Annotated in this window: 60 protein-coding genes, 1 tRNA gene and 1 rRNA gene (1 of these 62 running past the window's edge); 59 read left to right on the forward strand and 3 right to left on the reverse strand. The window is 41.2% G+C overall.

Features of this window, described 5'->3' with window-relative positions; genetic code table 11:
• Positions 1-75, forward strand: a 5S ribosomal RNA gene (gene rrf / locus H9648_RS21100); the annotation flags it as partial.
• Between the two features lie 161 nt (positions 76-236).
• Here rrf and H9648_RS19180 read toward each other — a convergent pair.
• On the reverse strand, positions 237-542 hold the full coding sequence (locus H9648_RS19180; RefSeq protein WP_191755338.1) for a hypothetical protein: 306 nt from the start codon (positions 540-542) through the stop codon (positions 237-239).
• Positions 543-1,010: 468 nt separating this feature from the next.
• Here H9648_RS19180 and H9648_RS19185 point away from each other — a divergent pair, with 468 nt between their 5' ends.
• The 11 genes from H9648_RS19185 to rsmI all read left to right on the forward strand — a co-directional run bounded on the left by H9648_RS19185 (position 1,011) and on the right by rsmI (position 8,711).
• Positions 1,011-1,205, forward strand: a complete 195-nt coding sequence (locus H9648_RS19185) for a sigma factor G inhibitor Gin (protein ID WP_191755339.1) — start codon at positions 1,011-1,013, stop codon at positions 1,203-1,205.
• Positions 1,206-1,325: 120 nt separating this feature from the next.
• Complete coding sequence (locus H9648_RS19190) at positions 1,326-2,750, forward strand: aminotransferase class I/II-fold pyridoxal phosphate-dependent enzyme (RefSeq protein WP_191755340.1); 1,425 nt, start codon at positions 1,326-1,328, stop codon at positions 2,748-2,750.
• A gap of 12 nt (positions 2,751-2,762) precedes the next feature.
• Positions 2,763-3,407, forward strand: coding sequence for a dTMP kinase (gene tmk, locus H9648_RS19195; RefSeq protein WP_191755341.1), 645 nt, complete (start codon positions 2,763-2,765; stop codon positions 3,405-3,407).
• A 15-nt stretch (positions 3,408-3,422) separates the two neighbouring features.
• A complete protein-coding gene (locus H9648_RS19200; protein WP_066390471.1) occupies positions 3,423-3,752 on the forward strand; it encodes a cyclic-di-AMP receptor in 330 nt (109 codons plus the stop codon).
• An 18-nt stretch (positions 3,753-3,770) separates the two neighbouring features.
• Positions 3,771-4,211, forward strand: a complete 441-nt coding sequence (locus H9648_RS19205; RefSeq protein ID WP_144704784.1) for a YaaR family protein — start codon at positions 3,771-3,773, stop codon at positions 4,209-4,211.
• A 14-nt stretch (positions 4,212-4,225) separates the two neighbouring features.
• Positions 4,226-5,215, forward strand: coding sequence for a DNA polymerase III subunit delta' (holB, locus tag H9648_RS19210; protein ID WP_191755342.1), 990 nt, complete (start codon positions 4,226-4,228; stop codon positions 5,213-5,215).
• 4 nt (positions 5,216-5,219) lie between these two features.
• Positions 5,220-6,050, forward strand: a complete 831-nt coding sequence (locus H9648_RS19215; RefSeq protein WP_191755343.1) for a PSP1 domain-containing protein — start codon at positions 5,220-5,222, stop codon at positions 6,048-6,050.
• Positions 6,051-6,065: 15 nt separating this feature from the next.
• Positions 6,066-6,419: a DNA replication initiation control protein YabA gene (gene yabA, locus H9648_RS19220; protein WP_144704788.1), complete on the forward strand. Its 354-nt coding sequence runs from the start codon at positions 6,066-6,068 to the stop codon at positions 6,417-6,419.
• Positions 6,420-6,825: 406 nt separating this feature from the next.
• A complete protein-coding gene (locus H9648_RS19225) occupies positions 6,826-7,575 on the forward strand; it encodes a tRNA1(Val) (adenine(37)-N6)-methyltransferase (RefSeq protein ID WP_191755344.1) in 750 nt (249 codons plus the stop codon).
• Positions 7,565-7,855: a GIY-YIG nuclease family protein gene (locus tag H9648_RS19230; protein WP_191755374.1), complete on the forward strand. Its 291-nt coding sequence runs from the start codon at positions 7,565-7,567 to the stop codon at positions 7,853-7,855. The genes H9648_RS19225 and H9648_RS19230 overlap by 11 nt, the downstream gene beginning before the upstream one ends.
• A complete protein-coding gene (rsmI, locus tag H9648_RS19235; protein WP_191755345.1) occupies positions 7,827-8,711 on the forward strand; it encodes a 16S rRNA (cytidine(1402)-2'-O)-methyltransferase in 885 nt (294 codons plus the stop codon). Before H9648_RS19230 ends, rsmI begins: the two co-directional genes overlap by 29 nt.
• 321 nt (positions 8,712-9,032) lie before the next feature.
• Here rsmI and abrB read toward each other — a convergent pair whose 3' ends face one another.
• Positions 9,033-9,317: a transition state genes transcriptional regulator AbrB gene (abrB, locus tag H9648_RS19240; RefSeq protein WP_066285380.1), complete on the reverse strand. Its 285-nt coding sequence runs from the start codon at positions 9,315-9,317 to the stop codon at positions 9,033-9,035.
• 714 nt (positions 9,318-10,031) lie between these two features.
• On the opposite strand from abrB, the gene metG reads away from it, so the two are divergent.
• The 47 genes from metG to lysS all read left to right on the forward strand — a co-directional run bounded on the left by metG (position 10,032) and on the right by lysS (position 57,291).
• Entirely contained in the window at positions 10,032-11,993 is a 1,962-nt protein-coding gene (gene metG / locus H9648_RS19245) for a methionine--tRNA ligase (protein WP_191755346.1), read from the forward strand.
• Between the two features lie 184 nt (positions 11,994-12,177).
• A complete protein-coding gene (locus H9648_RS19250; protein ID WP_191755347.1) occupies positions 12,178-12,945 on the forward strand; it encodes a TatD family hydrolase in 768 nt (255 codons plus the stop codon).
• Positions 12,946-13,160: 215 nt separating this feature from the next.
• Positions 13,161-14,378, forward strand: a complete 1,218-nt coding sequence (locus H9648_RS19255) for a resuscitation-promoting factor (protein ID WP_191755348.1) — start codon at positions 13,161-13,163, stop codon at positions 14,376-14,378.
• 190 nt (positions 14,379-14,568) lie between these two features.
• The gene (rnmV, locus tag H9648_RS19260) at positions 14,569-15,132 is read left to right on the forward strand and encodes a ribonuclease M5 (protein ID WP_191755349.1); all 564 of its coding nucleotides are present in this window, start codon (positions 14,569-14,571) and stop codon (positions 15,130-15,132) included.
• 6 nt (positions 15,133-15,138) lie between these two features.
• A complete protein-coding gene (gene rsmA, locus H9648_RS19265) occupies positions 15,139-16,014 on the forward strand; it encodes a 16S rRNA (adenine(1518)-N(6)/adenine(1519)-N(6))-dimethyltransferase RsmA (RefSeq protein WP_191755350.1) in 876 nt (291 codons plus the stop codon).
• A gap of 87 nt (positions 16,015-16,101) precedes the next feature.
• Complete coding sequence (gene yabG, locus H9648_RS19270) at positions 16,102-16,968, forward strand: sporulation peptidase YabG (protein ID WP_144704804.1); 867 nt, start codon at positions 16,102-16,104, stop codon at positions 16,966-16,968.
• A 318-nt stretch (positions 16,969-17,286) separates the two neighbouring features.
• Positions 17,287-17,547, forward strand: coding sequence for a biofilm formation stimulator Veg (veg, locus tag H9648_RS19275; protein WP_066238125.1), 261 nt, complete (start codon positions 17,287-17,289; stop codon positions 17,545-17,547).
• A gap of 133 nt (positions 17,548-17,680) precedes the next feature.
• Complete coding sequence (locus tag H9648_RS19280) at positions 17,681-17,863, forward strand: small, acid-soluble spore protein, alpha/beta type (RefSeq protein ID WP_144704807.1); 183 nt, start codon at positions 17,681-17,683, stop codon at positions 17,861-17,863.
• Between the two features lie 143 nt (positions 17,864-18,006).
• On the forward strand, positions 18,007-18,870 hold the full coding sequence (gene ispE, locus H9648_RS19285) for a 4-(cytidine 5'-diphospho)-2-C-methyl-D-erythritol kinase (RefSeq protein ID WP_191755375.1): 864 nt from the start codon (positions 18,007-18,009) through the stop codon (positions 18,868-18,870).
• A gap of 60 nt (positions 18,871-18,930) precedes the next feature.
• Positions 18,931-19,761, forward strand: coding sequence for a pur operon repressor (gene purR / locus H9648_RS19290; protein ID WP_144704810.1), 831 nt, complete (start codon positions 18,931-18,933; stop codon positions 19,759-19,761).
• Positions 19,758-20,135: a RidA family protein gene (locus H9648_RS19295; RefSeq protein WP_191755351.1), complete on the forward strand. Its 378-nt coding sequence runs from the start codon at positions 19,758-19,760 to the stop codon at positions 20,133-20,135. Before purR ends, H9648_RS19295 begins: the two co-directional genes overlap by 4 nt.
• A 545-nt stretch (positions 20,136-20,680) precedes the next feature.
• Positions 20,681-20,971, forward strand: coding sequence for a septation regulator SpoVG (gene spoVG / locus H9648_RS19300; protein WP_066238133.1), 291 nt, complete (start codon positions 20,681-20,683; stop codon positions 20,969-20,971).
• Positions 20,972-21,220: 249 nt separating this feature from the next.
• Positions 21,221-22,600: a bifunctional UDP-N-acetylglucosamine diphosphorylase/glucosamine-1-phosphate N-acetyltransferase GlmU gene (gene glmU, locus H9648_RS19305; protein WP_191755352.1), complete on the forward strand. Its 1,380-nt coding sequence runs from the start codon at positions 21,221-21,223 to the stop codon at positions 22,598-22,600.
• Positions 22,601-22,630: 30 nt separating this feature from the next.
• Positions 22,631-23,581, forward strand: a complete 951-nt coding sequence (locus tag H9648_RS19310) for a ribose-phosphate diphosphokinase (RefSeq protein ID WP_066390512.1) — start codon at positions 22,631-22,633, stop codon at positions 23,579-23,581.
• 329 nt (positions 23,582-23,910) lie between these two features.
• Complete coding sequence (locus H9648_RS19315; protein WP_191755353.1) at positions 23,911-24,564, forward strand: 50S ribosomal protein L25/general stress protein Ctc; 654 nt, start codon at positions 23,911-23,913, stop codon at positions 24,562-24,564.
• Between the two features lie 109 nt (positions 24,565-24,673).
• The gene (gene pth / locus H9648_RS19320) at positions 24,674-25,234 is read left to right on the forward strand and encodes an aminoacyl-tRNA hydrolase (protein WP_191755354.1); all 561 of its coding nucleotides are present in this window, start codon (positions 24,674-24,676) and stop codon (positions 25,232-25,234) included.
• A gap of 64 nt (positions 25,235-25,298) precedes the next feature.
• Positions 25,299-25,529, forward strand: coding sequence for an anti-sigma-F factor Fin (fin, locus tag H9648_RS19325; RefSeq protein WP_191755355.1), 231 nt, complete (start codon positions 25,299-25,301; stop codon positions 25,527-25,529).
• A 290-nt stretch (positions 25,530-25,819) separates the two neighbouring features.
• Positions 25,820-29,359, forward strand: a complete 3,540-nt coding sequence (gene mfd / locus H9648_RS19330; RefSeq protein ID WP_191755356.1) for a transcription-repair coupling factor — start codon at positions 25,820-25,822, stop codon at positions 29,357-29,359.
• 141 nt (positions 29,360-29,500) lie between these two features.
• Entirely contained in the window at positions 29,501-30,037 is a 537-nt protein-coding gene (gene spoVT / locus H9648_RS19335) for a stage V sporulation protein T (RefSeq protein ID WP_191755376.1), read from the forward strand.
• Positions 30,038-30,260: 223 nt separating this feature from the next.
• Complete coding sequence (locus H9648_RS19340) at positions 30,261-31,847, forward strand: putative polysaccharide biosynthesis protein (protein WP_191755357.1); 1,587 nt, start codon at positions 30,261-30,263, stop codon at positions 31,845-31,847.
• A complete protein-coding gene (gene yabN, locus H9648_RS19345) occupies positions 31,847-33,289 on the forward strand; it encodes a bifunctional methyltransferase/pyrophosphohydrolase YabN (protein ID WP_191755358.1) in 1,443 nt (480 codons plus the stop codon). The genes H9648_RS19340 and yabN overlap by 1 nt, the downstream gene beginning before the upstream one ends.
• A 127-nt stretch (positions 33,290-33,416) precedes the next feature.
• Positions 33,417-33,689 (forward strand): HU family DNA-binding protein, encoded by a 273-nt coding sequence (locus H9648_RS19350; RefSeq protein ID WP_066238167.1) that lies wholly within the window; start codon positions 33,417-33,419, stop codon positions 33,687-33,689.
• A 2-nt stretch (positions 33,690-33,691) separates the two neighbouring features.
• On the forward strand, positions 33,692-33,958 hold the full coding sequence (locus H9648_RS19355; protein ID WP_066390530.1) for an RNA-binding S4 domain-containing protein: 267 nt from the start codon (positions 33,692-33,694) through the stop codon (positions 33,956-33,958).
• 346 nt (positions 33,959-34,304) lie between these two features.
• Positions 34,305-34,613: a sporulation protein YabP gene (yabP, locus tag H9648_RS19360; protein ID WP_066390532.1), complete on the forward strand. Its 309-nt coding sequence runs from the start codon at positions 34,305-34,307 to the stop codon at positions 34,611-34,613.
• Positions 34,610-35,209 carry a spore cortex biosynthesis protein YabQ gene (gene yabQ / locus H9648_RS19365; RefSeq protein WP_191755359.1) on the forward strand — a complete coding sequence of 200 codons (600 nt, stop codon included), beginning with the start codon at positions 34,610-34,612 and terminating at the stop codon, positions 35,207-35,209. Before yabP ends, yabQ begins: the two co-directional genes overlap by 4 nt.
• Positions 35,210-35,229: 20 nt before the next feature.
• Positions 35,230-35,589 (forward strand): FtsB family cell division protein, encoded by a 360-nt coding sequence (locus tag H9648_RS19370; protein WP_137792161.1) that lies wholly within the window; start codon positions 35,230-35,232, stop codon positions 35,587-35,589.
• Positions 35,590-35,680: 91 nt separating this feature from the next.
• Complete coding sequence (locus tag H9648_RS19375; RefSeq protein WP_066390538.1) at positions 35,681-36,124, forward strand: S1 domain-containing RNA-binding protein; 444 nt, start codon at positions 35,681-35,683, stop codon at positions 36,122-36,124.
• Between the two features lie 434 nt (positions 36,125-36,558).
• Positions 36,559-36,635: transfer RNA gene (locus H9648_RS19380), tRNA-Met, on the forward strand.
• Between the two features lie 321 nt (positions 36,636-36,956).
• On the forward strand, positions 36,957-39,452 hold the full coding sequence (spoIIE, locus tag H9648_RS19385) for a stage II sporulation protein E (protein ID WP_191755360.1): 2,496 nt from the start codon (positions 36,957-36,959) through the stop codon (positions 39,450-39,452).
• Positions 39,453-39,737: 285 nt separating this feature from the next.
• Positions 39,738-40,490: a vWA domain-containing protein gene (locus H9648_RS19390; protein WP_144704837.1), complete on the forward strand. Its 753-nt coding sequence runs from the start codon at positions 39,738-39,740 to the stop codon at positions 40,488-40,490.
• Positions 40,453-41,424: a serine/threonine protein kinase gene (locus H9648_RS19395; RefSeq protein WP_191755361.1), complete on the forward strand. Its 972-nt coding sequence runs from the start codon at positions 40,453-40,455 to the stop codon at positions 41,422-41,424. Before H9648_RS19390 ends, H9648_RS19395 begins: the two co-directional genes overlap by 38 nt.
• A gap of 340 nt (positions 41,425-41,764) precedes the next feature.
• On the forward strand, positions 41,765-43,147 hold the full coding sequence (gene tilS / locus H9648_RS19400) for a tRNA lysidine(34) synthetase TilS (protein WP_318243564.1): 1,383 nt from the start codon (positions 41,765-41,767) through the stop codon (positions 43,145-43,147).
• Between the two features lie 21 nt (positions 43,148-43,168).
• Positions 43,169-43,714, forward strand: coding sequence for a hypoxanthine phosphoribosyltransferase (gene hpt / locus H9648_RS19405; RefSeq protein WP_066390553.1), 546 nt, complete (start codon positions 43,169-43,171; stop codon positions 43,712-43,714).
• A 42-nt stretch (positions 43,715-43,756) separates the two neighbouring features.
• Positions 43,757-45,661 (forward strand): ATP-dependent zinc metalloprotease FtsH, encoded by a 1,905-nt coding sequence (ftsH, locus tag H9648_RS19410; RefSeq protein ID WP_191755363.1) that lies wholly within the window; start codon positions 43,757-43,759, stop codon positions 45,659-45,661.
• Positions 45,662-46,290: 629 nt separating this feature from the next.
• Complete coding sequence (locus tag H9648_RS19415) at positions 46,291-47,061, forward strand: type III pantothenate kinase (protein WP_191755364.1); 771 nt, start codon at positions 46,291-46,293, stop codon at positions 47,059-47,061.
• 13 nt (positions 47,062-47,074) lie between these two features.
• Positions 47,075-47,959: an Hsp33 family molecular chaperone HslO gene (gene hslO, locus H9648_RS19420; protein WP_191755365.1), complete on the forward strand. Its 885-nt coding sequence runs from the start codon at positions 47,075-47,077 to the stop codon at positions 47,957-47,959.
• A gap of 157 nt (positions 47,960-48,116) precedes the next feature.
• Entirely contained in the window at positions 48,117-49,043 is a 927-nt protein-coding gene (cysK, locus tag H9648_RS19425) for a cysteine synthase A (protein WP_066390567.1), read from the forward strand.
• Positions 49,044-49,424: 381 nt separating this feature from the next.
• Entirely contained in the window at positions 49,425-50,849 is a 1,425-nt protein-coding gene (locus H9648_RS19430; RefSeq protein WP_191755377.1) for an anthranilate synthase component I family protein, read from the forward strand.
• A gap of 28 nt (positions 50,850-50,877) precedes the next feature.
• Positions 50,878-51,474: an aminodeoxychorismate/anthranilate synthase component II gene (pabA, locus tag H9648_RS19435; protein ID WP_191755366.1), complete on the forward strand. Its 597-nt coding sequence runs from the start codon at positions 50,878-50,880 to the stop codon at positions 51,472-51,474.
• Positions 51,459-52,307 (forward strand): aminodeoxychorismate lyase, encoded by an 849-nt coding sequence (gene pabC / locus H9648_RS19440; protein ID WP_191755367.1) that lies wholly within the window; start codon positions 51,459-51,461, stop codon positions 52,305-52,307. Before pabA ends, pabC begins: the two co-directional genes overlap by 16 nt.
• Positions 52,308-52,341: 34 nt before the next feature.
• The gene (folP, locus tag H9648_RS19445; RefSeq protein WP_225219016.1) at positions 52,342-53,187 is read left to right on the forward strand and encodes a dihydropteroate synthase; all 846 of its coding nucleotides are present in this window, start codon (positions 52,342-52,344) and stop codon (positions 53,185-53,187) included.
• Positions 53,180-53,542 carry a dihydroneopterin aldolase gene (gene folB / locus H9648_RS19450; RefSeq protein WP_191755369.1) on the forward strand — a complete coding sequence of 121 codons (363 nt, stop codon included), beginning with the start codon at positions 53,180-53,182 and terminating at the stop codon, positions 53,540-53,542. The genes folP and folB overlap by 8 nt, the downstream gene beginning before the upstream one ends.
• Positions 53,543-54,076, forward strand: coding sequence for a 2-amino-4-hydroxy-6-hydroxymethyldihydropteridine diphosphokinase (folK, locus tag H9648_RS19455; protein ID WP_191755370.1), 534 nt, complete (start codon positions 53,543-53,545; stop codon positions 54,074-54,076).
• Positions 54,028-54,225 carry a helix-turn-helix domain-containing protein gene (locus tag H9648_RS19460; protein ID WP_191755371.1) on the forward strand — a complete coding sequence of 66 codons (198 nt, stop codon included), beginning with the start codon at positions 54,028-54,030 and terminating at the stop codon, positions 54,223-54,225. Before folK ends, H9648_RS19460 begins: the two co-directional genes overlap by 49 nt.
• Before the next feature lie 46 nt (positions 54,226-54,271).
• Positions 54,272-55,258, forward strand: a complete 987-nt coding sequence (gene dusB, locus H9648_RS19465; protein ID WP_225219010.1) for a tRNA dihydrouridine synthase DusB — start codon at positions 54,272-54,274, stop codon at positions 55,256-55,258.
• Positions 55,259-55,366: 108 nt separating this feature from the next.
• Entirely contained in the window at positions 55,367-55,780 is a 414-nt protein-coding gene (locus H9648_RS19470; RefSeq protein ID WP_191755372.1) for a GreA/GreB family elongation factor, read from the forward strand.
• Between the two features lie 17 nt (positions 55,781-55,797).
• On the forward strand, positions 55,798-57,291 hold the full coding sequence (gene lysS / locus H9648_RS19475; RefSeq protein ID WP_191755373.1) for a lysine--tRNA ligase: 1,494 nt from the start codon (positions 55,798-55,800) through the stop codon (positions 57,289-57,291).
• Between the two features lie 243 nt (positions 57,292-57,534).
• On the opposite strand, the gene H9648_RS20820 is transcribed toward lysS, so the two are convergent.
• Positions 57,535-57,671 carry part of the coding region annotated (locus H9648_RS20820) for a hypothetical protein (protein WP_225219011.1) on the reverse strand (this coding region is incomplete at its 5' end). The annotated region continues 88 nt past the right edge of the window, so 137 of the 225 annotated nt are shown.

Genomic DNA, 57,671 nt, shown 5'->3' on the forward strand with positions numbered 1-57,671 from the left:
GAACACGGAAGTTAAGCTCTTTAGCGCCGATGGTAGTTGGGGGTCTCCCCCTGTTAGAGTAGGACGTCGCTAGGCAATGAGGAAGATGGATGAACATCCATCTTCTTTTTTTGTGTTCAAAAAAAGAAATAAGGTGGTTTGGCAGCCGCCAAACTTCTGATGATGGGTGAGTGGGGTTGGAGGGCTCGAGCTCGGGGGTATAGAGCTTGGATCGGGCAGGGAGCGGTTGTCGAGATTTAGCGAACGGCCTTTATTTTTGATTTTAGACTTAATGGAGGTTCATTCCGACTTAATTCGCTCTCATTTCGACTTAATTTTGTGCATTCCGACTTAAATAGACCACGGAGATACCCCACTCCGTATATTTCGAAGATCAGTTTCAACCACGAAACCCCTCTCACAACCCTCAAAATAGGAAGAAGATGGCCAGAGCCATCTTCCAGCACGCGATATTCTTCCGCAAAAGCTCCAAAAATCCCATCAAAAGGAACGCTAGCCGCTCTTACAACCATCATTCCTAACCAAATCACCCCTGATTTCAAGCTCCCACACCACTAATCAGCTCTACCCATTACTCTAACCGCTCATAATTACGAGGTAATCTTCTTTTTATACGAGGTAATCCTAAATATATCCGTAAAACTCTTCAAAAATCCGTAGATAAAAAATTTTATCAAATTTTCGACACCGCCGAAGGTTTACAACCGTCACCATAACCATATTGTTCAACCAACACCCACGCAAATCACCCTCACAAAACAACCTCCCACCCAAAAAACTCAATAAAGCAAATAAAATGCCTATTTAGCACATCAAATAGTTTTAAACCGCTTCACAGGGGGGATTAATGGACCATGAAGACGCGAACTTGGTTTATTTTCATGAACTGAATAAAGACAGACACAACAAAGCCCAGAGTCTCATACATTTTATAGAGTATCCAAAATAATCTGAATAAACGTATATGAATAAATAATTCTGGCTACAATGGCAATTATGGAGGTGGAAGAATGAAAGCGACACGACAGTACGGGGAAATTTGTATGGTATGTGAAGAGAAGAAAGATCGAGGATTACACATTCTTCATCAGTTTATTTGCCGAGAATGTGAGCATAAAATTCTGACCGCGAAAACCAATGACGAATATTATAAACATTATCTATCACAACTAAGAAAGTTAAAGTTAGTAAATGCGTCTTCATAAGAAAACAGGCTGTTCGTCAGCCTGTTTTTTTGTTGCTGCAAATTCGTAGGAAAGGAAACTGTGATAGAATAAAGATAGTAATCAAATCAAAAAATGTTTGAAATATAAAGGAATTTTGTGATGAAATATGCGCCGCTTTATGAAGCATTAATGAATCATAGTCTTACAAATAAATGGTCTTTTCACGTACCAGGACATAAGAACGGACACATTTTTGAAGAGAAGGCTAGAGCCCGCTTTCAATCTGTTTTACCGTTTGATGTTACTGAGCTTTCAGGACTTGATGACCTGCATCACCCTGAAGGTGTGATCTTAGAGGCACAAGAGCTGTTAGCTTCCTACTCCAAAGTAAAAAAAAGCTTTTTTTTAGTAAATGGAAGCACTTGTGGCAATCATGCGATGATCCTTTCTTCATTTTACAACGATGATATCGTACTCGTACAACGCAACTGTCATAAATCTGTGTTGAATGGATTGGAGTTAGCAGGGGTTACACCGATATTTCTTCATACGGAAATGGATGAAGAGGGCGGATATCCATTAGGCGTGCATCTTCAAACGGTCAAACAAGCGGTTGAGATGTATCCGAATGTGAAAGGCATTATTCTAACTAACCCTACTTATTATGGCATGCAGCAAGACATTCAAGAAGTTGCTGATTTTATGCATAGCGTGGGTGGCGTTGTCTTAGTCGATGAAGCTCATGGAGCACATTTCGGATTAAAGGATATGCCGATCAGCTCGATACATAAAGGGGCAGATATGGTTGTGCAATCTGCGCATAAGACTCTCCCTGCACTGACAATGGGCGCTTATTTACATGTAAACAGTGAACGAGTGGATATTCACCGATTAAAGCATGCGCTGCAGTTGGTACAGTCTAGCTCTCCATCCTATCTGATCATGGCTTCACTCGATCTTAGCCGACTATACCTTGAAAATTTGAGCAGCGACGAGATCAAATGTATTTTGTCTCAATCTGAAGAACTAAGAATGTATATCGAGTCTCTTCCTCATCTTAAGGTTATGAAAGCTCCAGATCGTTATCAGCTTGATCCATTAAAGATTACCGTTCAGTCTGATAGGGAAATATCAGGATATGAGCTTCAGGAATTTTTTGAAAAAGAAGGATTGTATACAGAGTTAGCAGATGATAGAAATGTCTTGTTTGTATTGCCTCTAGGTCCGCTGAATGATACGAAGGACTTGCAAAAGGTAATTAAAAAGAAATCAGATCAGCTCGCTCGTTATGATACAAGACAACGAACGGATCAATCTCTAAAAGGGCTGTCGCCAGTAAGCAGATTAGCACTTTCGTATAGAGAAATGAGAGGTTTACAAGCAAAACCTAAGTCGATGATGGATTCAGAAGGACAGGTAGCAGCAGAAGCTGTTATTCCCTATCCTCCAGGAATTCCGCTTGTCGCTAAAGGAGAACAAATTACTTCGAAACATATAGATGAGTATTCTTCATTAAAAAAGAAAGGTGCTCGGTTCCAAGGAATTACCGAGGACCATTTGATATATGTTTTTGATCATAGGTAAGGGGCAGTAATTGTGAAAGGTTTATTTATTACATTAGAAGGGCCGGACGGGTCAGGAAAAACAACACAGATCAAGAAGGTTGCTGAGTATTTACGAAAACATCAGGTGAATTTTATCCAAACGCGTGAACCAGGCGGTACAAATATCAGCGATAAGATACGAGCGCTTGTCTTAGATCCAGAGCATAAAGAAATGCATGATCTTACAGAAGTTCTACTCTACGCGGCTTCGCGTGCACAGCATGTACATGAAAAGATTATTCCGGCATTAGAAGAAGGAAAAGTCGTACTGTGTGATCGATTTGTTGATGCGTCGCTTGCCTACCAAGGGTTTGGCCTTGGTGTGGGTGAGGAACGAGTGCTGCAAGTTAACAACATTGCAACGAGTGGACTTGTACCCCACCGCAGCTATTTTGTAGATGTTTCTCCGCAAGTTGGAAAAGAGCGAATGAAAGCTCGCTATGGAACAGAGAATTTAGACAGAATCGAACAGAAAGACCTTTCATATCATGAACGAGTGAGAGAAGGATTTGCTCAAATCTTTTCAAGACAAGCTGATCGAATCGTTCGAATTAATGGTGAACAGAGCCCTGATGCAGTGTTTGAAGAGATCGTAAAGGATTTAGATCAACTTTTATCGAATCATAAGAAAAAGTAGAGAGGGGCATTTGCCATGAAAATGATTATAGCCGTTGTTCAAGATAAAGACAGCAACCGACTGCAAGATGCGCTGGTTGATAAAAACTACCGTGCTACAAAACTCGCGACAACAGGAGGATTTTTGAAAGCAGGGAACACAACGTTTATGATTGGTGTGGAAGATGCTCAGATCGATGATGTTATGGAGATTATCCGGGAGAACTGCAAGAGCCGTAATCAGATGGTGGCACCTGTTTCGCCGATGGGAGGCAATGCAGATGCTTATGTGCCATACCCGGTTGAAGTTGAAGTAGGCGGCGCGACTGTATTTGTTCTGCCCGTTGAAAGCTTTCAGCAATTTTAAATATATTGAGGGGTTATTATGAAAATTGGCCAAGATATAAGACCCATTCTGGATACGAAACAAAACGATGGAAAGATCGGGAAAAAGCCATCTCTTTCATTTGGTGAAGCTGTATCCAAACAAAGTGAGAAACTACATTCTGAACAGTTAACAAGACTGTTAGGTGATATAGAGAATCAAGGCAAAAGACTGCTTCAATCACAAACAGTACGAGATCTGCAGCTGTATAAAAACTTGGTTCAACGCTTCGTAAAAGAAGCCGTTGATTTCGGTATGCAGCTTAAGCAGAATAAAAGCTGGAACGAACAAGGCAGGTCGCGCACTCTTAAGCTCGTTAAAGAAGTAGATGAACATCTGATTCAGCTGACAGAAGCTGTTCTCAGCCAAGAGAAAGATTCGATCACTCTGCTTGATAGAATCGGAGAAATTAAAGGTTTGTTAGTTAATTTATATACGTAGTAGGTGAGTAAGATATGGTGAGCTGGGAAGAGTGCAGCAAAACACAGCCTCGTGTTGTGAAATTATTAAAAAACAGTATAAGAAAACAGCGCCTTGCTCATGCATATATTTTTGAAGGGGCTCATGGAACAGGAAAGATGGCGACTGCAACGGTTCTCGCTAAAACGTATCTTTGCAGAAATAGTGAGGATGGAAACCCTTGTGAAAGCTGTCCGAACTGCAAGAGGATAACATCTGGCAACCACCCTGATGTGCATATCATCGCACCAGATGGCCAAAACATTAAGATCGACCAGATAAGAGGACTTCAAAAAGAGTTTGCATACAGTGGGATGGAGTCTTCGAAAAAGGTATACATCATCGAGCATGCTGATAAGATGACCGTTCAGGCGGCGAACAGCCTCTTAAAGTTTTTAGAAGAGCCAGGAAACGATACGATCGCTCTTCTTTTAACAGAACAGGTTCATCGTCTGCTTGATACGATCCGTTCGCGGGCACAGACATTAACCTTCTCACCCCTTCCCCCACAAGGGATTTTAGAGAAATTACTGAAGGACGATATACCAAAACCAGTAGCCATGTTGGCGTCCTCTTTGACTTCGGATTATGCGGAAGCACTCGAAATTTGTAGGGAAGAGTGGTTTGCACAAGCAAGAGCCAAAGTGATACAATTAACGGAGGACTTGAGGCTCCGGCCTGATTACTGTCTTGTTGTACTGCAAGATCAGTATTTAAGTTTTTTTAAAGAAAAAGATCAGTTACGTTTAGCTTTAAACTTACTTTTGATCTGGTATCGAGATCTTTTATCTATACATTTATCAAACTCGGAAAACGTTGTGTTTTTCGATCAGCTTCAAGCATTAGAGCAGCAGGCTCTTCACACTTCGCAAAAAAAGACGGGTGAAGCCCTGCAAGCGATACTGACTGCTCAAGCTAGACTCAGGAGCAACGTCAGCCCCTTGATGGTGATGGAGCAGTTGGTTTTACGATTACGGGAGGGATAAAACCTTGTATGAGGTAGTGGGAATCCGCTTTAAAAAAGCGGGTAAAGTATATTATTTCGACCCCGGCGACCTTGAAGTGAAAAAAGACGCGTTCGTCATTGTGGAAACGGCGCGTGGAATAGAATATGGCAAGGTAGTTATCGATAAGAAACTAGTCGGGGAGAATGATGTTGTTCTTCCTTTAAAAAAGGTCGTTCGGCTCGCGACACAGAAAGACATTTTGTCTGTAGAAGAAAATAAAGCAGCCGCTAAGGAAGCGTTCCAAAGTTGTGAGGAAAAAATCATCGAGCATAAGCTGGATATGAAGCTTGTCGATGTTGAATATACGTTTGATCGAAACAAGATTATCTTTTATTTCACAGCAGACGGAAGAATCGATTTCCGGGAGTTGGTTAAAGACCTGGCTTCTATCTTCCGTACTAGAATCGAACTCAGGCAAATCGGTGTTAGGGATGAAGCGAAGATGCTGGGCGGAATTGGTCCGTGTGGGCGAATGCTTTGCTGTTCAACATTTCTTGGAGATTTCGAGCCAGTCTCGATCAAGATGGCGAAAGATCAGAACCTTTCTTTAAATCCTGCGAAAATTTCAGGGCTTTGCGGCCGTTTGATGTGTTGTTTGAAGTATGAGAACGACTATTATGAAGAAGCTAAAGAAGAAATGCCTGATGTTGGTGAAGAGATTATGACCCCTCATGGTGTTGGTCGCGTTGTCGGCTTGAACTTGCTAGAGAAGGTCATCCAAGTGAACATTCCAGCCATGGAAAGAACGACAGAGTTCACTTTGGACGAGCTCGCTAGTAAGAGAGAGGAATTATTCAGTCAGGCCACAGAGTAAAAAGAGGTGGAATTCGTGGAAAAGAAAACAATATTTTCCCGCGTAGTACAGATGGAAGAGCAAATCACGGTGCTGTCAAAGCAACTGGAAGATTTCAAGACTCATTTGGCTGCACTAATTGAAGAAAACCACCATCTCGTGATGGAAAATGAAAATCTGCGAAACAAGCTGAATGCCGATCAAAAGCGGAGTTCTGTTAAAAAGTCTGTAGCCTCTAAAGCCAAGAAAGAACCTACCGATATTGGTGAAGGTTATGATAATCTGGCGCGTCTCTACCAAGAAGGATTCCACATCTGCAACCTTCATTACGGCAGTGTACGTTCAGAGGGAGATTGTTTGTTTTGTCTTTCATTTTTAAATAAGAAATAAACGCCTTTCCAAATGGGAAGGCTTCTTTTTATATGGCAGTGTTTGTGCGCAACTAAGTCTGGCTGTAATTGTGCGGTAGGCGGCTAGTTCCTGAAAGAAGAACATTCATATAGGGGTATAAGAGAGGGAGTAGCTAGCGAAATTTGTCGACGATTGTAGACTCGTGGATAAACAGCAAATACTTTTGGATTGAGAGTCAAATCTCGTGGATAAAATGCAGAAACTTTCGGATTGGATCCGAAGATTTCTGGATTGAACGAGCTGAATACCCACCTAAGTATACTAATATGACCAGTTTCGAGTTCCGAAACTGTCCCATATCCTATGAAGTGGAACATCCAATGAATGATCAGTAAAAAACCAATATAAACTCAACCTATTATATAGAAGAAAGAGAGGGAAGACTGTGAGTGATCTAATGCAAGATGAACGGATTGATTTTTTAGTACATGAAGATTTAAAAATCATACAAAGTCCCTCTGTTTTTTCTTTTTCACTAGATGCCGTGTTATTAAGCCGTTTCGCGTGGGTTCCGATTCAAAAGGGAAAGATCATTGATCTGTGCAGCGGTAATGGTGCTGTTGCTCTTTTGTTAAGCAAGCGGTCTAAAGCAAAGATTACGGGAGTAGAGATTCAGGAAAGATTGCACAGCATGGCAACGAGGAGTGTAGCGTTAAACCATCTAGAAGAACAGGTTCAGATGGACCTAGCAGATATAAAAGACGCTCCCTCTGCATATGGCTATGGTTCGTTCGATGCCCTCACTTGTAATCCACCGTACTTTGCATCTGTACATGAAGAAGATTTTAACCAGAACGAACACCTTGCCGTCGCGCGTCACGAAATTCACTGTTCGTTGGAAGATGTTATCCGTGTGAGCAGTCAGCTTGTGAAACAAGGCGGCAAAGTTGCAATGGTTCATCGGCCGAACAGGCTTATGGAGATTTTAGCTTATATGAGAGAGTATAAACTTGAGCCCAAAAAACTGCAGCTGATCTATCCGAAAGCAGGCAGTGAAGCGAACATGCTTTTAATAGAAGGAATGAAGAACGGTAAACCTGATCTGCACATTCTGCCTCCTGTTACGGTGTATGGGGAAGACGGTCAATACACGGAACAGTTAAAAAGGATGTTCTATGGCGAAGATGGAAAATAATACGCACTTTCTATATATCCTCGAATGTAAGGACGGAAGTTATTATACCGGGTATACGAATGATTTAGAAAAGCGCTTTAAAAAGCATGAAGAAGGAAAAGGCGCCAAGTATACGAGGGGAAGAGGACCTTTAAAGCTCGTCTTTCAACAGGCTTTTCCTACCAAACAAGAAGCGATGCGTATGGAGTTTGCTGTAAAAAAACTAAACCGTGCTCAAAAAGAAAGAATGATAAAAGAGGGAAGTGTTTCGTATGTGGCAGCAAAAGAGCTACAGCAGTGATACAGACAGCGGCATGCTGTACTTAGTTCCAACACCGATCGGCAACTTGGAAGATATGACATACCGCGCGATCCGTATACTAAAAGAATCCGATGTGATCGCGGCGGAAGATACAAGACAGACAAAAAAACTATGCAACCACTTTGAGATCAGCACACCTCTAACAAGTTATCATGATCATAACAAACAGCAGAGTGGCAAGAAGCTTTTAGAAGAATTAAAAGAAGGAAAACAGGTTGCTCTTGTTACAGACGCAGGAATGCCAGGTGTTTCAGATCCGGGATATGAATTAGTCGTTCAGTGCGTAGAAGAGCGCATACCCGTTATCCCGTTGCCTGGAGCAAACGCGGCACTGCCTGCCCTTGTTGCATCAGGACTCAATACCGAATTGTTTACCTTTTATGGTTTTTTACCACGTGGAAAAAAAGAAAAAAAGCTGGAACTTGAAAATCTGAAACGATTTCCATCCACCCTTCTTTTCTATGAAGCACCACACCGACTAAAAGAAACACTCCAAGCCATGAGCGGCGTATTAGAAAATCGAAACATTGCTGTCGTTCGTGAACTCACCAAAAAATTCGAAGAGATCACACGCGGTACCTTACAAGAAGTATCAGAGTTCTTCAGCCAGGGAGACACAGAAATCCGCGGGGAGTTCTGTTTAGTAGTAGAAGGCAATGGAAATAAAGAATTCGAAGCAGAAGAACAAGAACAATGGTGGGAACCTTTATCTGTAAAAGATCACGTAGAGCATTACGTTGAAAAAGGCGAAAAACCAAAAGAAGCCATAAAATTAGCAGCAGTAGACCGAAACGTACCAAAGCGGGAAGTCTACCAAGAATATCACGGGTTGTAGGCTATAAGGGTAGAGGATGATAAGAAGCTGACCTGACAACTTAAAAATTCCTTATCTTTACTTGTTTTTGAATTGTTTGTTCTTCCATTATCTTCATTGATTAAGTTGATTGCAGTGTAAGGTGCGAGACTCCTGGGGGATCAGCGGGACAGGTGAGACACTTAGCCGTGCGAAGCACGAAGTGGCTCACCGCACGCCCCCCGGAAAGCGAGCACCTGAAACGGAAATCAACCACTTCCAAAAGCATCGAAGAATAAAACGATGATAAGACCTAGACAAAGGAAAAGAGCCTTCTAAAGCGAAGGCTCTTGTGTATTAGGCTTATTTTGATGTTTGAAGTTGCTTTTGAAGTTCGTCCATTACCTCTTTAGCACCTTCACGGCTAAGGATGATCTTTCCGCCTGCAACTGTGTAGTTATCATCAGAAACTTCACCAGTTACTGCACAAGTCATGTTTGGCTTGTACTTCTTAAGGATGATACGGTCATCATCAACATAAATTTCTAAAGCATCTTTCTCTGCAATTCCTAAAGTACGGCGTAATTCGATTGGAATAACGACACGTCCTAATTCGTCCACCTTACGTACAATTCCTGTAGATTTCATAATAAAATCTCTCCTCTCAAATATATAAAAGATTTCCCTATCTATTTAAATCGTCAGAATTCGACAAAATCCTACGAGAACATCTTACCAAGATTTCCAATTGTCGTCAATAGTTTTGACTTAAACATTTTATAGTCTTTTACCATTGAATTTACTAGACTATACCCATATTATAATACTTCCAAAACCCTGAATTGGAAGATATATTCATATATTGTCATAAAAAATTCAATAATGTGTAAAAGATGAAAATTTTTAACTGGAAATATTGCTAAAATAATACGTCAAATTTCGACAAAACTAACAACGAAAAAATACTATCCAATTTTCCTTTTCGTCCATCAGCTAGTATGCCTTGACACGCTTTCCATGCATTAGGTATATTTTGAAGGAAGAAAAGAGAATAATGAAAGTATTTACATAGAAATCTTTCGATTACTGTTTTACTTTTATGTCCTAATGCAAACAGTTTCTTATAATATTGTAAAAAGATACATTTCCTGTTGCAGTTAGATTTTTCCTAACAGAAACACAAATAGCCCCTAAATGGAGGGGCTATTTTTCCACTATTAGAAAGTGTAACTTGTTAGCACGATGTTTTTAGACGTTGCACAAGTTTAAATAGTAAAAAGCGCAACTAAGGCTGACGCTAAAGATTGGCGTCAGCCAAGTTTTCTTTTACTATAAGGTTATTATTTTGAGGAGGCGGCTAGAATGGCGAAACCAACATTCTATATTACAACACCTATTTATTACCCAAGTGGCAAACTTCATATCGGTCACGCATACACAACGACAGCTGGAGATGCGATGGCCCGCTACAAGCGTCTAAAAGGTTTTGACGTTATGTATCTAACAGGAACAGATGAACATGGCGAGAAGATTCAAAAGAAAGCAAATGAACAAGGCCTTCATCCTCTAAAATACGTAGACGGTATTGTTGATGATATTAAGGCGCTGTGGAAAAAGATGGACATCTCTTATGATGATTACATCCGTACAACAGAAGACAGACATAAGAAATCTGTCGAAAAGATATTTCAACAGCTTCTTGATCAAGATGATATCTATTTAAGTGAATATGAAGGTTGGTATTGTACGGATTGTGAATCGTTCTTTACAGAGCGTCAGCTTGAAGATGGAAAATGTCCAGATTGCGGACGTGAAGTGAAGAAAGTAAAAGAAGAAAGTTACTTCTTCCGCATGAGTAAATATGCAGATCGTTTATTAGCATATTATGAAGAAAACCCTTCATTTATTTTTCCAGAGTCACGTAAGCGTGAGATGATCAACAACTTTATCAAGCCTGGTCTAGAAGATTTGGCTGTATCACGTACTTCTTTTGATTGGGGAGTAAAAGTTCCGGGAAATCCTAAGCATGTGATCTATGTATGGATAGATGCATTGTCTAACTATATTACGGCACTTGGATACGGCAGTGAGAACGAAGATAAATTCAAAAAGTATTGGCCGGCTGATGTTCACTTGATGAGTAAAGAGATCGTTCGTTTCCACACGATCTATTGGCCGATCATGTTGATGGCGCTAGACCTGCCTTTACCCAAACAAGTTATTGCACATGGATGGCTCTTGATGAAAGACGGCAAGATGTCTAAGTCCAAAGGAAACGTAGTGGATCCTAATGTTCTGATCGATCGTTACGGATTAGATCCGCTGCGCTACTATTTGCTACGTGAAGTTCCGTTTGGTTCAGATGGTGTGTTTACTCCAGAAAGCTTCGTAGATCGAGTAAATGCTGATCTTGCAAATGATCTTGGTAACTTGCTGAACCGTACGATTGCGATGATCGGTAAATACTTCGATGGAGAGATCCCTTCATATGAAGGAAAAGTAACTGAGTTTGATGGGACACTTCAAGAGTTTGCACTGGAAACAGTAAGAAAAACAGAAGAAGCTATGGAAAAACTAGAGTTCTCCATCGCGCTTTCAACGATCTGGCAGTTAGTCAGCCGTACGAACAAATATATTGATGAGACTCAACCGTGGGTATTGGCGAAAGACGAAGCTAAAAAAGGTGAGCTCGGAAGTGTTATGTATCATTTAGCAGAGTCGATCCGCATTGTGTCTGTATTGATCCAGCCATTCATGACAGAAACGCCAGCGAAGATCTGGAGTCAGTTAGGTCTTGCTGACAAGAGTCTTACAGAATGGAATTCATTAAAAGAGTTCGGTGCGATCCCTGCGAAAACGAAGGTTGAAAAGGGTGACCCGATCTTCCCTCGTTTAGAGACAGAGGTAGAAGTAGAATTTATTAAAAATTCTATGGGCGGCTCTTCGGCTCCTGTAGCAGAAGAACCGAAGAAAGAAGAAGTGCAGGCTAGTGACGAGAAACCAGAAATCACAATCGATGATTTTATGAAAGTGGACCTTCGTGTAGCCACGGTTCTTGAAGCAGAACCTGTAAAGAAAGCAGATAAACTCTTAAAGCTTCAGTTAGACATAGGCTATGAGAAACGCCAAGTCGTGTCTGGTATTGCGCAGTATTACAAGCCAGAAGACCTTGTCGGTCAAAAAGTGATCTGCGTAACAAACTTGAAACCAGTTAAATTACGCGGCGAACTTTCTCAGGGAATGATTCTAGCCGGATCTTCTGATGGCCAGTTAACTTTAGCAACCGTTGACCCGTTACTTCCAAACGGTTCAAAAGTAAAATAAACACAAAAAGCGGGGAGCATTTCCCCGCTTTTTTGTCATTTTTAGTCCATTTGGCAGTCAATTCCTGTAATTTCACTGTCTAAAATAGGACTTTTAACCTACGTTGTAACTAACTTGTAATGCTACTGTTACCCGAATGAATGGAAAATGTGATAAGATTTGTAAAGTTGAAAGGATGTACACTATGTTTGACACACATGCACATTTAAATGCAACACAGTTTGAAGAAGATCGCGAAGAAGTGATTCAGCGGGCGTTAGATGAAGGTGTAACACATATTGTTGTTGTCGGTTTTGATCGTGAAACAATTAAAGGTGCGATGCAGCTGGCAGAACAATACGACTTTATCTATGCTTGTGTAGGTTGGCATCCAGTGGATGCGATTGACATGACGGATGAAGATCTGGATTGGATTGAGGAATTAGCAGCACACCCAAAAGTTGTTGCCCTTGGCGAGATGGGACTCGATTATCATTGGGACAAGTCGCCTGCCGATGTTCAGAAAGAAGTTTTCAGACGCCAGATTCGACTTGCTAAAAAGGTAAAGCTTCCGATCGTTATTCATAACCGTGAAGCAACGCAAGATGTTGTAGACATATTGAAAGAGGAAGAAGCCCATGAGGTTGGCGGTATCATGCACTGCTATAGCGGGAGCATCGAAGTTGCACGTCAATGTATGGAAATGAATTTTTACATAAGTTTTGGTGGACCAGTAACGTTCAAGAATGCAAAAAAGGTTAAGGAAGTCGCTGCTGAAATTCCGTTGGACCGGCTCTTGATTGAAACAGATTGTCCATATTTAAGTCCTCATCCGTTAAGAGGAAAAAGAAATGAACCATCTTATGTAAAGTATGTTGCAGAAACGCTTTCTGAATTAAAAGATCTTCCGCTTGAAGACATCATAGAGAAAACATCCGACAACGCGTTCCGAATTTTTAACATGAACCGATAGGGGATGTTGTCGGAAACTATCAAAGCATAAGAAATATCGCGCTAATCTTTCAAGAATTGACAAAAGGTAAAGGAAATTTGTCAAACGGTTTTCCTTTATTTTTTTCTTCTTTTCCGCTCATAATGGCCTTGGGTCAATTCATGGCGAAAAGGAGGGTGATTTGACAGAGAGAAAAAAGATATTTATAATGCAGTCCTTGTAGGGGAGGAAATTGAATGAATAGGAATATTACAGCTTTGTTCTCACGTTTCACAAAGAAGAAAGTCTATCTTTCCATCGTTGCTCTTTTCGTTTTAGCCGTAACTTGTGGGTTCGTAGGTTATGAAACTACGAAAGCTAATGTAACGCTAATCCAAGACGGAAAGAAAACAGAAGTGAACACGCATGCTAACACAGTTAGAGAACTATTAAGCGAACAAAACATAAAGATAAATCAACATGATTCAGTTAAACCGGGTCTTGATGCCAAGGTGACTGACAACATGAAGATCGATTATTTACAAGCAAAAGAAATCAGCCTTACCGTGAACGGCAAGGAAAAAACGATATGGACGACAGCGAAGACTGTTGAACAATTCGTCCAAGAACAGCAGCTAACGTTAAAAGAGCATGATTCTATTAAGCCAAATCTGACTGCTGATATTAAGGATCAAGGTAAGATCCAGATCGAATCAGCATTCCCGGTTAAGCTTGTTGTAGGCGGAAAAGCTCAGCAAGTTTGGACCACTTCGACTACCGTCGCTGACCTTTTGAAGCAACAAAAGGTATCTTTAGGTGAAATTGATCGAGTATCACCTGCTAAGTCAGATAAAATTACTGGCGAAACACAGGTTGAAGTCATCCGAGTAGAAAAGGTCACCGATGTAGTGGAAGAAGAAACACCGTTTGCTGTTGTTAACCGTAAAGACAGCGGGTTAACAAAAGGTAAAGAGCGTGTCGTGCAAGATGGAACAAAAGGTAAACGTGAAAAGCGCTTTGAAGTAGTTATGGAAAATGGGAAAGAGATTTCCAGAAAACTGATCAGTGAAAAAACGTTATCAGATAGCTCAGATAAAATTGTTGCTGTTGGTACTAAAGCAAAGCCACAGCCAAAACCACAGCCTGTTGTATCTCGTAGCCAATCCGCATCAAGCAGCTCTGGCGGTCGAGAAATAACGGTAACAAGTACAGCTTATACAGCTAATTGTGCTGGTTGCTCAGGGATTACGGCTACTGGATTCAACTTAAAGTCAAATCCAAATGCGAAAGTTATCGCAGTCGATCCTAGTGTGATTCCACTTGGCTCAAAAGTGTATGTTGAAGGATATGGATATGCCATTGCTTCAGATACTGGGGGAGCAATTAAAGGTAATAAGATTGACGTATTCTTTTCTTCACAGTCACAAGCAGAGTCTTGGGGAAGAAAATCAGTTAAAATTCGCATCATTAATTAATATTAAGAGCATGGGGAAAAATCCCTGTGCTTTTTTTGTGCGCGGGGACAACGAGATCGCAAAACGATTCTCATTACTGTGAAGACCTAGACTTTCTGGACGCCTGGGGTATACTAGTAAAAGATGTTTTGTCGTTCAATACATTAGACGTTGCAATACCTAAAAAGGTTTCACCGTTTTGGAGGAAATCATGAAAAAAATCAAAGAAATTATTGTAGTTGAAGGAAAAAGCGATACGCTTGCTATAAAACGATCTGTTTTAGCAGATACAATAGAAACAAATGGTTCAGAAATCAGCATAGATACGTTAAACCGCATCAAAAGAGCACATGAGACTCGAGGGATCATTGTTTTTACCGATCCGGATTTTCCGGGCAAGAGAATACGAGAGATCATTTCGGAGCATGTGCCAGGCTGTAAACACGCTTATTTAGAAAAAGTAGATGCCATCGCAAAGGGAGATAAGGGTGTCGGCGTGGAGCATGCATCAAGGGAATCCATTGTCGATGCGCTTGAGCATGTTAGAGAAGAACTATTAGAATCAGAGGATGAGTTGATCACCTGGGACGATCTGATGGCTGCGGGATTAACGGGCGGCCCTGATTCAAAACATAGACGTGAAGTGATCGGAAGAGAGCTGCGCTTGGGTTATATGAATGCAAAACAATTACATAAACGTCTTAATATGTTCAGAGTCACACCAGAGGAATTTGAGCAGGCGTTAAAGGCGCTTTATAGCAATGAGGAGGAATAAAAGCATATGAGAAAAGATATATCGACTCCGCAATCGACGAAAGCCATACTCGAGAAGCATGGCTTTACGTTTAAAAAGAGTCTGGGTCAAAACTTCCTGATCGATCGCAATATCTTAAACAATATCGTAAATGCGGCAGATTTAACAGAGGATTCAGGCGTCATTGAAATTGGTCCTGGAATCGGAGCATTAACGGAGTTTATTGCAAGATCATCAAAAAAAGCGGTAGCGTTTGAAATTGATCAACGCTTGCTACCTATATTAGAAGAAACGTTAGCTCCTTATCCCCATGTAGATGTCATCCATAGTGATGTGTTAAAAGCGGATATACACGCTGTTATTAAAGAACATTTTGAAGAAGGGCAAGATCTCATGGTTGTCGCGAACTTGCCATATTACGTCACAACACCGATTATAATGAAACTTCTGCAAGATAAGCTTCCTATTCGAGGCATCGTATGTATGATTCAAAAAGAGGTTGCGGACCGTCTTGCAGCTTCACCAGGTACAAAGGATTACAACTCGCTGTCTATTGCGATCCAATATTACGCTACAGCTGAGACGATGATCAAGGTGCCTAAAACAGTTTTTGTTCCGGCTCCAAATGTTGATTCATCTGTCATTAAGCTGACAATTCGAAAAGAACCAGCCGTTTCAGTTAAGGATGAAGACTTCTTCTTTACTGTTGTAAGATCATCATTTGCACAGAGAAGAAAGACGCTTTGGAACAACCTAACAAGCCAGCTCGTTCCAAAAGATAAGAAAGAAGAGCTTCAAACGATACTAGAATCGATCGATATCGATCCTAAACGTCGTGGAGAAACCCTTTCTATAGAGGAATTCGGAAAATTAGCTGATGCTCTGTTACCTCTTGTAAAATAAACCTCATTTTTCCCCCTTCTCTCACATAACCTTATAAAAGGAACAGAGGGAGCTATGGAGCTTGTTACTCCGAATAGGGGGAGTAAAATGAAACTAGAGATTGGATCAATTGTAAGCAGAAACTCTTACAAACGAGATTTACTATTTCGGGTTGTAGGATTCAGTGAGGATCGGACCATTGCTGAACTCGCTGGAGAAGAACTCAGACTCTGGGCAGATGCCCCTGTCGATGACTTATTTGTTGTTGATGACAAGCATATGTCTGAGCATAGGCAAGTCGAAAAAGAAAAAGAAGAGTCTTCATTAAAATTATTCAGACAGGACTACTATTTATTAAGGCAAAAGAGAGAGTATTTATCGACGAATGGATATCAATATGATCAATCCTACTTTGAGCTTCCTGGTAGAGTGCTTCATATTGACGGAGACCCTTTATACTTAAATAAATGTTTGGAGCTTTATAAGAAGCTAGGAGTGCCTGTGTATGGCATTCATATGAAGGAATCAGAGATGCCTGAGAAAGTTCCTGCGCTTGTGGATGAGGTTAGACCTGATATTCTTGTTATAACGGGACATGATGCGTATATGAAGTCAAAAGGCGATGTGACAGATGTGAATGCGTATCGTCATACAAAATATTTCGTTAGAACCGTTCGCGAAGTTAGAAGAAAATATACACATCTCGATCATTTAATGATCTTTGCAGGTGCCTGTCAATCCCATTTTGAATCTTTAATAAAAGTAGGCTCTAATTTTGCCAGCTCACCTGCTCGTATAAATATCCATGCGCTCGATCCGGTCTATATTGTCTCAAAGATCAGTTTGACGTCTTTTATGGACCGCGTAAACGTCATGGACGTCCTCCGCAACACCTTAACAGGTAAAGAAGGATTAGGTGGTGTTGAGACAAAGGGGTTCCTAAGAACAGGAATGCCGATTAAATCAAAACCTTAACCCATCAAACTCCGGAGAAATTCGGAGTTTTTTTGCGTTAGGATCACATCTGAAAACATCTATATTTTACGGGTTTTTGTCGTACCAAAAAAAGAAAAAATGTAAGAAATTTATATCAAAAGTTCCCGAATTAAACAATTATTTGTAAGAAATACTCATTTTATACATAATGGACAGGAAATTTGGCATACTAAAAAAAGCAAAAAAAGGATATTTGGTCATTGACATGAAAATGCTTTGCTTGCTATAATAAAAATTTTAATTTGACAAAAAAACACGATTCGTGTTATAATTTGTCTAAGTGAGGTGGAGCCTAAAATGGGTAAAACAATAGTGGACATTAGACGCTCTTTAGAGTCCAACGTGGGTAGAAGACTTTCTTTACGTGCGAACGGTGGTCGACGTAAAACGATCGAACGACTTGGAACACTGGAAGAAACATACCCGGCAGTTTTTATTATCAAATTAGATCAGGACACCAACGCTTTTGAACGTGTTTCTTATAGTTACGCGGATGTACTCACAGAAACAGTAGAACTTACATTCTTAGAAGATACACAAGCAGCAATCGGGCAGTAAGAGTCTTTACTGCTATTTTTTTTACTTGCTGGTTGTGGGTCGGCATAATAAATACATATAATCAGCATCATCACGTAAGATAAAACCCCTTTTGGAGATACTATGATGTATCGCCTATGAAAGGGGTTTTCTTATGGGACGAAGAAAAAATGGGATGATGTCTGAAGGGTTAAAAACTGAGATCGCAAAAGAACTTGGCTTTTATGATACTGTTCAGCGTGAAGGCTGGGGCGGAATTCGCTCTAAAGACGCAGGCAATATGGTAAAACGGGCTCTAGAGATCGCTGAACAACGCTTTAACAGCGAGAACAGATAAATATGCGGTAGTTCTAGCCGGAGGCCAATCGCGTCTCCGGCTTTCCTCTACAGAGAAGGTTTGATTTTTTCTATATATCACGTCACATACTGTGTTACTATTAAAAATATCAAAATTGTGCAAGATGGTAGGCAGGGATAATGATGACAATTAATAAAGTATCCATTAAAGCTCCAGCAAAAATTAATCTTTCTCTCGATGCGTTGCGTAAAAGAGAAGACGGGTTTCATGAAGTGGCTATGGTAATGACAACGGTAGATCTGGCTGATCGGATCGAACTAACTTTATTAGAGGCAGACGAAATTAAAATCGAAAGTTCCGGTGGCTTTGTACCACTTGATGAACGAAATCTAGCCTTTCAGGCAGCATTGCTTTTAAAGAAAACATTTAACATTACAAAAGGTGTTTATATACATATATCTAAGCACATCCCTGTTGCAGCAGGACTAGCGGGCGGAAGCAGTGATGCGGCAGCTACACTAAAAGGACTTAATGAACTATGGGGACTTGGCCTGTCATTGGATGAATTGGCTGAGCTGGGTGCGAAGATCGGTTCAGACGTTTCTTTTTGCGTGTATGGAGGAACAGCTTTAGCGACGGGGCGAGGTGAAAAGATTCATCATATCTCGTCACCGCCTCCTTGTTGGGTCCTCTTAGCCAAGCCGCCGATCGGAGTTTCTACAGGTGAAGTGTATCGAAACTTAAGGCTTCAGGGCATTAAGCATCCTGATGTAGAAGGGATGGTCAAAGCCATCGAGGAAAAAGATTACGATAAGATCTGCAGCCTTTTAGGGAATGTTTTGGAATCGGTTACGCTCAAGATGTATCCGGAAGTAAAACACATTAAAGAGCAGATGATGCGCCTCGGAGCAGACGCTGTGCTTATGAGTGGAAGCGGACCAACTGTTTTCGGTCTGTTTCAGCACGAATCCCGACTTCAAAGAGTGTATAACGGTTTAAGAGGCTTTTGTCATGAAGTTTATGCTGTTCGTTTATTAGGGGAATGATTGATAAAATCCGTATAAAAATGGTATATTATCTTCAAACATTCGGTTTTGGAGGATAATATGAAATTAAAAAGAAGCGGAAGAATGGTAGATTTAACAGGTTACCTTCTTCACCATCCCCATCAACTCATCCCTTTATCTTATTTTGTAGAACGGTACGAATCGGCGAAATCATCGATCAGTGAAGATCTTGCTATTATTAAAGAGCACTTTGAACAACACGGTTTAGGACATGTTCAAACGGTTCCAGGTGCGGCCGGCGGTGTTAAATATATTCCAGGCATAGACCAAGCAGAAGCGGAAGAAACGGTAAAAGAACTGGTTGAGCTGCTTGAAGACCCTAGCCGTATCTTGCCTGGAGGGTATTTGTACGTCACAGATATCATCGGAAACCCTAGATTAGTGAACCAGATCGGAAGGCTGTTCGCATCTGCTTTCTCATCGCGGAAAATTGATGTAGTGATGACGATCGCAACAAAAGGCATCCCGCTTGCTTACGCAGTAGCTACACATCTAAACGTTCCGGTCGTCGTTGTACGAAGCAACAGCAGAGTAACAGAAGGGTCTACCGTAAGTATCAACTATGTTTCAGGTTCGACCAAACGTATTCAGACGATGGCTCTTGCAAGAAGAAGCATCAAACAAGGGTCACGTGTACTCATCATCGATGACTTTATGAAAGCGGGCGGAACCATCAAGGGAATGATCAGCTTGATCGAAGAGTTTCAAGCACACATTGAAGGTATCGGTGTTCTCGTTGAGGCTCAAGAAGTTTCAGAGAGACTTGTAGATGATTATGTTTCCATTGCACGACTTGCACAAGTGAACGAAAAAGAAAATCGCATCGAAGTGGAAAAAGGCAATTACTTTCTAAACGGAGGTCAAGCATGATGAAAAAAATTCATACAGAAGAAGCACCGGCGGCAATCGGCCCTTATTCTCAAGGAATCATAATCGACCAATTGTTCTTCAGTTCAGGTCAGATTCCTCTTACAAAAGAAGGCGTCATGATCGATGGAGATGTGAAGGAACAGACTCATCAAGTTTTTCAAAATCTGCAAGCGGTATTGAAAGAAGCAGGATCTTCGCTTGATCAAGTCGTAAAAGCAACGGTTTTTATTAGCGACATGAACGAGTTTGCTGATATTAATGAAGTGTATGCTGAATATTTTAACGAACATAAACCAGCGCGCTCTTGCGTAGAAGTTGCGCGGCTCCCAAAAGATGCAAAAGTAGAAATCGAAGTTATCGCACTTACAAAATAAGTCCCTGTGGGGCTTATTTTTTTCCTTTTTTAAAAGGTCCCTTTATATAGCAGCTGTGAGTCCGCGGCTCTTTATTGGGGCTTGAGGGTATAGGGATGGCTTTTTGTTGTCGAAATCTGTAAACTCGCCGTTATATGAGGAAAACTCGCCGGATTATATGAAAAACTCGCTGTATTATCTTCAAAATTTCTAGAATTAAGTTTAATTTTTCTAGAATTACCACATCTAATACCCCAATAGGTATAAGTAGTGCCGATTTTGAACAATTCAAAATAGCTGAAATCGACCTATTTTTTCTCTTGAAATTTTTTTCACTACCTATTTCACTCTTGGAATGGGTTCTTTTTGTTCGTAAAAATGATAATTAACCCTCTAAATTGCACCTCTAAAAAGTAATAAAAATACTTAATACGATCCTCAAAACACTAGACGAGATAGGGCGTCACAAATTTTTTAAAAATTTTTATTATTCCAAGAAGGATTTTGTAAAAAGCTGCAGAATTGTAGTATTACGTTCTTATTTTGGAAAAAGGTGGTGTTTGTGAGTGGAAGTGACTGACGTAAGATTACGCCGTGTAAATACAGAAGGCCGTATGAAAGCGATTGCCTCCATTACAATCGATCATGAATTTGTCATTCATGATATTAGGGTAATTGATGGCAATAATGGAATGTTCGTAGCTATGCCAAGCAAACGAACACCAGACGGAGAGTTCCGTGATATCGCGCATCCGATCACGTCTAGTACACGTGAGAAGATCCAAAACGCGGTGTTAACAGAATATCACCGTATGGGAGAGATGGAGTCTGCTTTAGAAGAAGCAGGAGCTTCTTAATATCTCAATAAGAATTTAGAGCCTGGTCAGAATGATTAGGTTCTTTTTATTTGCTCTTTTTTTCCTCATAAGAAAGAACCTTCCTATATATACCCCTTACATTCATAAAAATCACCTCATTTTTAAATAAAATTTATCAAACCATTGACAATCCCGCGTCACTTCTTGAAATGAATACGGGTTTAAGATATATTCGTAATGGTATGTTAAGAAATATTAAAGATATAGGAAAATGGATGGAGGTTCACAATGACAAATCGCTATGCGGTCATTCTTGCTGCGGGTCAAGGAACAAGGATGAAATCCAAGTTATATAAAGTGTTACATCCTGTTTGTGGGAAACCGATGGTTCAACATGTTGTTGATCAGATCAACTCTCTTCAAATGAAACAGTTGGTGGCTGTTGTCGGCCATGGTGCTGAAAAAGTTCAGGATCAACTAGGATCTGACGTTCAGTACGTGCTTCAAGAAGAGCAGCTTGGTACAGCACATGCTGTTATGCAGGCGGAAGACGCCCTAGCAAATAAAGAAGGAATCACACTTGTTGTTTGTGGTGATACACCTCTTATTACTTCGGAAACAATGGAAAAGCTGATTGCTGAACATGAGTCCCTTGGTGCAAAAGCAACGATTCTAACAGCTAAGGCGGAAGACCCTACTGGATACGGACGCATTATCCGTAACAGCGAAGGAACTGTAGAACGCAATGTCGAGCACAAAGATGCTTCAGAAGAAGAGCGTAAAGTTACTGAGATCAACACAGGAACTTACTGCTTTGATAATAAAGCGTTATTTGATGCGCTTAAACAAGTGAACAACGAAAACGTACAAGGTGAATATTATTTGCCAGATGTTATAGAAATCTTAAAAAATGCAGGCGAAGTAGTAGCTGCTTATCAAACACCAGATTTCAATGAAACACTTGGTGTAAATGATCGAGTGGCATTATCGCAAGCTGAACGTTATATGAAGAAACGAATCAACGAACGCCACATGAGAAATGGTGTTACGTTGATCGATCCTGATCAAACCTATATTTCAGATGACGCGGTAATCGGTAGCGATACGGTCATCTATCCTGGGACTGTAATCTTAGGGAAAACGAAAATAGGCGAAGAAAACATTATCGGTCCTCAATCTGAGATCAAAGATAGTGTTATTGGAAATGGAAACACGATTCGTCAATCTGTTATTCACGATAGTGAAGTTGGAGATCTGACAGCTATCGGTCCATTTGCTCACATCCGTCCAAAGTCCGTACTTGAGAACAAAGTAAAGATCGGAAACTTTGTAGAAATAAAAAAATCTGTGATGAGTACAGGAAGTAAAGCGTCTCATCTTAGCTATATCGGTGATGCTGAGATCGGAAAAGATGTAAACTTAGGCTGCGGATCTATCACAGTGAATTACGATGGTAAGAATAAGTTCTTAACAAAAGTAGAAGATGGGGCGTTTATTGGTTGTAACTCTAACTTAGTTGCTCCGGTTACCGTTGGCAAAAATGCTTATGTTGCAGCAGGATCAACAATTACAAACGATGTTCCTGCAGAGTCATTATCCATTGCAAGATCGCGTCAAACTGTAAAAGAAAACTACGTTCAAAAGTTAAACGAAAAGCAAAACCAATAATTTTAAGAGTGGGGAAGGATGGAGCCATCAATGAGTACGTATGTAGATCCTACATTGAAAGTTTTTACGTTAAATTCTAACAAGGAATTATCAAAGGAGATTGCTCAGCACATTGGAATTGAGCTTGGAGAAAGTTCAGTAACCAAGTTTAGTGACGGGGAAATTCAGATTAACATTGAAGAAAGTATTCGTGGCTGTGAAGTTTACGTTATTCAATCAACGAGTGACCCGGTTAACCAACACTTGATGGAACTATTAATCATGATTGATGCTTTAAAGCGTGCATCTGCAAAAACAATTAACGTAGTAATGCCTTACTATGGTTATGCACGCCAAGACCGTAAAGCTCGTGCCCGCGAGCCGATCACAGCTAAACTTGTAGCTAACCTGCTTGAAACGGCTGGTGCAACACGTGTTATTGCAATCGATCTTCATGCGACTCAAATTCAAGGCTTCTTCGACATCCCTGTTGATCAATTACTTGGTGTGCCGATCTTAGCAAATTATTTTGCAAATAAAGAACTAGACGATATCGTAATCGTTTCACCGGATCATGGCGGAGTTACGAGAGCAAGAAAGATGGCAGATCGCTTAAAAGCACCAATCGCTATCATTGATAAGCGACGTCCTCGCCCGAACGTATCTGAAGTTATGAATATCGTAGGTAACATTGAAGGGAAAACAGCGATCTTAATCGATGATATTATCGATACGGCTGGAACGATCACTTTAGCGGCTAATGCACTTGTAGAAAACGGTGCAAAAGAAGTTTACGCATGCTGTACACACCCTGTACTTTCAGGCCCTGCAATGGATCGTATCCAGAACTCTTCTATTAAAGAGCTTGTTGTTACAAACACGATCGTACTTCCTGAAGAGAAGAAGATTGATAAAGTAACACAGCTTTCTGTAGCTCCTTTATTAGGAGAAGCAATTATTCGCGTGCACGAGCAACTATCTGTTTCTAAATTGTTTGATTAAGATATAAAGTCTTCTATAGAGAAAGTTGTTTTTGGAATTTTTTCACTCATCTTTGAACAGTTGATTGGAGTGTAAGGTGCGAGACTCCTGGGGGATCAGCGGGACAGGTGAGACTCTTAATAGTGCAAGGCACTAAGAGGCTCACCGCACGCCCCCCGGAAAGCGAGCATCCTGGAACGGAAATCAACCACTTTCAAGAGCAACAAGTCAGCATTATCAATTTTCGCTTAAGAAGTGCTTGCTTAATCGATTTCTAACTTCACGTTTTAAAATCTTTCAGTTCGGGTAATCCTTTAAAGAGACTCGAAATAGGAAAGGTGGATCTCATTATGGCAACGAATCTAACAGTCGAAAAAAGAAATACAGACAAACGTTCGATCTTAACGGAATTAAGAAGTAAAGGGCATTTCCCAGCAAACTTATATGGTTATGGGACTAAAGCTGTAGCTCTATCTGTTGATGAGCCAGAATTTATTAAAGCTTACAGAGAAGTTGGTAAGAATGGCGTACTTAAATTAAAAGTAGATGGAAAGAATTATTCTGTCATGGTACAGGATATGCAAGTTCATCCTTTGAAAAATTCTGTTACGCACGTAGACTTCCTAGCAATTGACTTAAATAAAGAAACAGAAGCAGAGGTGCCGGTTGTTTTAACAGGTGAATCTGTTGGTGTTAAAGAAGGCGGAGTGCTTCAGCGTGTTCTTGCAACTGTAAATGTTAAAGCACTACCTGCTGACTTCCCAGAACAATTGGAAGCTTCTGTAGATGATTTGAATATCGGTGATTCCTTATCTGTTAAGGACTTGCCTACAGGTAAAAAATACGAAATTCTTCACGAGGAAGACGAAGTGATTGCGAGTGTAACTCCTCCAAAACTTCAAGATGAAGAAACAGATGAAGAAACAGAAGAAGCGGATGCTGAAGGAGATGCTCCAGAATCCTCTGAATCTGTTGCTGATGACAGTCAGGAAGAAGAAAAGTAAGACGAATAGAATGAATAAATATAAAAACGCAGCGACCGCTGCGTTTTTATTCTGTTATCCCAATTGTGTATAATGTTTATAAGACAATTGAAGGTAAGGTGAACATAGAGTGAAATTGTTTATTGGGCTCGGGAATCCAGGATCCCGTTTTGATGGTACCCGGCATAATATAGGTTTTGAAGTCATCGATACATTATCAGACTCCTTAAACATCCCCCTGCAGCAAACAAAGTTCAAAGGAATTTACGGAACTGGTGTAGTTAAGGGAGAGAAAGTTTTCTTACTAAAACCGCTAACGTATATGAATTTATCTGGAGAATGTATAGGGCCTTTCATGGATTATTTTCAGATTCCCTTAGAAGACATGATCGTCGTGTACGATGATCTTGATACTGTACCAGGAAAACTAAGACTTCGTACAAAGGGAAGCGCAGGAGGGCATAACGGTATTAAATCTATGATCGCTCATCTTGGCACGCAAGAATTCAAGAGGATCCGCTTTGGTATCGGACGCCCGACGAATCAACAGCCAGTTCCGGATTTTGTATTAAACCGTTTTTCTAAAGAGGAACTCGTAGATATCGAACATGGTATCGACCGATCTGTGAAAGCTTGCGAAGCTTTTCTAGATACAACGTTTGATAAAGTTATGAATAAGTTTAACGGCTAAAGAATAGATTACACATGTTCCGCTCATAATGGTTAGTATAATGCTAACCGAAAGGGGACTGTGCATGGCTATTCATTACCGGTGCAGGCATTGTAAAACACATGTTGGTTCAATAGACCATCATACTGTTAATGCTGCACAGCTTGGATTTGAAACATTAAGTAACGAAGAACGGCAGGAATTACTCTCCTATAAAGAGAATGGAGATATAGAAGTAACAACGACATGTGAGGATTGTCAGGATACGCTAGAACGTAATCCGGAGTATCATACACTGAAATCCTTTATTCAATAAGGTAATGCTTTGGCCACAGCCTATTTAAGCGGGCCAAAGCCTTTTTCTGTTTAAAATGCTGACACAAAATAGATTCTTTGCTTTAGATTTTGCTGCATCATAGCAAAGTTGATTGTAGTGCAAGGTGCGAGACTCCTGGGGGATCAGCGGGACAGGTGAGACTCTTAATAGCGCATAGCGCTAAGAGGCTCACCGCACGCCCCCCGGAAAGCGAGCATCCTGGAACGGAGATCAACCACTTTCAAAGCAATAGAACCAATGACTAGCACTTGTGAGAGGGGGAGTAAGAAATGCTTGGATTGAAGAAATATTTTAGTCAGGGAGAAGACTTTAAATCGATAATGGATGGCATTAATGGAGGACTGAAAGAACAACTTGTCGCTGGTCTTTCAGGCTCTGCTCGAACGATGCTTATCAGCAGTCTTCACGAGAATACAGGGAAACCTCAACTTGTCGTGACCCATAATCTGTTTCAAGCACAAAAACTATATGAAGATCTAACTTCTCTTTTATCTGAAGATGAAGTTTATTTATATCCTGTAAATGACCTGATTTCATCTGAGATGGCTATATCGAGTCCTGAATTGAAAAGCCAAAGAATTGAGGCTTTAAATCAGCTGAGTCGGTCTTTTAAAGGTGTCATCATCACGCCTGTTGCAGGGTTAAGACGATACTTGCCACCCGTTGAGGTCTGGGAAAAAGCTGGTCTTTCTTTTCAGGTAGGTGAAGACATCGATTCAGATGAAGTCTTAAAAAAATTAGTTGCGATGGGTTATGAACGTTCATCGATGGTTCAAACACCGGGAGAATTTAGTGTTCGTGGTGGGATTATTGATATTTATCCGCTTACTGAAAAGAACCCTGTTCGAATTGAGCTTTTTGACACAGAGATCGACTCTATCCGATATTTTGAAGCAGAAACACAACGTTCACAGGATAAGGTAAAGACAATTTCCATTGCACCAGCTGAAGAACTTATTCTTTTTGATGAACATTATAACAGCGCTGCAGATCGCATAGATGCGAAGTTAGCCTCTACTTTAAAAAATATCAAAGATGATGCACTTAAAGAAACACTCGTTGAAAATATCAGCTATGAAACAGGAAGGTTGCGCGAAAAGCAGCAGTTTCAGAGCATGTATAAATACGCATCCCTCTTTTACGATGAACCGGCGAGTCTTTTGCAATACATATCACCTAATAGCTTAGTGGTAATGGATGAGATCGGCCGTATTCAGGAAACGAGTCAGCAGCTAGATAAAGAAGAAGCAGAATGGCAGACGGCACTTCTTGAGCATGGAGAGCTGGTACAGGACCTTACGATCTCGCCTGATACAAACGGGTTGCTTGGTGATAAAAAAGCGTTCCCTATTATCTATCTATCTCTGTTCTTAAGACATGTTCCTCACACACAGCCTCAAAATATTTTGAACGTAGAATGTAAGAGCATGCAGAATTTCCACGGTCAGATGAATGTATTAAAAGGTGAGATGGATCGTTGGAAGAAGCTTGGGTTTGCGATCGTTTTTATAGCGATGAACAAAGAGCGTGCAACTCGGCTGGAACGCGTACTTGCAGATTATGAGATGGATGCAGGTATCATTGGAGCAGATCAGAACATTCAGCCGAAAACGAGTCAGATCTTACTTGGAGATCTAGGAAGCGGATTTGAATCTGTGAAGCAAAAGCTCGTTGTAATCACAGAAGAAGAAGTATTTACGAAAAAAGCGAAACGTCCTGCAAGAAAACAGAAGATGACGAACGCAGAGCGAATCAAGAGCTACTCAGAATTAAAAGTTGGCGATTATGTCGTTCACGTGAATCACGGGATCGGTAAATACTTAGGAATCGAAACGCTTGAGATCAAAGGGGTTCATAAAGATTATCTGCATATTAAATATTCCGGAAACGATAAGCTGTACGTGCCCGTTGAACAGATCGACCAAGTTCAAAAATATGTAGGCTCTGAAGGCAAAGAACCTAAGATTTACACTCTTGGCGGTAGTGATTGGAAGAAAGTTAAGAGCAGAGTTAAGTCTTCGGTTCAAGATATTGCAGATGATCTCATCAAACTTTATGCAGAGCGTGAAGCAAGCAGAGGATATGCATTTGCAGAAGATGGTGCAGAACAAGGTGAGTTTGAGGGAAGCTTCCCTTACCAAGAAACGGACGATCAGCTTCGTGCCATCGAAGAGATCAAAAAAGACATGGAGGGCATCCGTCCGATGGATCGTCTTCTTTGTGGAGATGTAGGTTACGGAAAAACGGAAGTGGCGATCCGTGCAGCGTTTAAGGCGATTATGGACGGTAAACAAGTAGCGTTCCTTGTTCCTACTACAATCTTAGCTCAACAGCATTTTGAAACGTTTCGTGAGCGGTTTTCTGAGTTTCCGATCACGATCGGCAGTTTAAGCCGTTTTCGTTCGAAAAAAGAGCAGAATGAAGTGCTTAAAGGATTAAAAGCAGGCACGGTCGATATAGCGATCGGAACACATCGCCTGCTTTCTAAAGATGTTCAATATAAAGATCTAGGCTTGCTTATCATTGATGAAGAGCAGCGTTTTGGAGTTACGCATAAAGAAAAGATTAAAACGCTAAAATCAAACGTGGATGTGCTTACGTTAACGGCAACACCTATACCGCGTACACTCCACATGTCGATGCTGGGTGTTCGTGATCTCTCTGTTATTGAAACACCACCTGAGAATCGTTTCCCGGTTCAAACATATGTGATGGACTATAATGGTTCTCTTGTTCGAGAAGCGATCGAACGGGAGATGGGCCGCGGCGGGCAAGTGTATTTCTTATATAACCGTGTGGACTCAATCGAACGAATGGCAGAGCAAATCTCGATGCTTGTTCCTGATTGCCGTGTTGCCTATGCTCACGGTCAGATGTCTGAGAATGAGCTGGAAAGTGTCATGCTGGAGTTTTTAGAAGGAAACTATGATGTGTTAGTATCTACAACGATCATCGAGACGGGTGTAGACATTCCTAACGTAAATACATTAATCGTCTACGATGCGGATAAGATGGGGCTCTCGCAGCTTTATCAATTAAGAGGGCGTGTTGGCCGTTCCAACCGTGTTGCTTATGCGTATTTTACGTATCAACGAGATAAAGTACTAACAGAAGTTGCGGAAAAACGTCTGCAGGCGATTAAAGAATTTACCGAGTTAGGATCAGGGTTTAAGATCGCGATGCGAGATCTTTCCATTCGTGGTGCGGGTAATCTTCTAGGTGCCCAGCAACATGGATTTATCGACTCGGTAGGTTTCGATCTATACTCGCAGATGCTTGAAGAAGCGATTCAAGAAAGAAAAGGCAACAAGCCGAAAGAAGTGGAAGAAGACGTTGACCTTAACATTGAGGTGGATGCTTACATTCCGACGAATTATATTGGTGACGAAAAGCAAAAGATCGAGATGTACAAACATGTACGTGCGGCGAAAGCTTTAAAAGACATATCCGACTTGCAAGAGGAATTTATCGACCGTTTCGGTGACTACCCAGTAGAAGTCGAATGCTTGCTTTTAGTAGCGGGCATTAAACTCCGTGCAAAACGAGAAGGCGTTAAGCTGATCGAACAGAAGCAGGATACGGTGAACATGATTCTAAATGAGAAGACAACTTCATTGCTTGATGGCGGAAAGATGTTCGAGATTGCCAATAAGATCGGCCGACATGTAAATCTTGGCATGCAGGGTAATCTCATGAAAGTGATTATTAATCGAAAACGAGTAAAAGATTTGGATCTGTTAAAGCAGATCGACCTTTTCCTAAAAGAAATGAAGCATGCTAGGAAAGAAAAGACAACAAATACACCATAAATTATAATAACCCTCTCTTTCGTGAATAGAACAGGAGATGTAACAAATAATAAACCTAGGAAATGGAACATTCTTTCAGTGAAGGAACCATTTTGGTACATCAATGATTCATCATCATCCGAAAGAGAGGGCATTATCTATATGAAAGCAACTGGTATCGTTCGTCGTATTGATGACCTAGGGCGCGTTGTCATTCCAAAAGAAATCCGCAGAACACTTCGGATTCGTGAGGGAGACCCGCTTGAGATCTTTGTTGACAGAGATGGAGAGGTCATTTTAAAGAAATATTCTCCAATCAATGAGCTAGGCGACTTCGCAAAAGAATATGCAGAGAGCCTTGCAGACAGTACAGGTCATGTTGTGTTAATTGCTGACCGTGATACATACATTGCGGTAGCTGGCGGATCCAAGAAAGATTATCACAATAAAAGCATCGGTAAAGTAGTAGAAGCTTCTATGAGTGACAGAAAGACGTTAGTAGAGCCGAACGGAACGGAAGCTGAGCTGATCGATGGGATTAAAGAAAACACTTCTCACGTGATCGCGCCGATTATCGCAGGTGGAGACCCAATCGGAGCTGTTGTTATGATTGGTAAAGAAGGAAAGAAGCTTACAGAACTTGAGCAAAAACTTGCTGAAACTGCAGCGGGGTTTTTAGCAAGACAGATGGAGCACTAAGAAAGAGCGATTTATGCTCTTTCTTTTTTTGCGCGCATTTGGAATAGCTTGATATCTGTTTCAAAAATCGCTTTCCCTAGGCAGAAATGGATGCGCATCGTATATCGCCGGGCGATATAGAGTGACTATGGTATAATATCTTGAATTATGTTCATTTAAAACAGGACGTGTCGACTTCTGTCGTCCCGGGAAATATATATGTTATAAATATTGAGGTTGTTTTATGAAAACAAAGAACTATTCCGTATGGGAAGGGGCTATGCTGCTGACCGCAGCTGCCATTATCGTAAAATTACTAAGCGTTGTTTATCGGATTCCTTATCAGAACATGACCGGTGATTTTGGTTTCTATGTGTTTCAGCAAGCTTATCCGTTTTATGCGATAGCCGTTGCTATTGCCTTTACAGGTTTTCCGATGGCTCTGTCAAAAATGATCGTGTCAGAGAAGAATAAAGATGATCATTTGATCAAAACAGCAGCGTGGACTTCTGTTAGTTTAGGTTTTGTATCGTTCCTATTTTTATTTTTAGCGGCACTATTCATGGCACAATGGATGGGAGACCGGCATCTAGAACTGCCGATCAAAGTGATATCTGTTCTTTTTCTGTTTATTCCGCTCTCTGCTTTTTTTAGGGGGACCTATCAAGGGTTTGGCGATATGCAACTGACAGCTGTTTCGCAGTTGATCGAACAGACTATAAGAGTTTCAGGCATTTTACTCTTATCTTATTATTTCGTTTTAAAAGGGTACTCCAGTTATGAAACAGGAGCAGCAGCGCTCTTTGGGTCAGTTATCGGTGCGCTCGCATCAGGATTGTTTCTTTTGTATTTTTGGAAAAAAGGTGTAGCGGCCCCTTATAGCCGGGAGGCAAGATTTAGTTTTCTATATGCCGCAGAGCTATTAAAAACGAGTATCTATCTGTCATTAAGCGCACTGATCTTAGCGTTGATGCAGCTTGTTGATGCCTTTCTCTTCGTTAACGTTTGGATAGAAAGCGGCATGGAAGCTTATGATGCAAAACTTCTGAAAGGCGTTTTTGACCGCGGTCAGCCTCTTCTTCAGTTAGGAACTGTACTAGCCGCATCTGTAGCACTTGCTGTAGTACCAGAGATGGCGTCACTTGCAGCAGAAAAGAAACAAAAAGAGATTCGAACGCTTGCCAAGCTCTCCGTGAAAATTTCTATCGTTTTTGGCGGGGCAGCGGCAATCGGGCTTATCTTTATTATGAAATACCTCAATGTTATGCTGTTTAAAAATGATGATGGATCGCTTGCTCTTGCTATCCTCTGTATTTCGATTATTTTTGTATCCATCATCTATACGACCACAGGACTTTTACAAGGAATCGGTCATGGTCGGTATGCGGCATACACCGTTCTTATCGCGGTATTGATAAAAATACTTGGCAACCTGTTGCTCATTCCTTCTTTCGGTATGGAAGGGGCAGCTGGATCTACCGTGCTGGCTACAATGGCTGCAGCGATTGCACAGCTATTGAAGCTTCAATTCGTTACAAAGTTTCTAACCGGAAGAAGAAAAAGAACACTCCTTACACTATTCATCTCTCTGTTCTTGATGGGTACCGGTGTATGGACATGGATCTATATGGCGGAAAACTATTTATTCATGGCAGATACTCGCTTTGAAGCGATGCTGATCAGTATCAGTGCTTCATTTATTGGTGCAGTGATCTATATTCTCTGTATCTTGGTATTTAAAATATTTTCTCAAAATGAATGGAACTCCGTTATTCATTCTATTGGTTTTATTCAAAAAGTGTTTAAACGTCTTAAAAAAAGGAGACCATGATGACGAAGAAGATTACGATTATCGGGTTAGGTGCAGGAGATTTAGACCAGATGACACTTGACATCTACCGCATGTTAGAATCAGCTGAAAAAGTATACGTACGAACGATTCATCACCCTGCGATCGAAGAATTAATGAATCAAGGAAAACGCTTTGTCGCATTTGATGAAATCTATGAAAAACATGATCAGTTTGAACCGGTGTATGAAGAAATTGCTGAAACCTTATTTGCGCAGGCTGAGGAAGAAGGCCATGTCCTTTATGCTGTGCCAGGCCACCCGTTAGTTGCGGAGCAAGCGGTACAGATTCTTCTTCATAACAGTGAGAGTAAAGGCATCGAGGTTTCGGTAGCTGGCGGAAAGAGTTTCCTTGATGAAATGTATACGGCACTAAAGATTGATCCGATTGAAGGGTGCCAGATTCTTGACGGAACTTCATTAAAAAAAGACGAGGTTCAGATCAGGCATCACCTTGTAATCGTACAAGTATACGACAACTTTATCGCTTCAGAAGTAAAGCTAACCTTGATGGATAAGTATCCCGATGATTATGAAGTAACAATCGTTACAGCAGCAGGCAGTGCTGAGGAGTCTATTAAAATTGTACCGCTATATGAGCTAGATCAGTCTGTTACATTGAATAATTTAACTGCCGTGTATGTTCCTCCGGTAAAAGAAGAAGAACTGCTGTACAGAGACTTTGCGTTCTTAAAAAATGTCATTGCTCGACTGCGTGGTCCGGGAGGCTGTCCGTGGGATCAGAAGCAAACGCATGTGACGTTAAAGAAGTATTTGATCGAGGAAGCTTATGAAGTGTTAGAGGCGATTGATGAAGAAGACGATGATGCTCTGGCTGAAGAATTAGGCGATGTGCTGCTGCAAGTTCTGCTTCACGCACAAATTGGTGAAGATGAAGGTTTCTTTGTTTTAGAAGATGTGATTGAAACGTTAACCGAAAAGATGATCCGTCGCCATCCTCACGTTTTTAGCGATGTTTCTGCAGAGGATGCAGATCAGGTTGTTGCGAATTGGGATGCGATTAAATCACAAGAAGCAGGAAAAGAAGATCGTGACTCTTTATTAGATGGCGTACCAAAGGGAATTCCGGCTATCCAAAAAGCGTTTCTTTATCAAAAAAAGGCAGCGAAAGTTGGATTCGACTGGAGGGAAGTTGAACCGGTAGTCGATAAGATCTTAGAAGAATTAAAAGAGTTTCAAGAAGCTGAGGGCGATGAACAGCAAAAAGAATTAGGAGATCTGTTGTTCTCTGTTGTGAATCTAGCCCGTTTTTACAAGATTGATCCGGAAGAAGCTCTAAATGAAACAAATCGTAAATTCAAGAAGCGTTTCAATTACATCGAGCAGGAACTAAAGAAGCAAAGTCTCTCTTTTGAGGACGTCACTTTAGAAGAAATGGACCGTCTTTGGAACGAGGCAAAATAATTTTTTTTTCAACAAAGAAGGATTATAGTGAAAAATAGAGAATATTTTCTCGAGAAATATCGTGAAACCCTTAATTATAGGGGGTTTCTAGCGAAATCTTTGATAGAAACTTTAGGAGGTAATTAAAATGAACAAAAATGAATTGGTAACAAATATCTCAGAAAAGTCAGGACTTACTAAGAAAGACGTAGAAACAGTCGTTAATGGCGTAATCGATGAAATCACTTCTGCACTAAAAGACGGAGACAAAGTACAGTTTGTTGGATTTGGAACTTTCGAAACTCGTGAGCGTTCTAGCCGTACTGGCCGCAACCCTCAAACAGGTAAAGAAATTCAAATTCCAGCAGCAACTGTTCCGGCATTTAAAGCAGGAAACAAGCTGAAAGAAGCTGTTAAGTAAGCATGCGCTTAGATAAATTTCTGAAAGTCTCGCGCCTGATCAAGCGGAGAACCGTGGCGAAAGAGATTTCAGATCAAGGACGTATCTCCATTAACGGATTGCAAGCGAAGGCTTCCTCTGATGTAAAAGTAGGGGACGAGCTTGCGATACGTTTTGGTCAAAAGCTTGTGAAAGTTAAGATCAACGAGCTTAAAGATACGACAAAAAAAGAGGACGCGGATAACATGTATACCGTCCTTGAAGAAAACCGCATCGAAACGACTGAGTAAAGAACCTGATTTTTTCAGGTTCTTTTCTTTTTGCTGTTTTCGCAATCTTTGTTGCTCCTGGAAGTGGTTGATTTCTGCTTCAGGGGGCTCGCTTTCCGCGGGGCAGGCGGTGAGCCCTTTGCCGCTTTGCGCCCTAAAAGGTCTCACCTGACCGCTTGTCCTAGCCGAGAGTCTCCCACCTTACACTTCAATCAACTTGCAATGAAGTGAGTGAAAAGAGACCCAAAGGTAACAACCTTATAGAAAATACATCAATGGTTGCTCCAAGACATTCAGCAATTCACACAGCTTGTTCTATTCTCTACTCTTGTCTCATACATTTGTATGGAATAGAGGAGGGGAATGTATGGACCAACGATATGATCTGAATGGATATAATCAAAAAGTGAGCACACCCAACCACGATGTGAGAATGATAGGAAGAAAGAATTTAGAGATCACGGGTGTTAAGCAAGTAGAAAGTTTTGATAATGAAGAGTTCTTGCTTGAGACAACTATGGGTTTTTTAGCGATCCGCGGGACAAATTTGAAGATGAAGAATCTTGATGTAGAATCAGGTGTTGTGAATATTGAAGGAAAAGTATTCGATCTTGTTTACCTGGACCAGCAGACCGGTGAAAAGACTAAAGGCTTCTTCGGCAAACTGTTCAAATGACCTTAACCGTACAGTTTGAAACGATGCTTTCTATGGTTTTTATGGGAATCTGGATCGGAATGGCTGTCGATACGTACAGCCGATTCATCCATGAAAAGCGAAAGTGGCATTGGCTTCACTTTTTTAATGATTTGATGTTTTGGCTGGTACAGGCTTTGCTGGTCTTTTATGTCCTTCTACACGTGAATCACGCGGAGATTCGATTTTATATTTTTATTGCTCTCATTTGCGGTTATGCGGCGTACCGAGCACTTTTTGAACGAATCTATAAAAAGATACTTGAGTGGATGGTATCGGCGGTCGCCTCACTTTTTCGTTTTTTATACCGTTTACTTAACTCTTTAATCGTTATGCCGATAAAATGGTTAATTATGCTCATATCCGCTATTCTTTTATATGTACTTAACATCTTGCGGAAAATTATTATGCTACTATTCATGATTCTTTTTTCTCCTTTTAAGTGGGTTGGAAGACTCATATGGCGTTTCATACCAAAGCAAAAATGGTATAATTTAAAAGAGAAATATTCAAAATTAGCAGGGTTTTTCATTTCTGCGAAGAATAAAGTCAGCAATTGGAAGGGAAAAAAGAAGTAAAGGAGGGGAACAGCGAACAAATGCGCCAGAAAAAAATAACAGAGATTCACTCACAATACATCCAGAATAAAGAGCGTCATGAGCAAGTGATCGCTAAACGTAAGCGTGGTTTATACAGGCGCTTAACGGGGGCTTTTATCGTATTTTCCTTTTTTGCTTTTTTAATTATTACGGGTATTGCAGAACAGCTCTCCCTTTTAAATGAAAAACAGATGGAACAAAAAGAATTAAGCGACGAATACAAAGCTCTTTTAGAAGAAAAGGCACAACTTAAAGATGAAGTGAATAAACTAAAAGACGAAGAATACATTGGAGAAATCGCCAGACGCGACTTTTTTATGTCAAAACCTGGTGAAACAATCTTTAAACTTCCAGAATAAAGCATAAAGCGTAGATTGACACGCAGATTTTTTCGATTGTATAATAAGTAATGATATCTTAGGAGATTTTTTAAGGAGGAGCATTTTTTGCATGTCAATTGAAGTAGGCAGCAAGTTGCAAGGTAAAGTTACTGGGATTACTCATTTTGGAGCGTTTGTAGAGCTGCCAGGGGGTACAACAGGACTCGTGCATATTAGCGAAGTTGCGGATAATTACGTAAAGGACATCAACGAATTTCTTAAAGTTGGTGATCAAGTCGAAGTTAAGGTTATGAGCGTCGAAAAGGACGGGAAGATCGGTTTATCTATCAAGAAAGCAAAAGAGAATGTTGCATCTGCTAGTAGACCAGCTCCTGCAAGAGGCGGATTTAACAAATCTCGCAAAGGTCCTAACCGAGGCGGTAACAACCATTCAACGGCATTATCTTTTGAGGATAAGATGAACAAATTCCTTAAAGATAGTGAAGATCGACTCACTACTTTAAAGCGTAGTACTGAATCAAAAAGAGGTGGCCGCGGCGGCCGAAGAGGATAATTGTTGCATTTTTAATGCTCATTCATCTATATATATGGCTAGCACTCTATTCTTTATGAATAGGGTGCTTTTTTGTTTGTTGGATATTTTGTTTTCAAGTGAGAGTCATTCAAGAAGCACGTAAGTTGTTGATCTCCGTTACAGGTTGCTCGCTTTCCGGGGGGCGTGCGGTGAGCCTCTTAGCGCTCTGCGCTGTTAAGAGTCTCACCTGTCCCGCTGATCCCCCAGGAGTCTCGCACCTTTCACTCCAATCAATCGCCAAGAAGAAAAAAAGCCTTAAAACCTCTTTTGTCTAAAACATTAATTTGTAAGCGTGAATAGCAGCGAAAACCATTTATAAATCTCGCGACAAAAAACTTTTTCGACAAATTTTTAAAGAACCGTTGACAGAGTACCCAGATAGATGTAATATACTACTTGTGTCTTTTACAAATGGCGGTGTAGCTCAGCTGGCTAGAGCGTACGGTTCATACCCGTGAGGTCGTGGGTTCGACTCCCTCCGCCGCTACCATTTTTAATTTTGACATCTACATACAAACGTACAAGAGCATCCGTCAGCGGGTGCTCTTTTTTTCTTTTTTTGCAATCCCCATCAAAATAATTATAAACATCTATCCTTTTATATTTTTCTTCATAATTCTCCTTAATAACTTCAAAAATGAAACTTCCTTTTCTCTTTTTGTAAAAATGTTGTCCGCTTTTGCTCTTCTTTCGTGAAATAGTGGAGAAGTCCGTCGATAAGTTTTTAAAACCTTAACTGCTCTTTTGACAAAATCTTTGTTCTAAACCTGTTTATAATGGTTACACAAATTGGAAACGGGTGGTGTATGGGATGTGGCAAAAGGTAGAACAAGAAGTACTCGAACCGATTAGAGGAATGGTATGGGTAGAAAAGAGCCAACAGGCGGTAACGAAGACGAGTAAGAGATGGCTTCAGATTTTGAACCAGAGCATTTTTAACTGGAGAATGCTGTTGTTTGGAATTGGTTTTTTGTTAGGACGAGCTATGATTCTAGCTGAGATGTCTCCATTTGCTTTACCTTTTGCGGCTAGTGTGTTCGTTTTGAGAAAAGAACGGACAGGCATTGCTGTCTTTGCAATTTTAGCGGGGGCGATGTCACACCAACCGATGAACGCTTTGTTTTTTATCAGTGCCTTACTCGTATATGCAAGCCTTCAAAAAGGAGTAGATCTATTCATAAAGAATCGGATGCAAAGTCTTCCTTTATTGGTTTTCGGTTCTTCCTTAATCACGCGAACCGTGTTCTCCATGTTTGGTGAAGGAGGATTAGAGCGGGTCGATACGATGCTTGCGCTAGTTGAAGGAGGACTGAGCTTAGTCCTTACGTTAATCTTCTTACAAAGCATACCGCTATTAACGAATAAAAAGATTCCACAATCGTTAAAAAACGAAGAGATTGTCTGCTTGATGATTCTTCTTGCTTCTGTCATGACCGGAACGATTGGTTGGCAGATTAATGATGTTGCCATAGAACATGTTGTTTCGCGTTACTTAGTATTGTTGTTTGCTTTTGTGGGAGGCGCTGCGATCGGTTCTACTGTTGGTGTTGTTACAGGTCTGATCCTAAGCCTCGCGCAAGTGGCAAGCCTTTCTCAAATGAGCCTTTTAGCCTTCTCTGGACTGCTTGGTGGCCTTTTGAAAGAGGGTAAGCGATTTGGCGTAAGTCTCGGGCTTATCATCGGAACCGTTATGATCGGTTTATATGGTGAGGGAAGATCTGAAATCACATCCACATTGATGGAATCAGGGTTTGCAGTTCTGCTCTTCCTATTAACACCGAAGACTGCGATCAGCAACATTTCAAAATATGTACCAGGTACAAGAGAACATTCCATGCATCAACAGCAATATTTGAAGAAGATTCGCGACGTGACCGCGAGTCGCGTTGAGCGATTCTCAAGCCTCTTCCAAGCGCTCTCACATTCGTTCCAATCAGTAGGTTCCTCTTTAAATGAGGAAGAGAGCACACGTGAAGTGGATCTTTTCTTAAGCAACATTACAGAAAAAACGTGCCAGACTTGTTTTAAGAAGGAACAGTGCTGGGCGCAGAATTTCACAACGACTTACGACTTGATGACTAGGCTGATGGTCGAGCAAGAAGATTATAGTGATATTAAGGATCGAAAATTAAAGCGGGATTGGGAAAAACATTGCATCAAACCTGAAAAGATAACCGATCTCATGAAAAAAGAACTAACGCAATATCGAGCTTCTCAAAAATTGAAGATTCAAGTGCAGGAAAGCCGCCGTTTAGTCGCGGATCAGCTGATGGGCGTTTCACAAGTGATGGGCGATTTCGCAAAAGAGATACAGCGAGAGCAAGAGAACCATCAAATTCAAGAAGAGCAGATCAAAGACTCTTTGGCTCAAGCAGGAATTGATGTAGGCCATGTGGATATTTACAGTCTAGAAACGTCTAATGTCGATATTGAAATGACGATTCCTTCTTGCAACGGCTCCGGAATCGCTGAGAAGCTTATCGCGCCAATCTTATCCGACATATTGGAAGAGACGATTCTCGTGACGCATGAAGATTGCGCAAACTATCCGACTGGCTTCTGTCATCTATCTTTTCATTCAGCGCGAGAATATGTAGTTGAAACAGGAATTGCTTCAGCAGCTAAAGGGGGAGCGTGGCTATCGGGGGATAGCCATTCGACGATAGAGATCGGCGCTGGGAAGTTCGCTGTTGCGATTGCAGATGGAATGGGTAACGGAGAACGAGCGTTCATTGAAAGCAATGAAACGCTGCAGCTTCTGCAAAAAATTCTTCAGTCTGGTATTGATGAAGAAGTGGCCATTAAGTCAGTTAACTCAGTGCTCTCGTTACGTACAACAGATGAAATATTTTCTACGCTGGACCTTGCGATGATCGATCTGCAAGATGCTTCTGCAAAATTCTTAAAGATTGGTTCAACGCCGAGTTTTATTAAACGCGGAGACCAGATCAAAACAGTGGAAGCGAGCAACCTGCCGATGGGCATCATTCGAGATTTTGATGTCGACGTTGTTGATGAACAGCTGAAAGCAGGAGATATCCTCATCATGATGAGTGATGGAATATACGAAGCTCCACGTCATATCGAAAATATTGATGCGTGGCTGAAGCGAAAGATCAGAGAGATCGATACAGAAGATCCGCAAGAGATAGCAGATCTGATCATGGAAGAAGTGATTCGTTTAGGAAATAACGGAATCGAGGATGATATGACGGTCGCTGTAACAAAGATCGAAAAGAATATTCCTAAGTGGGCAACTGTTCCGCAATATCCGAAAGTCGCGATCAACCGAAAGAAAGCTCAATAGTTTATGAGAATAAGAGGCCGTTCTTTTCTTTGGAAAAGAGCGGTCTTTTTTGTTTGTAGTCGCTCGCTGTTGTGAGTGGACAGTATTTTCCCAGAAGTGGACAGTAAAATTCAATAAGTGGACAGTAAATAGTGAAGACTAGACAGTATTTATGTAAAAGTGGACAGTATTCCCGCTCCGACTTCATTTAGTGATTATGTTTCGCGGTCTTTTTTGCGTATAAACCATTCCATTCTTGACGAAGATGGTAATAGTTAAAATTCGTACTTGAGAGGGGTTTGCGTTATGCGAAACAAAGGAACGCTGCGTCAAATTTTATTGATTACAGATGGTTGCTCGAATCAGGGTGAAGATCCGATCGCAATGGCTGCACTTGCTAACGAACAAGGAATAGCTGTAAACGTCATTGGCGTACTGAATGAGAATGCACCAGAGTATCATAGACAAGGTTTAAAAGAAGTAGAAGAGATCGCGATGGCCGGCGGTGGCATCAGTCAGGTAGTTTATACGAAACAACTCGCACAAACGGTGAAAATGGTCACTCAAAAAGCAATGGCCCAAACGATAAAAGGTGTTGTTAATGCTGAACTGCAACAGATACTTGGAAGTCAGTCTACCATGGAAGATCTTCCGCCAGACAAACGAGGAGAAGTCATTGAAGTTGTCGATGAGATGGGAGAGACCATGAACCTTGAGATCTTAGTGTTAATTGACGCTTCGGGATCAATGGAAGACAAGATGTTAACGGTTCAAGAGTCTCTGCTTGATCTATCCATCTCGTTGAACTCGAGAATTGGAGATAATGAATTTGCACTCTATGTTTTTCCGGGCAAAAGAACAGAGGCAGAAGAACTTTTAAACTGGTCGTCAAAACTAGAATCGATCGGCAAAACATTTTCAAAGATTTCACTTGGCGGGATCACACCGACAGGTCCTGCGATAAAAGAGGCTATAGCGGCTTTTGGCCGTAAACGATCGTCAAAAAGGAGATTCTTGTCCGATGATGCCCCAGGATATACGAACGAGTCCGGTATGTAACTTAGCAGTTGGTGATGAATTACGCGGTAAGTGGAATCATTCCAGATATCGAATTCGGCGCCGTTTAGGGTATGGAGCAACAGGTGCCGTATACTTAGCTGATTCAGATCGAGGGGTGGTCGCACTTAAGATCGGGCATGATCAGATGTCAATTACATCTGAAGTCAATGTGCTGAAGCGTTTTTCTAAGGTCCAGGGGAAAGTCCTTGGACCTTCTTTAATCGATGTCGATGACTGGGTGACGAAAACTGCCACATATCCCTTTTATGCGATGGAATATTTAAAAGGAGAGACACTCTTTGATTTTATGAAGACAAAGTCTCCTGAATGGGCTGGAATCTTGCTCGTACAGCTGCTTACAGATCTTCATACCCTTCATCAAGCGGGATGGGCGTTCGGTGACTTGAAGCCTGACAACCTGCTTGTGACGGGCCCGCCTTACCGAATCCGCTGGATCGATGTTGGAGGAACGACTGTGATGGACAGGTCGATCAAAGAATACACAGAATTCTATGATCGAGGATATTGGGGTAAGGGAACTAGAAAAGCTGAGCCGTCGTATGATTTGTTCTCAGCGGGGATGGTGATGGTGAATCTAGCTTATCCTTCACGTTTTACGAAAAACGGAGATCCCGATAAACAGTTTCAGGCTAAAATAGCAGGCAGCCCAATGCTTAAGCCATACGCGCCTATCTTACAAAAAGCATGGAACGGCAAATACCGCAATGCAGAAGAGATGAGAAACGAGCTCGTTCTTTTATTGAACGCTAATGATAAAGCAAGATCTCCTCAAACACAAAGGAATTCAACACAAAAACCAGCATCAAGACAAGCGCAAAAGAAAAAGAAAAGCAGCTTTATCGTAGAAACATTTTTAGTCTTCACGTTTGTTTTCGTTGTGTACTTTTTTTATATGCTCGGTCAAACGATGTAAATAGTGTTCGTTCCTGCAATTCTTTGTTATGATTTTAAAAGGCGTTTTCGTAGAACTTCGTTGCTCTTGGAAGTGGTTGCTTTCCGTTACAGGTTGCTCGCTTTCCGGGGGGCGTGCGGTGAGCCTCTTAGCGCTCTGCGCTGTTAAGAGTCTCACCTGTCCCGCTGATCCCCCAGGAGTCTCACACCTTGCACTTCAATCAACTTGTTATTAAAGAGACCAAATGAAAGATCTAACAGAGAAGAATATTTATATTCAGCCTAGTCTTTTGGATTAACAAGTCAACGAAACAGGCCTTGAAAAAATACGGAAAATGAAGGAGCGGTTTACGTTGCAGGAAGTGGAGAATTTTATTAAAAGACACCAGCTTCTTTCAGCTCCTCAAACTGTAGTGATCGGTGTTTCCGGAGGACCAGATTCTTTGGCATTGCTTCATTTTTTATGGAGAAGGTCTTCCAATTACAAAATTAAGATCGTCGCTGCCTCGTTCGATCATCGCTTAAGGGGTGACGAGTCGGCATCAGAACTCGCGTATGTTAAGAGCTTTTGTGACGAGCGGAATATTACTTTTGAAGGTGATAGCTCAGATGTTGCAAGCTATCAAGCAGAGCATAACTTGTCTTTACAAACTGCTGCTAGGATCTGCAGGTACAATTTTTTTGAGAACGTGATGAAAAAACACCGTGCAGAGGCGCTCGCTTTGGCTCATCATGGCGACGATCAAGTGGAAACGATGCTCATGAGGATGACGAGGGGCAGCGAAGGATTTAGTTCCGCTGGCATCCCGGTGAAACGTCCTTTTGCTACAGGTAAAATAATTCGTCCTTTTTTAGGAATAACAAAAGACCAAATCGAGCATTATTGTAAAGTAGAAAACCTGTTTCCCGTTTATGATTCAAGCAATGAAAGTGATAAATATGTTCGGAATCGCTTCAGAAAAAAAATTCTGCCTTTTTTAAAACAAGAAAACCCTAACGTGCATGAAAGATTTCAGTATTTAAGTGAAACTATTTCCGAAGATGAAGCGTATATATTGAAACTGGCTGAAATAGAGTTAGAAAAGGTTTTAATCAGGCGAACAGAGGGGAAAATAGAGTTATCTGTATCTGCTTTTAACAAGATGCCTATTCCTTTACAAAAAAGAGGGATTACACTAATATTGAACTATCTGTATAAAATTAATCCTTCATCTCTTTCCTCTGTACATAAGGAAAACTTTCTTAGTTTGCTCGGAAGGGAGCATCCGTCCGGAATGTTGCATTTTCCGTCAGGTTTAGTAGTCAGGCGAACTTATGACAGATGTTTGTTAAGTTTTGAGCATAACGTCAAAAATGACGAAGGGTCATATGACTTTTCACTAGAGCTGCCCGGTTTTGTAGAATTGCCGAATGGACGTATAACTGCTGAAATAACAGATTGTGAACCCGCTTTACAAAGAGGAAAAGATGTTTTTGTGTTTTCAATGAAAGAGGTTGATCTCCCGTTACGAGTTCGCACCCGAAAACCAGGTGACCGGATGGCGATTGCCGGCGTCGGTTCTCGGAAATTAAAAGATATATTTATTGATGCTAAAGTGCCGCAGGAAGAAAGAAACGATTGGCCGATTGTTGTTGATGCAACTGGAAAGATCATTTGGCTTCCGGGGCTAAAACACATTAGACGTCATCAAATAAATCCATCAGAACTTTGGGTTATCCTACGCTTTCATAAAAAATCGCCATGACGTCTAGGAGGCTTGTTGAACATGCATGATGAAATTTTAGAAACACTTATTTCCGAAGAAGCTATTCAAAACAAGATTAAAGAACTTGGTAAAGAGCTTTCTGTGGAATATAAGGAACGCTTTCCATTGGTGGTCGGGGTTTTAAAAGGTGCTCTACCTTTTATGGCAGACTTGATCAAACGTATGGATATCCATCTTGAGATCGATTTAATGGCAGTGTCCAGCTATGGTGCATCTACCGTTTCTTCCGGTCAAGTTAAAATTGTTAAAGATTTAGATACTTCCTTAGAAGGTCGAGACGTTATCATTGTAGAAGATATTATTGACAGTGGTTTAACGCTCAGCTATCTCGTTCAACTGTTTAAGGCCCGTAAAGCAAAGTCGGTTAAGATCGTTACTTTGCTGGATAAGCCTACAGGACGTAAGGTTGATATCGCGCCAGATCTTGCTGGGTTCATCGTTCCTGATGCTTTTGTTGTTGGTTATGGATTGGACTACATCGAGAGATACCGTAACTTGCCTTACATTGGCGTTTTAAAGCCAGAGATTTACGAAAAGAAAGAATAGAACACCGCATAAGATTTGATTGTTCGCCTAAGGAGGTAAGGAATGAATCGCATCTTCCGTAATACTATATTTTATTTATTAATCTTTTTAGTTGTGGTTGGAGTTGTCAGCTTTTTTAACGGCAACAACAACGAAGTCAAAGAAATTCGTTATGATCAGCTGACTAAGTACATCGAATCAGGCAAAGTGGAAAGCATCGTTTACCAGCCTGAGGGTGGCGTATATGTTGTCCGCGGCCAGCTTGAAGGAGCTAAAGAAGGAGAAGTATTCCAAACGAATGCTCCTCTAACTGGCAACACATTGGCTGAGATTGAAAAGCTTGCTGATTCATCAAATGTTGAATTTAAACAGCAAGAACAGACGAGTGGCTGGGTGACGTTCTTCACCTCAATAATTCCGTTTGTCATTATCTTTATCTTATTCTTCTTCTTGCTTAACCAAGCACAAGGCGGCGGAAGCCGTGTCATGAACTTTGGTAAGAGTAAAGCAAAACTTTACAACGAAGAAAAGAAAAAGGTTACGTTTAAAGACGTAGCTGGTGCTGATGAAGAGAAACAAGAGCTTGTTGAAGTTGTTGAATTCTTAAAAGATCCGCGTAAATTCTCTGTGCTAGGTGCGCGTATTCCAAAAGGTGTTCTTTTAGTAGGACCTCCAGGTACTGGTAAAACACTTCTTGCACGTGCAGTAGCAGGAGAAGCTGGCGTTCCTTTCTTCTCGATCTCAGGTTCTGATTTCGTTGAGATGTTCGTCGGTGTCGGTGCATCACGTGTTCGTGACTTGTTTGAAAATGCTAAGAAAAACGCACCATGTATCATCTTCATCGATGAGATTGATGCGGTAGGTCGTCAGCGTGGAGCTGGTCTTGGCGGAGGTCATGACGAGCGTGAGCAAACACTTAACCAATTGCTAGTTGAAATGGACGGTTTCGGTGCTAATGAAGGAATTATCATTATCGCAGCTACCAACCGTGCTGATATTCTAGATCCAGCCCTTCTTCGTCCGGGACGTTTTGACCGTCAGATTCCGGTAAACCGTCCAGATGTAAAAGGACGTGAAGAAGTACTTCAAGTGCATGCGCGCAATAAGCCGCTTGCAGAAGACGTTAATTTGAAAACGATCGCGATGCGCACTCCAGGTTTCTCTGGTGCGGATCTAGAAAACTTATTGAATGAAGCAGCATTAGTAGCTGCTCGTACGAATAAGAAAAAGATCGATATGGATGACGTTGATGAAGCGATCGACCGTGTTATTGCAGGACCTGCGAAAAAGAGCCGTGTGATTTCTGAAAAAGAAAAGAACATTGTTGCTTATCATGAAGCGGGTCACACTGTTATCGGTCTAGTTCTTGAAGGAGCTGACACTGTTCATAAAGTTACCGTTGTCCCTCGTGGTCAAGCAGGTGGTTACACAGTAATGCTTCCGAAAGAAGATCGTTACTTTATGACAAAACCTGAATTAGAAGATAAGATCGTTGGACTTCTTGGAGGCCGTGTAGCTGAAGAGATCACGTTCAAGGAAGTAAGTACAGGAGCTCATAATGACTTCCAGCGTGCTACTGGAATCGCTCGCCGCATGGTAACAGAGTTCGGTATGAGTGAACGCCTAGGGCCGATGCAGTTCGGTTCATCACAAGGCGGTCAAGTCTTCTTAGGAAGAGACTTCAATAACGAGCAGAACTATAGTGATGCAATCGCGCATGAAATTGATTTAGAAGTTCAGCGTATCATCAAAGAATCTTACGAGCGTTGCCGTCAGATCCTTACTGAGCATAATTCTAAATTAGAAATTATCGCTCAAACATTGCTAACTGTAGAAACGCTTGATGAAGAACAAATCAAAGAACTCGTTAAAACAGGTAAATTACCTGACAGAAAAACAATTTCTAACCCATCTGATGATGTTAAGGTAACACTTAACAAAAAAGATGAAGAGCCAAAACAAGATTAATTTTTAAAAAAAGGATGCCTCAGAGATGAGGTGTCCTTTTTTGTATGGATTGCGAAAGTAGTTGATTTCCGCTCCAGGTTGCTCGCTTTCCATGGGGCGAACGGTGAGCCCCTTGCCGCTTTGCGCCCTTAAGGGTCTCACCTGCCCGCTCGTCCCATAGGAGTCGGCAACCTTACGCTACAATCAACTTGTCAATGAAGATAATATAAAAACATCCATAAGCAACAACCCTTTAGAAAACATCTTTTTAAGAAAACTTAACTATTTGATTTTGTTTTTGTCCTTTATCTTCAAGGAAAAGCTTATAGGAGTGGAAGAATTAAGACTACTAGAGAGGCGGTTGGTATTTTGGATTATTTTGTTCTTTCCCTTCACTGACAGTTGATTGGAGTGTAGGGTGCGAGACTCCTGCGGGACAGGCGGGCGGGTGAGACACTTAAGAGTGAAACGTCCAAATGTGGCTCACCGCCTGCCCCGCGGAAAGCGAGTGCCTGTAACGGAAATCAACCACTTTCAAATAACACCTTGAATCAGCGAAACTCTCCCCAATAAGCCGCCTTGCTTTACACCTATACGTTTTATGTTATAACTATTATAGAAACTTAAGATAAGAAGCGGGGACAAATTCCATGATTTTTGTGTTTGATGTCGGAAATACGAATATTGTTTTAGGACTCTATGAGAATGATGAACTGAAGCATCATTGGAGAATTCATACATCACGTGAAAAAACAGAAGATGAGTATGGCATGCTTATACTTGATCTGTTCCGCCACGTTAATATTCATAAAGAGCAGATTGAAGGTATCATTATATCTTCGGTTGTTCCGCCAATCATGTTCGCCTTAGAGCGTATGTGTGTGAAATATTTTAACCAACGTCCATTAGTAGTGGGGCCAGGTATTAAGACAGGGTTGAATATTAAATATGAAAACCCAAGAGAAGTAGGAGCAGACCGAATTGTTAACGCAGTTGCTGCTATTCACGAATATGATGCACCGCTGATCATCGTTGATTTTGGTACAGCTACTACGTATTGTTACATCAATGAAAACAAACAGTATATGGGTGGAGCGATTGCGCCGGGTATCAATATCTCTACAGAGGCTCTTTATACGAAAGCTGCCAAGCTACCGCGTATTGAGATTGCTAAGCCTGAGGGTGTGATCGGAAAGAATACGGTGAATGCGATGCAAGCGGGTATTCTCTATGGATATGTAGGACAAGTAGAGGGTATTGTAAAAAGAATGAAAGAACAGTCTGAGGTTGAACCAAAAGTAATTGCGACCGGCGGACTTGCGAATTTAATTGCAGCGGAAAGCAACGTGATCGATCATGTTGATCCATTTTTAACATTAAAAGGTCTATTGCTGATATATGATAAAAATAAGAATAGTTAAAGGGTGAGTTTTAATGAATGATTATCTAATTAAAGCCCTTGCTTATGATGGGCAGATCCGAGCTTATGCGATCTCTTCTACTGAGATGGTAAGTGAAGTACAAAGAAGACATGATACATGGCCAACAGCTTCGGCTGCTTTAGGAAGAGCGATGACTGCTTCGACCATGATGGGTATGATGCTAAAAGGTGAAAACAACAGCATAACGGTGAAGATTGAAGGCGGCGGCCCAATCGGAGTGATCATCGTAGATAGCAATTCAAAAGGTGAGACACGTGGTTATGTAACGAATCCTCATACTCACTTTGAATTGAACAGCAAAGGAAAGCTAGATGTAGCAAGAGCGGTAGGAAAAGACGGATTCTTATCAGTTTTAAAAGATATCGGAATGCGCGAAAAGTTCACAGGACAAGTGCCGATGGTTTCAGGTGAACTAGGAGAGGACTTTACGTATTACTTTGCTTCTTCTGAACAGGTGCCTTCTGCAGTAGGTGTTGGTGTTCTTGTGAATCCGGACAATTCGATCAAAGCCTCAGGTGGTTTTATCGTACAAGTGATGCCGAATGCTTCGGATGCAATCGTTGATTTACTCGAAGAAAGAATCAACGCGATTCCTCCGATTTCTCGATTGATCGAAAAAGGGATGACACCGGAAGAAATTTTATTTGAGCTTTTAGGAGAAGACCAAGTCCAGATTCTTGAGAAATCTCCAGTGCGTTTTCAGTGTACATGCTCACATGATCGTTTTGGGCAAGCGATCGTAAGTCTGGGTGAACAAGAGATCTCAGATATTATAGAAGAAGATGGCCAAGCAGAAACGAACTGTCAATTCTGTAACGCCACTTATATTTTTACAAAAGAAGAACTACAAACCTTGCTTGATCAAGCAAAAGCGTAAACCCGGACTTTTCTCCGGGTTTTGTTTTATACATGAAATAAAAATATCTGCGTACCATTGTAATAGATGATCTGTGTATGCAATAAAATTGACAGAGTATTTCCAGGGTTGCTACAATTAATCCAATAAAAATACTCGGTTTTAGGAGTGATGGCAAATGGCAAGAGTGGCGCAATCAATCACAGACCTGATTGGTCAAACCCCTGTAGTGAAATTGAATCGCATTACATCAGAGGATATGGCAGATGTTTACCTGAAGTTAGAGTTCATGAATCCGGGAAGCAGTGTAAAAGACCGTATCGCATTAGCAATGATTGAAGATGCAGAGAAAAGCGGAAAATTAAAAGCAGAAGATACTATTGTTGAACCGACAAGTGGTAACACAGGTATTGGTTTAGCAATGGTTGCTGCAGCAAAAGGATACAAAACGGTCCTTGTTATGCCTGAAACGATGAGTTTAGAAAGAAGAAACCTGCTGAGAGCTTATGGAGCAGACCTTGTCCTTACACCTGGACCAGAAGGAATGGGCGGAGCGATTAGAAAAGCTGAAGAACTAGCAAAAGAAAAAGGTTACTTCATGCCACAGCAGTTTAAGAATGAAGCGAACCCTGCGATCCACCGAAACACGACTGGTCAAGAGATTGTCTCACAATTTCCTGATGGTCTGGATGCTTTCGTTTCTGGAATCGGCACAGGTGGAACAATCACAGGTGCGGGTCAGGTCTTAAAAGAAAAATACCCAGAAATCAAGATCTATGCGGTGGAACCGACTGATTCTCCGGTATTGTCTGGTGGTAAACCAGGACCGCACAAGATACAAGGAATCGGTGCGGGTTTTGTGCCTGACATTTTAAAAACAGACATCTACGATGAAGTTTTAACCATCTCAAACGATGAAGCTTTCGAATGGGCGAGAAAAGCAGCGCGTGAAGAAGGGCTTTTGGGCGGCATTTCTTCTGGCGCAGCTATATCGGCAGCGTTAAAAGTTGCTAAAAAGCTTGGTAAAGGCAAAAAGGTATTAGCAATCATCCCAAGTAATGGCGAACGTTACTTAAGTACTCCGCTGTACCAATTTGAAGACTAATTCTTTTAGGAAGCTCCCTTTTGGGGGCTTTTTTTGTTAGGTGTGGGGGTATAGGGATGGTTGGAGGTAGTCGAATATTGTCAACTCGCCGATATATGTTCAAAACTCGCGGGATTATTGATAAATCTCGCTGGAATAACGCTGAAATTTCCTGAATTATTGCTGAGATTTCTCGAATTACGCCGTGTATACCCCACTCCGTATTGGTTCTCTTCTCTTAAAAGAGCTTTTATATACTTCACAAGGTCATCATCCCTCAAAGACTTTTAAAGTGGAGATAATACCCATGTAAATGCAGGAAATTAAGAGAAAGATGTGCCAAAGTGAAACACCTCATGTACAATGTAAGCAGAAGATTTTTGGGAGAGTGACCGTATGGGGATGAACAAAAAATGGCATGTCATGCATTCATGTATACCTCTATCTAAAGAAGAGTGGTTCTACAAATACAAATCATTAGCGGCAACTGAACCTCGCCACGTTTTGTTGGAGAGCGGAAGAACTGGAAAGTATAGCATTATCGGTCTGTCACCGTTTGCTGAAGTCTCTGGTAAACATGACGTTCTAACAATCAAAACAGATGAGGGCTCAACTACACGTAAAGGCCCTATATATGAGCAGTTTCAGAACTGGTTTAAAGATTTTGATGTGGAGCGAGTAGAAGGACTTCCGGACTTTACGGGTGGAGCGATCGGTTATTTGAGCTATGATCTGACGCGCGAGTTTGAAAAACTGCCTGTAACTTCAGAAGATGATCTTGGTCTTCCGGATTTGTACTTTTTGCTGTTTAGAGATGTGTTTGTTTATGAACATGAAACAAGTATGTTATGGATTATAACGTTGACTGATAATAAGGATAACTCTTATAGCATGGACAAGCTGCGAGCTTACAAAGAAATGTGGGAAGCACCGTTATCGGCTACAACAGAAGTGGATCAAGAAATTCAGAACTATCCCATTGAAGATTTTAAACACGTTTCCATGACAGAGGATGTTTTTGTAGACGCGGTTAAAAAGATTCAAAGATATATTTCTGATGGTGATGTGTTTCAAGTGAATCTTTCTGTTCGTCAGTCACAGGTTCTACGAACAACTCCTTTAAACGTTTATGAAGAATTGAGAAGAATCAACCCATCTCCATATATGAGTTACTTAGAAACACCAGACTTTCAGTTTGTAAGTGCTTCACCTGAACTTTTAGTGAAGAAAAAAGGTGATCTTATCAGCACGCGTCCGATCGCGGGAACACGACCGCGAGGCAGAACAGAAGAAGAAGATATCGAGCTTGCAAACACGCTGATCCAAAATGAGAAAGAACGAGCAGAACATGTGATGCTCGTTGATCTTGAACGAAACGATCTTGGTAAAGTTTCGGTTTATGGCAGTGTGAATGTCGATGAGTTCATGGTGATCGAAAGGTATTCACACGTGATGCATATTGTCTCGAATGTGGTTGGAACATTAAGGCCGGAATTTGATGCGTTCGATTGCATCAAAGCGACATTCCCAGGCGGTACGATCACGGGCGCTCCAAAAGTTAGAACGATGGAGATCATCGAAGAGTTAGAGCCTGTTCGAAGAGGTGTGTACACTGGAAGTATCGGCTGGATGGGTTTTAACGGCGATACGGAAATGAATATCGCAATTCGGACGATGGTATGTCAAAATGAAACTGCACACGTTCAAGCGGGTGCGGGTATCGTTATTGACTCTATACCTGAAAGTGAGTATAAGGAAAGTCTAAAAAAAGCAGAGGCGCTGTGGCGTGCCAAAGAGCAGAGTGAGCTCGGGTCAATTTTGGTGTAAGACAGCACATGAGAGGAGATGAGACGAGATGATTTTAATGATTGATAACTACGATTCTTTTACGTACAACCTCGTTCAGTATTTAGGTGAGATGGGTGAGGAGTTAGTCGTAAAACGAAATGATGAGATAACGATTCAAGAGATTGAACAACTAAATCCCGATTTCTTAATGATTTCTCCGGGACCATGTTCTCCGAATGAAGCAGGTATCTCCTTAGAAGCGATCTCGCATTTTGCAGGAAAGATACCGATTTTCGGAGTTTGCTTAGGTCATCAGTCGATCGCGCAAGTGTTCGGCGGAGACGTGGTACGTGCAGAACGATTGATGCATGGTAAAGTGTCCCCTGTTCTTCATGACGGGAAGACGGTTTACAACGGACTTCCGCAAGAGTTTCCGGCAACACGCTATCATTCATTGATCGTAAAAAGAGAAACACTGCCTGAATGCTTTGAGATTTCTTCTTGGACAGATGAAGGAGAGATCATGGGGATTCGCCACAAAGAGCTTCCGATCGAAGGGGTTCAATATCATCCGGAGTCCATACTAACGGAAGATGGAAAGAAATTGCTAAGAAATTTCATTAATTTTTATAAAGGCAAGGAAGTTACATGTACATCTATTTAAACGGAAAAGTAGTTTCCAAAGATGAAGCTATGATCTCACCTTATGATCATGGCTTCATGTATGGTTTAGGGGCGTTTGAAACATTTAGAACGTATGATGGTTTTCCTTTTTTAATTCAGGACCACTTGAACCGACTCAGTGAAGCGTTAGACGAATTGAATATCAATCTCGTGCTAGATGCAGATACGGTTATTGAGATGGTGAGGACACTTCTAGCTAAAAATAAGATGAATGACGCTTATTTTAGACTTAATGTATCAGCTGGCGCGGGTGATATCGGATTACAGACAGATCCATATGAGGAACCTGTCGTTATTTTGTACACAAAGCCGCTCGTTGAAACAAGTTCAGTTTCAGAAAAAGAGCTGGTTCTACTAAAGACAAGACGCAATACGCCAGAAGGTGAGAAGCGGCTAAAGTCTCATCACTATTTAAACAGCATCTTAGGTAAGAGAGAGCTTTCTAACATGAATCAAGAAGGCATTTTCTTAACGAAAGAAGGCTATACCAGTGAAGGAACCGTATCAAACCTATTTTGGTTCAAAGATCATAAGCTGTTTACTCCTCACACTTCCACTGGGATTTTAGAGGGAATTACAAGAAAATGGGTTATGCATGCATCAGAACGGTTGAACATTCCTCTAGAAACGGGGAACTATACTCTAGAGACTTTAACGGAAGCGGATGAAGTTTTCCTTACTAACTCAATACAGGAGCTCGTTCCAGTCAGTCATTTTCAACATACAACGTTTCTTGGAGCTGAAGGTGAAGTGTATCAGAAGTTTAGAGAGCTCTACATGAAACATACGAAGAAACAATATCAAAGTATTTGATGTTTTTTGAAAGGATAGATTCTCCATGCACGAGATGATGCTAAGGCAGCAAAAAATGAACTACGGTGAATACGTACTTGATTTTTCAAAAAAAACATATGTGATGGGCATTCTTAATGTGACACCAGATTCGTTTTCGGATGGCGGACATCACAACCGGATCGAACAGGCGATTTCTCATGCGAAGCAGATGGTGAAGGACGGCGCTGATATGATTGACATCGGCGGAGAGTCCACTAGACCTGGTGCAGAAAAAGTACCGCTCGAACAAGAGCTCGAACGTGTGATTCCTGTAATAGAAGCTTTAAGAAAAGAAGTACACGTTCCTTTATCGATTGATACGTATAAAGCAGAAACTGCCTATCAAGCGATAAAAGCAGGTGCTCATATCATTAATGATGTATGGGGAGCTAAATTTGATCCAGATATGCCGAGAGTGATGGCGGAAACGAATGTGCCGGTCATTCTCATGCATAACAGGATTGATACGAACTACCAAGAATTCATGCCAGATGTAATCGCTGATCTTGAGCATAGTATAGCGATTACGGTTAAGGCAGGCGTTAACCCTGACAACATCATTTTAGATCCGGGAGTTGGTTTTGTTAAAACGTTTGAACAAAACCTTGAAACGATTAGGCGACTGAATGAAATTGTGCAGATGGGCTATCCTGTCTTATTAGGAACTTCACGAAAATCGATGATCGGCAAGGCACTCGATCTGCCAGTTGAAGAGCGGGTAGAAGGAACAGGTGCTACAGTTTGCCTTGGGATTGAACGCGGTTGCTCGATCGTTCGCGTTCATGATGTAAAAGAAATGAGCAGAATGACTAAGATGATGGACATCATGCTCAAAAAAGGAGCGGTGTCTCATGGATAAAATGTATGTGAACGGTATGAGGTTCTATGGCTATCATGGTGTGTTTAATGAAGAGCAAAAGCTTGGACAGCGTTTTAATGTGGACGTAGTATTATCAATGGACCTTTCCCAAGCGGGACTGTCCGATGAACTAGACAATACAGTTAATTATGGAGAAGTGTACGGAGTGGTTAAAGAAATCGTTGAAGGTGAGCCGGTTAAGCTTTTAGAAACATTGGCTGAAGCGATTTCTGCTTCCATCCTTGGAAAGTTTACTTTGGTAGATGAAGTGATGGTCAAAGTGATCAAACCAGATCCTCCGATTCCTGGACATTATGAATCGGTTGCTGTTGAGATCACAAGAGGTCGCGTATAGATGAACGGCCACAATATTGCTTATCTATCTGTCGGTTCGAACATGGGAGACCGAGAAGGTTTGCTTGAACGAGCGATATCAATGTTAGGCGAGTTTGATAATATTAGCATCGAATCTGTTTCGTCGATCTATGAGACAGATCCTGTAGGTGTGACGGATCAGCCATTATTCTTAAATTTAGCATTAAAACTCAAAACCACCCTTTCTCCACACGCGCTTTTAAGTAAACTGCAAGACGTAGAGATGAAACTAGACCGGAAAAGGGTTCAAAAATGGGGACCGCGAACAATAGACCTTGACATTTTATTGTATAATAGTGTAAGTATACAGACGGAAGAGTTAACCATTCCGCACCCACGTATGCTTGAAAGGGCGTTTGTTCTCATACCTCTATGTGAAATTGCTCCAGATGATATTTACCCGGAGAATTCAATTTCGTTACATCAAGTCCTTTGCGAACAAAGAGATAAAGAAGGTGTACGCATATGGAAGAAGACCGACTGGGAAGACGCATCCGTGCGTTCAGAAAGTTAAAAGGCTATACCCAAGAGCAGCTTGCTAAAGACATCGGAATCTCAGTTTCGGTTCTTGGTGAGGTGGAAAGGGGCAGCCGAAAGCCTAAGGGAGATCTGATTAAAAGAATAGCAGATCAATTCAGCATTAGCGTAGAAGAATTACAATAAGTAATCGATATATAAAGCCTGTAAGAGGAACGAGGTGATTGTTAACTTGAAAATCGGTGATATTCATTTAAAGAATCCGGTAGTTCTAGCGCCAATGGCCGGTGTGTGTAACCCTGCTTTTCGATTGATCGCTAAAGAGTTCGGAGCCGGGCTCGTCTGCGCAGAGATGGTAAGTGACAAAGGGATTCTGCATGAGAACGAAAGATCTTTAAAGATGCTTTATGTAGATGAACGCGAAAAACCACTTAGCCTGCAGATCTTTGGAGGCGAGCGTGAATCATTAGTGGCTGCAGCTAAATACGTAGATAAAAATACGAACGCAGACATTATAGATATCAATATGGGTTGCCCGGTTCCTAAAATCACAAAATGTGATGCAGGAGCAAAGTGGCTGCTGGACCCAGACAAGATTTATGAGATGGTAGCAGCTACGGTTGATGCGGTCCAAAAACCAGTAACTGTTAAAATGCGTATTGGTTGGGATGAAGATCACATCTATGCTGTTAAAAACGCACAAGCGGTTGAACGTGCTGGCGGAGCCGCTGTTGCTGTTCACGGCCGTACACGTGTTCAGATGTATGAAGGAGTAGCGGATTGGGACATCATCGGTGAAGTGAAGAAGAACGTATCGATTCCGGTTATCGGTAATGGTGATGTCTCTTCTCCTCAGGAAGCGAAAGATCGCATGGATCAATACGGTGTTGACGGAGTTATGATCGGAAGAGCTGCACTTGGCAACCCATGGATGCTTTATCGAACTGTTCAATATTTAGAGAACGGAATCATCGCACCTGAACCTACTGCTCGTGAAAAGATGAACATCTGCATGCTTCATATGGATCGTTTGATCGATCTTAAAGGTGAAGATGTTGCAGCAAGAGAGATGAGGAAGCACGCGGCTTGGTATCTTAAAGGCTTGCCTCAAACAGGTTCTGTTCGAAACGCGATCAACCAGATGACTACTCGTGAAGGCATGAATAAACTATTGTTTGAGTATGTTGATCAATTAGAAGAAGTACAAAAAATTAGCTAACACTAGCAACATACAGCCAGATCATCAGATGACTGGCTGTTGTTTGCTTAATAACAACAGATTCAGCATCGGGTGTTTTTCTTTATTATAATGGAGGAGGAATAGCTTATGGCTATGCTCAAACTCACCCAAGAAGGCACCAGGAATCTAGAAAAAGAACTACAATACCTATCAAAACGTAAAAAGGAATGCCGAAACAAAGCAGAAAAGGAATTCATTCATACACGGGTGTCTGAGATAAAAGATATTTTAGCTCAATCTATCATATGGCCGATGGTTAGAGAAGCGGGCTGCTATGTAGAACCAGGCTCTACTATTACAATTGAGGATATCATTCATAAAGAGCGGTACACATATACGATTGTTCATCCATTTGAAGCTGATCCCCGTGAAAACATGATTTCGGTGCAATCTCCCATCGCAAAAGCTGCGATTGGAAAAACGATTCACTCAACTTTAACTGTACGTGTTCCTTTCGGCGAAGATTTAACTTATACCATACTTGATATTCAAAACTGCTAAAAGCTAGGAGTGTTCCCATGAGCCAAGAAGTAGAATTAAATGACTTGCTTCGTGTTAGAAGAGAAAAGTTAACTGCATTAACGGAAAAAGGAGTAGATCCTTTCGGTACAAAGTTCGACCGTACACATACTGCAGCAGATCTTGTTGCAGAATACGGAGAAAAAGAAAAAGAAGAACTTGATAATGAAGAGATCTCAGTAACTCTCGCGGGTCGTATCATGACAAAACGCGGAAAAGGGAAAGCTGGATTTGCTCATATTCAAGACTTATCTGGAAAGATTCAGATCTATGTAAGATTAGATGCTGTTGGTGATGAGCAATACGAACTATTCAATACGATTGATATCGGTGACTGGGTAGGGGTAACTGGACTTGTCTTTAAAACGAAAGTAGGAGAACTTTCTATTAAAGCGAAGGATTTTCAGTTACTAACAAAATCCCTGCGTCCACTTCCCGATAAGTTTCATGGACTTAAAGACGTTGAACAGCGTTACCGTCAACGTTATGTAGATCTGATCATGAACCCGGAAGTTAAAGATACGTTTATTTCTCGTTCTAAGATCATCCGTTCTATGCGCCGCTATTTAGATGACAATGGATATTTAGAAGTAGAAACGCCTACCATGCATTCCATTCCTGGTGGAGCATCCGCTCGTCCTTTCATCACGCATCATAATGCACTTGATATGGAGCTTTACATGCGAATCGCCATCGAGCTTCACCTTAAGCGCCTTATCGTAGGTGGACTTGAAAAAGTGTATGAGATCGGCCGCGTATTCCGTAATGAAGGAGTATCAACGCGACATAACCCGGAATTCACGATGATCGAGCTGTATGAAGCATACGCTGATTACCTTGATATCATGGAATTAACCGAGAATCTGGTCGCTCACATCGCTGAAGATGTATTAGGCACAACAACGGTTACGTACGGAGACTATGAAGTAGATCTTAAGCCGCGTTGGAAAAGAGTACACATGGTCGACGCGATTAAAGAAGCAGCTGGCGTAGACTTCTGGCCTGAAATGACAGACGAAGAAGCTCGTGCTCTAGCTAAAGAACATAATGTACCTGTAAAAGACAACATGTCATATGGTCATATTGTAAATGAATTCTTTGAACATTTTGTAGAAGAAAAACTGATCCAGCCTACATTCGTGTACGGTCACCCACTTGCAATCTCACCTTTAGCGAAGAAGAATCCTGAGGATCCTCGCTTTACTGATCGTTTTGAGCTATTTATTGTCGGTCGTGAGCATGCCAACGCATTCTCTGAACTGAATGATCCGATCGATCAGCGTGAACGTTTTGAAGAGCAACTGAAAGAACGTGCTGAAGGTAATGACGAAGCGCATATGATGGATGAAGATTTTGTAGAGGCGCTTGAATATGGTATGCCTCCTACAGGTGGACTAGGAATCGGAATCGATCGTCTAGTGATGCTGTTAACAAACTCACCGTCTATCCGAGATGTTCTCTTATTCCCGCAAATGCGTCATTCTGAAAAATAATAGAGACCAAAAAGCCAGCTTCGTGCTGGCTTTTTGATTTTATGAGGATGTAAGTATAGGAATTAACAAAAAGAGTATCATAATGAAGGTGCTATTTATTGATTACCATTTCACTATATCTTGTATAAAATAAGGTGCACGATCGCTGTATCTTGTATACGCTTTAAACACGGGATAAACGCGCATATAAAAGTTATCTTTTTTTCGTAAAAACTATTGTACAAGAGCGAAAATGATGGTATATTATTCTTCGTCGCAAGGAATACTGACATGTTGATGTGCTTCACATAAACGATTAAATGTTTTTGAAAAAAGCTGTTGACAACGAGGGTTTCGACATGGTAATCTAATAAAGTCGCCAAAACGAGCGGCTAACAAAA

The organism is Fictibacillus norfolkensis (assembly GCF_014836645.1).
Lineage (GTDB): Bacteria > Bacillota > Bacilli > Bacillales > Fictibacillaceae > Fictibacillus > Fictibacillus norfolkensis.

Bases quoted from the DNA above. Each gene is read 5' to 3' on its own strand.
- metG (WP_191755346.1), top strand. From the start codon at position 10,032: ATGGCGAAACCAACATTCTATATTACAACACCTATTTATTACCCAAGT.
- pabC (WP_191755367.1), top strand. From the start codon at position 51,459: ATGTACATCTATTTAAACGGAAAAGTAGTTTCCAAAGATGAAGCTATG.
- spoIIE (WP_191755360.1), top strand. From the start codon at position 36,957: ATGTGGCAAAAGGTAGAACAAGAAGTACTCGAACCGATTAGAGGAATG.
- folP (WP_225219016.1), top strand. From the start codon at position 52,342: ATGATGCTAAGGCAGCAAAAAATGAACTACGGTGAATACGTACTTGAT.
- ispE (WP_191755375.1), top strand. From the start codon at position 18,007: ATGACAATTAATAAAGTATCCATTAAAGCTCCAGCAAAAATTAATCTT.
- H9648_RS19185 (WP_191755339.1), top strand. From the start codon at position 1,011: ATGAAAGCGACACGACAGTACGGGGAAATTTGTATGGTATGTGAAGAG.
- glmU (WP_191755352.1), top strand. From the start codon at position 21,221: ATGACAAATCGCTATGCGGTCATTCTTGCTGCGGGTCAAGGAACAAGG.
- hpt (WP_066390553.1), top strand. From the start codon at position 43,169: ATGCATGATGAAATTTTAGAAACACTTATTTCCGAAGAAGCTATTCAA.
- abrB (WP_066285380.1), bottom strand. From the start codon at position 9,317: ATGAAATCTACAGGAATTGTACGTAAGGTGGACGAATTAGGACGTGTC.
- yabN (WP_191755358.1), top strand. From the start codon at position 31,847: ATGACGAAGAAGATTACGATTATCGGGTTAGGTGCAGGAGATTTAGAC.
- rsmA (WP_191755350.1), top strand. From the start codon at position 15,139: ATGAGAAAAGATATATCGACTCCGCAATCGACGAAAGCCATACTCGAG.
- pabA (WP_191755366.1), top strand. From the start codon at position 50,878: ATGATTTTAATGATTGATAACTACGATTCTTTTACGTACAACCTCGTT.
- H9648_RS19390 (WP_144704837.1), top strand. From the start codon at position 39,738: ATGCGAAACAAAGGAACGCTGCGTCAAATTTTATTGATTACAGATGGT.
- folB (WP_191755369.1), top strand. From the start codon at position 53,180: ATGGATAAAATGTATGTGAACGGTATGAGGTTCTATGGCTATCATGGT.
- rnmV (WP_191755349.1), top strand. From the start codon at position 14,569: ATGAAAAAAATCAAAGAAATTATTGTAGTTGAAGGAAAAAGCGATACG.
- H9648_RS19430 (WP_191755377.1), top strand. From the start codon at position 49,425: ATGAACAAAAAATGGCATGTCATGCATTCATGTATACCTCTATCTAAA.
- H9648_RS19375 (WP_066390538.1), top strand. From the start codon at position 35,681: ATGTCAATTGAAGTAGGCAGCAAGTTGCAAGGTAAAGTTACTGGGATT.
- H9648_RS19470 (WP_191755372.1), top strand. From the start codon at position 55,367: ATGGCTATGCTCAAACTCACCCAAGAAGGCACCAGGAATCTAGAAAAA.
- spoVT (WP_191755376.1), top strand. From the start codon at position 29,501: ATGAAAGCAACTGGTATCGTTCGTCGTATTGATGACCTAGGGCGCGTT.
- holB (WP_191755342.1), top strand. From the start codon at position 4,226: ATGGTGAGCTGGGAAGAGTGCAGCAAAACACAGCCTCGTGTTGTGAAA.
- H9648_RS19205 (WP_144704784.1), top strand. From the start codon at position 3,771: ATGAAAATTGGCCAAGATATAAGACCCATTCTGGATACGAAACAAAAC.
- H9648_RS19350 (WP_066238167.1), top strand. From the start codon at position 33,417: ATGAACAAAAATGAATTGGTAACAAATATCTCAGAAAAGTCAGGACTT.
- yabP (WP_066390532.1), top strand. From the start codon at position 34,305: ATGGACCAACGATATGATCTGAATGGATATAATCAAAAAGTGAGCACA.
- H9648_RS19315 (WP_191755353.1), top strand. From the start codon at position 23,911: ATGGCAACGAATCTAACAGTCGAAAAAAGAAATACAGACAAACGTTCG.
- H9648_RS19255 (WP_191755348.1), top strand. From the start codon at position 13,161: ATGAATAGGAATATTACAGCTTTGTTCTCACGTTTCACAAAGAAGAAA.
- cysK (WP_066390567.1), top strand. From the start codon at position 48,117: ATGGCAAGAGTGGCGCAATCAATCACAGACCTGATTGGTCAAACCCCT.
- ftsH (WP_191755363.1), top strand. From the start codon at position 43,757: ATGAATCGCATCTTCCGTAATACTATATTTTATTTATTAATCTTTTTA.
- H9648_RS19310 (WP_066390512.1), top strand. From the start codon at position 22,631: ATGAGTACGTATGTAGATCCTACATTGAAAGTTTTTACGTTAAATTCT.
- yabQ (WP_191755359.1), top strand. From the start codon at position 34,610: ATGACCTTAACCGTACAGTTTGAAACGATGCTTTCTATGGTTTTTATG.
- H9648_RS19395 (WP_191755361.1), top strand. From the start codon at position 40,453: ATGATGCCCCAGGATATACGAACGAGTCCGGTATGTAACTTAGCAGTT.
- H9648_RS19200 (WP_066390471.1), top strand. From the start codon at position 3,423: ATGAAAATGATTATAGCCGTTGTTCAAGATAAAGACAGCAACCGACTG.
- yabG (WP_144704804.1), top strand. From the start codon at position 16,102: ATGAAACTAGAGATTGGATCAATTGTAAGCAGAAACTCTTACAAACGA.
- rsmI (WP_191755345.1), top strand. From the start codon at position 7,827: ATGTGGCAGCAAAAGAGCTACAGCAGTGATACAGACAGCGGCATGCTG.
- folK (WP_191755370.1), top strand. From the start codon at position 53,543: ATGAACGGCCACAATATTGCTTATCTATCTGTCGGTTCGAACATGGGA.
- H9648_RS19415 (WP_191755364.1), top strand. From the start codon at position 46,291: ATGATTTTTGTGTTTGATGTCGGAAATACGAATATTGTTTTAGGACTC.
- purR (WP_144704810.1), top strand. From the start codon at position 18,931: ATGAAATTAAAAAGAAGCGGAAGAATGGTAGATTTAACAGGTTACCTT.
- veg (WP_066238125.1), top strand. From the start codon at position 17,287: ATGGGTAAAACAATAGTGGACATTAGACGCTCTTTAGAGTCCAACGTG.
- fin (WP_191755355.1), top strand. From the start codon at position 25,299: ATGGCTATTCATTACCGGTGCAGGCATTGTAAAACACATGTTGGTTCA.
- H9648_RS19340 (WP_191755357.1), top strand. From the start codon at position 30,261: ATGAAAACAAAGAACTATTCCGTATGGGAAGGGGCTATGCTGCTGACC.
- H9648_RS19295 (WP_191755351.1), top strand. From the start codon at position 19,758: ATGATGAAAAAAATTCATACAGAAGAAGCACCGGCGGCAATCGGCCCT.
- H9648_RS19370 (WP_137792161.1), top strand. From the start codon at position 35,230: ATGCGCCAGAAAAAAATAACAGAGATTCACTCACAATACATCCAGAAT.
- H9648_RS19280 (WP_144704807.1), top strand. From the start codon at position 17,681: ATGGGACGAAGAAAAAATGGGATGATGTCTGAAGGGTTAAAAACTGAG.
- lysS (WP_191755373.1), top strand. From the start codon at position 55,798: ATGAGCCAAGAAGTAGAATTAAATGACTTGCTTCGTGTTAGAAGAGAA.
- hslO (WP_191755365.1), top strand. From the start codon at position 47,075: ATGAATGATTATCTAATTAAAGCCCTTGCTTATGATGGGCAGATCCGA.
- H9648_RS19190 (WP_191755340.1), top strand. From the start codon at position 1,326: ATGAAATATGCGCCGCTTTATGAAGCATTAATGAATCATAGTCTTACA.
- H9648_RS19355 (WP_066390530.1), top strand. From the start codon at position 33,692: ATGCGCTTAGATAAATTTCTGAAAGTCTCGCGCCTGATCAAGCGGAGA.
- H9648_RS19230 (WP_191755374.1), top strand. From the start codon at position 7,565: ATGGAAAATAATACGCACTTTCTATATATCCTCGAATGTAAGGACGGA.
- H9648_RS19250 (WP_191755347.1), top strand. From the start codon at position 12,178: ATGTTTGACACACATGCACATTTAAATGCAACACAGTTTGAAGAAGAT.
- mfd (WP_191755356.1), top strand. From the start codon at position 25,820: ATGCTTGGATTGAAGAAATATTTTAGTCAGGGAGAAGACTTTAAATCG.
- H9648_RS19460 (WP_191755371.1), top strand. From the start codon at position 54,028: ATGGAAGAAGACCGACTGGGAAGACGCATCCGTGCGTTCAGAAAGTTA.